37 protein-coding genes, 1 rRNA gene and 2 pseudogenes are annotated in these 56,647 nt (G+C 66.2%); 21 read left to right on the plus strand and 19 right to left on the minus strand.

Annotated elements, in window-relative coordinates:
• The 6 genes from rrf to DNK59_RS30945 all read left to right on the plus strand — a co-directional run.
• Positions 1-108, plus strand: a 5S ribosomal RNA gene (gene rrf / locus DNK59_RS30920); the annotation flags it as partial.
• 314 nt (positions 109-422) lie between these two features.
• On the plus strand, positions 423-2,315 hold the full coding sequence (gene mrdA / locus DNK59_RS30925; protein ID WP_110725773.1) for a penicillin-binding protein 2: 1,893 nt from the start codon (positions 423-425) through the stop codon (positions 2,313-2,315).
• Positions 2,316-2,685: 370 nt separating this feature from the next.
• On the plus strand, positions 2,686-4,590 hold the full coding sequence (locus DNK59_RS30930) for a sigma-54-dependent Fis family transcriptional regulator (RefSeq protein WP_110725774.1): 1,905 nt from the start codon (positions 2,686-2,688) through the stop codon (positions 4,588-4,590).
• Positions 4,590-6,308, plus strand: coding sequence for an ABC transporter ATP-binding protein (locus DNK59_RS30935; RefSeq protein WP_110725775.1), 1,719 nt, complete (start codon positions 4,590-4,592; stop codon positions 6,306-6,308). Before DNK59_RS30930 ends, DNK59_RS30935 begins: the two co-directional genes overlap by 1 nt.
• Positions 6,298-6,969 (plus strand): S8 family serine peptidase, encoded by a 672-nt coding sequence (locus DNK59_RS30940; RefSeq protein ID WP_110725776.1) that lies wholly within the window; start codon positions 6,298-6,300, stop codon positions 6,967-6,969. The genes DNK59_RS30935 and DNK59_RS30940 overlap by 11 nt, the downstream gene beginning before the upstream one ends.
• Entirely contained in the window at positions 6,966-8,285 is a 1,320-nt protein-coding gene (locus DNK59_RS30945) for an NAD(P)/FAD-dependent oxidoreductase (RefSeq protein ID WP_110725777.1), read from the plus strand. The genes DNK59_RS30940 and DNK59_RS30945 overlap by 4 nt, the downstream gene beginning before the upstream one ends.
• A gap of 143 nt (positions 8,286-8,428) precedes the next feature.
• Here DNK59_RS30945 and DNK59_RS30950 read toward each other — a convergent pair whose 3' ends face one another.
• The 5 genes from DNK59_RS30950 to DNK59_RS30970 all read right to left on the minus strand — a co-directional run bounded on the left by DNK59_RS30950 (position 8,429) and on the right by DNK59_RS30970 (position 15,732).
• Positions 8,429-10,321 (minus strand): amidohydrolase, encoded by a 1,893-nt coding sequence (locus tag DNK59_RS30950; protein ID WP_110725778.1) that lies wholly within the window; start codon positions 10,319-10,321, stop codon positions 8,429-8,431.
• A gap of 189 nt (positions 10,322-10,510) precedes the next feature.
• Positions 10,511-12,001 (minus strand): aldehyde dehydrogenase, encoded by a 1,491-nt coding sequence (locus DNK59_RS30955; RefSeq protein WP_092312445.1) that lies wholly within the window; start codon positions 11,999-12,001, stop codon positions 10,511-10,513.
• A 200-nt stretch (positions 12,002-12,201) separates the two neighbouring features.
• Positions 12,202-12,780, minus strand: a complete 579-nt coding sequence (locus DNK59_RS30960; protein ID WP_092312448.1) for a DUF4337 domain-containing protein — start codon at positions 12,778-12,780, stop codon at positions 12,202-12,204.
• A gap of 528 nt (positions 12,781-13,308) precedes the next feature.
• Positions 13,309-13,974, minus strand: a complete 666-nt coding sequence (locus DNK59_RS30965) for an HAD family phosphatase (RefSeq protein ID WP_110725779.1) — start codon at positions 13,972-13,974, stop codon at positions 13,309-13,311.
• A 102-nt stretch (positions 13,975-14,076) separates the two neighbouring features.
• Positions 14,077-15,732, minus strand: coding sequence for a WG repeat-containing protein (locus DNK59_RS30970; protein WP_110725780.1), 1,656 nt, complete (start codon positions 15,730-15,732; stop codon positions 14,077-14,079).
• A gap of 413 nt (positions 15,733-16,145) precedes the next feature.
• Between DNK59_RS30970 and peaA the strand changes: the two genes are divergently transcribed.
• The 4 genes from peaA (at position 16,146) to peaD (ending at position 20,706) form a co-directional block, all read left to right on the plus strand.
• A complete protein-coding gene (peaA, locus tag DNK59_RS30975) occupies positions 16,146-17,726 on the plus strand; it encodes a quinohemoprotein amine dehydrogenase subunit alpha (protein WP_110725781.1) in 1,581 nt (526 codons plus the stop codon).
• Positions 17,727-17,805: 79 nt separating this feature from the next.
• Complete coding sequence (gene peaB / locus DNK59_RS30980) at positions 17,806-19,239, plus strand: quinohemoprotein amine dehydrogenase maturation protein (RefSeq protein ID WP_110725782.1); 1,434 nt, start codon at positions 17,806-17,808, stop codon at positions 19,237-19,239.
• Between the two features lies 1 nt (position 19,240).
• Positions 19,241-19,564 carry a quinohemoprotein amine dehydrogenase subunit gamma gene (gene qhpC, locus DNK59_RS30985; RefSeq protein WP_110725783.1) on the plus strand — a complete coding sequence of 108 codons (324 nt, stop codon included), beginning with the start codon at positions 19,241-19,243 and terminating at the stop codon, positions 19,562-19,564.
• Between the two features lie 23 nt (positions 19,565-19,587).
• Positions 19,588-20,706 carry a quinohemoprotein amine dehydrogenase subunit beta gene (gene peaD, locus DNK59_RS30990; RefSeq protein WP_110725805.1) on the plus strand — a complete coding sequence of 373 codons (1,119 nt, stop codon included), beginning with the start codon at positions 19,588-19,590 and terminating at the stop codon, positions 20,704-20,706.
• A 109-nt stretch (positions 20,707-20,815) separates the two neighbouring features.
• On the opposite strand, the gene DNK59_RS30995 is transcribed toward peaD, so the two are convergent.
• The 3 genes and pseudogenes from DNK59_RS30995 to DNK59_RS31000 all read right to left on the minus strand — a co-directional run.
• A complete protein-coding gene (locus DNK59_RS30995; protein ID WP_110725784.1) occupies positions 20,816-21,217 on the minus strand; it encodes a lysozyme inhibitor LprI family protein in 402 nt (133 codons plus the stop codon).
• Between the two features lie 39 nt (positions 21,218-21,256).
• On the minus strand, positions 21,257-21,628 hold the full coding sequence (locus DNK59_RS32220; RefSeq protein ID WP_256596740.1) for a GFA family protein: 372 nt from the start codon (positions 21,626-21,628) through the stop codon (positions 21,257-21,259).
• A gap of 36 nt (positions 21,629-21,664) precedes the next feature.
• A pseudogene (locus DNK59_RS31000) lies at positions 21,665-22,579 on the minus strand (ADP-ribosylglycohydrolase family protein); the annotation flags it as partial.
• Between the two features lie 139 nt (positions 22,580-22,718).
• Here DNK59_RS31000 and DNK59_RS31005 point away from each other — a divergent pair.
• The 3 genes from DNK59_RS31005 (at position 22,719) to DNK59_RS31855 (ending at position 24,675) form a co-directional block, all read left to right on the plus strand.
• Positions 22,719-23,177 carry an SRPBCC family protein gene (locus DNK59_RS31005; protein WP_110725786.1) on the plus strand — a complete coding sequence of 153 codons (459 nt, stop codon included), beginning with the start codon at positions 22,719-22,721 and terminating at the stop codon, positions 23,175-23,177.
• 101 nt (positions 23,178-23,278) lie between these two features.
• Positions 23,279-24,085, plus strand: a complete 807-nt coding sequence (locus DNK59_RS31010; RefSeq protein WP_110725787.1) for an aminoglycoside phosphotransferase family protein — start codon at positions 23,279-23,281, stop codon at positions 24,083-24,085.
• Positions 24,086-24,357: 272 nt separating this feature from the next.
• On the plus strand, positions 24,358-24,675 hold the full coding sequence (locus DNK59_RS31855; RefSeq protein ID WP_158288773.1) for a hypothetical protein: 318 nt from the start codon (positions 24,358-24,360) through the stop codon (positions 24,673-24,675).
• Between the two features lie 38 nt (positions 24,676-24,713).
• Here the strand turns inward: DNK59_RS31855 and DNK59_RS31025 are convergent, their stop codons facing one another.
• On the minus strand, positions 24,714-26,039 hold the full coding sequence (locus DNK59_RS31025; protein ID WP_110725790.1) for a PLP-dependent aminotransferase family protein: 1,326 nt from the start codon (positions 26,037-26,039) through the stop codon (positions 24,714-24,716).
• Between the two features lie 89 nt (positions 26,040-26,128).
• Here DNK59_RS31025 and DNK59_RS31030 point away from each other — a divergent pair, with 89 nt between their 5' ends.
• The gene (locus tag DNK59_RS31030; RefSeq protein WP_110725791.1) at positions 26,129-26,761 is read left to right on the plus strand and encodes a LysE family translocator; all 633 of its coding nucleotides are present in this window, start codon (positions 26,129-26,131) and stop codon (positions 26,759-26,761) included.
• Positions 26,762-26,787: 26 nt separating this feature from the next.
• Positions 26,788-27,132, plus strand: a complete 345-nt coding sequence (locus DNK59_RS31035; protein ID WP_092312483.1) for an antibiotic biosynthesis monooxygenase — start codon at positions 26,788-26,790, stop codon at positions 27,130-27,132.
• A 1-nt stretch (position 27,133) separates the two neighbouring features.
• On the opposite strand, the gene inhA is transcribed toward DNK59_RS31035, so the two are convergent.
• Complete coding sequence (gene inhA, locus DNK59_RS31040) at positions 27,134-27,823, minus strand: isonitrile hydratase (protein ID WP_110725792.1); 690 nt, start codon at positions 27,821-27,823, stop codon at positions 27,134-27,136.
• A gap of 92 nt (positions 27,824-27,915) precedes the next feature.
• Between inhA and DNK59_RS31045 the strand changes: the two genes are divergently transcribed.
• Entirely contained in the window at positions 27,916-28,899 is a 984-nt protein-coding gene (locus DNK59_RS31045; protein WP_110725793.1) for a GlxA family transcriptional regulator, read from the plus strand.
• Between the two features lie 16 nt (positions 28,900-28,915).
• Here the strand turns inward: DNK59_RS31045 and DNK59_RS31050 are convergent, their stop codons facing one another.
• The 8 genes from DNK59_RS31050 to DNK59_RS31085 form a co-directional block, all read right to left on the minus strand.
• Entirely contained in the window at positions 28,916-31,354 is a 2,439-nt protein-coding gene (locus DNK59_RS31050) for an alpha/beta fold hydrolase (RefSeq protein ID WP_110725794.1), read from the minus strand.
• A 14-nt stretch (positions 31,355-31,368) separates the two neighbouring features.
• A complete protein-coding gene (locus tag DNK59_RS31055) occupies positions 31,369-32,811 on the minus strand; it encodes a TIGR01777 family oxidoreductase (RefSeq protein WP_092312495.1) in 1,443 nt (480 codons plus the stop codon).
• Positions 32,812-32,826: 15 nt separating this feature from the next.
• A complete protein-coding gene (locus DNK59_RS31060) occupies positions 32,827-33,300 on the minus strand; it encodes a hypothetical protein (protein ID WP_092312498.1) in 474 nt (157 codons plus the stop codon).
• 77 nt (positions 33,301-33,377) lie between these two features.
• Complete coding sequence (locus tag DNK59_RS31065; RefSeq protein ID WP_110725795.1) at positions 33,378-34,283, minus strand: alpha/beta fold hydrolase; 906 nt, start codon at positions 34,281-34,283, stop codon at positions 33,378-33,380.
• Between the two features lie 290 nt (positions 34,284-34,573).
• The gene (locus DNK59_RS31070) at positions 34,574-34,960 is read right to left on the minus strand and encodes a hypothetical protein (RefSeq protein ID WP_110725796.1); all 387 of its coding nucleotides are present in this window, start codon (positions 34,958-34,960) and stop codon (positions 34,574-34,576) included.
• A gap of 157 nt (positions 34,961-35,117) precedes the next feature.
• On the minus strand, positions 35,118-35,579 hold the full coding sequence (locus DNK59_RS31075) for a cysteine hydrolase family protein (protein ID WP_110725797.1): 462 nt from the start codon (positions 35,577-35,579) through the stop codon (positions 35,118-35,120).
• A gap of 56 nt (positions 35,580-35,635) precedes the next feature.
• Complete coding sequence (locus tag DNK59_RS31080; RefSeq protein ID WP_110725798.1) at positions 35,636-36,004, minus strand: VOC family protein; 369 nt, start codon at positions 36,002-36,004, stop codon at positions 35,636-35,638.
• Positions 36,005-36,131: 127 nt separating this feature from the next.
• Positions 36,132-36,719 carry a TetR/AcrR family transcriptional regulator gene (locus DNK59_RS31085; protein ID WP_110725799.1) on the minus strand — a complete coding sequence of 196 codons (588 nt, stop codon included), beginning with the start codon at positions 36,717-36,719 and terminating at the stop codon, positions 36,132-36,134.
• A 132-nt stretch (positions 36,720-36,851) separates the two neighbouring features.
• Here DNK59_RS31085 and DNK59_RS31090 point away from each other — a divergent pair, with 132 nt between their 5' ends.
• Both DNK59_RS31090 and DNK59_RS31095 read left to right on the plus strand, forming a co-directional pair.
• Complete coding sequence (locus DNK59_RS31090; protein WP_110725800.1) at positions 36,852-38,024, plus strand: MFS transporter; 1,173 nt, start codon at positions 36,852-36,854, stop codon at positions 38,022-38,024.
• Positions 38,025-38,095: 71 nt separating this feature from the next.
• Complete coding sequence (locus tag DNK59_RS31095) at positions 38,096-38,836, plus strand: thioesterase II family protein (RefSeq protein WP_110725801.1); 741 nt, start codon at positions 38,096-38,098, stop codon at positions 38,834-38,836.
• Positions 38,837-38,988: 152 nt separating this feature from the next.
• Here DNK59_RS31095 and DNK59_RS31100 read toward each other — a convergent pair whose 3' ends face one another.
• Positions 38,989-39,957, minus strand: a complete 969-nt coding sequence (locus DNK59_RS31100) for a siderophore-interacting protein (RefSeq protein ID WP_110725802.1) — start codon at positions 39,955-39,957, stop codon at positions 38,989-38,991.
• 211 nt (positions 39,958-40,168) lie between these two features.
• Between DNK59_RS31100 and DNK59_RS31105 the strand changes: the two genes are divergently transcribed.
• The 3 genes and pseudogenes from DNK59_RS31105 to DNK59_RS31110 all read left to right on the plus strand — a co-directional run.
• The gene (locus DNK59_RS31105) at positions 40,169-51,316 is read left to right on the plus strand and encodes a non-ribosomal peptide synthetase (RefSeq protein WP_110725803.1); all 11,148 of its coding nucleotides are present in this window, start codon (positions 40,169-40,171) and stop codon (positions 51,314-51,316) included.
• Positions 51,317-51,453: 137 nt separating this feature from the next.
• Positions 51,454-52,749: pseudogene (locus tag DNK59_RS32635) on the plus strand (condensation domain-containing protein); the annotation flags it as partial.
• Positions 52,738-56,647 (plus strand): amino acid adenylation domain-containing protein (locus tag DNK59_RS31110; protein WP_371920329.1); only part of this gene is annotated, 3,910 nt, incomplete at its 3' end. The pseudogene DNK59_RS32635 and the gene DNK59_RS31110, both read left to right, overlap by 12 nt.

Consider the following 56,647-nt stretch of genomic DNA (forward strand, 5'->3'; position numbering starts at 1 on the left):
CCATAGAGCGTTGGAACCACCTGATCCCATCCCGAACTCAGAAGTGAAACGATGCATCGCCGATGGTAGTGTGGGGTTTCCCCATGTGAGAGTAGGTCATCGTCAAGATTAAATTCCGAAACCCCAATTGCGAAAGCAGTTGGGGTTTTGTTTTTGCGCGGCGGAAAAGTTGCGTTGCTGGGGCTGGCCACGCTCGTGTGCTTACGGCTGCCAGCGTCCCGCGACAGTGTCAGGGGGCGGCCCATTCCCGCTTTGGCGGGTCCTGCTTCCACTGACACAGAGGACCGACACCACTGATCAGTGACGACAGAAATCCCCTCAAAATCGATGAGCAGTTTTTGGTATGGTGCAGCTCTTTTTTAGGGACTTGAGTTCATCCGCACGGATCAGCGTCGACCTCTATTCAACGAGAAGCTGTAGCAATGCCCGAAGCGATTCCGATCAAGGACCACGAAAAAGAAAACCGCCTGGTCAACAAGCGCCTGCTGGCCTGTGCTGTGCTGGTGGTGGCCATCACCTGTGCCCTGGTAGGGCGCATGTATTTCCTCCAGGTGGTGGAGTTCGACTATCACGCCACCATCTCGGAAAACAACCGCGTCCATGTGCTGCCGATCACCCCGACCCGAGGACTGATCTATGACCGCAATGGCGTGCTCCTGGCCGACAACCGCCCCAGCTTCAACCTGACCATCACCCGCGAACGCACCACCGACCTCAAGGGCGAGCTGGATACCGTGGTCGACCTGCTGCACCTGCCGCCAGAAGACCGCACCCTGTTCGACAAGGAAATGAAGCAGGCCCGTCACCCCTTCGTACCCGTGACCCTGTTCTACGAACTCACCGAGGAGCAGATCGCCGTACTGGCGGTCAACGAATACCGCCTGCCGGGCCTGGATGTCGAAGCCCAGTTCGTTCGCCACTACCCCATGGGCGCGCACTTTGCCCACTCCATTGGCTACGTCGGGCGGATCAACGAAAAGGAAGCCAAGACCCTGGATTCGGTGGAGTACCGTGGTACTCAATCCATCGGCAAGACCGGGATCGAGAAGTTCTACGAGTCCGAACTGCACGGCCACGTGGGCTACGAAGAAGTCGAAACCAACGCCCAGGGCCGGGTGATGCGGGTGCTCAAGCACACCGATCCGATCCCCGGCAAGAACATCGTCCTGAGCCTGGACATCAAGCTCCAGGAAGCCGCCGAAGAAGCCCTGGGGGATCGCCGCGGCTCCGTGGTCGCCCTGGACCCGGCCACCGGTGAAGTGCTGGCCATGGTCAGCAAGCCCAGCTTCGACCCCAACCTGTTCGTCACCGGCATCAGCTTCAAGGAATACGCGGCGCTGCACGACTCCATCGACCGCCCATTGTTCAACCGGGTGCTACGCGGCCTCTATGCCCCAGGCTCCACCATCAAGCCGGAAGTGGCGATTGCCGGCCTCGATACCGGCGTAGTCACCGCGTCGACCCGCGTCTTCGACCCGGGCTACTACCAACTGCCGGACTTCGACCACAAATACCGCAACTGGAACCACAGCGGTGATGGCTGGGTGGACATGGACGCCGCGATCATGCGCTCCAACGACACCTACTTCTACGACCTGGCGCACAAGCTCGGCATTGACCGCCTGCACGACTACATGGCGATGTTCGGCCTCGGCGAAAAAGTCTCCCTGGACATGTTCGAAGAATCCCCCGGCCTGATGCCGTCCCAGGCCTGGAAGCGCGCCACTCGCCGCCAGCCCTGGTTCCCGGGGGAAACAGTGATCCTCGGCATCGGTCAGGGCTACATGCAGGTCACCCCGCTGCAACTGGCCCAGGCCACCGCGCTGATTGCCAACAAGGGCGTGTGGAACCGCCCGCACCTGGCCAAGACCATCGACGGCGTGGCCCCGGTGGATGAGCATCCGATGCCCAACATCCTGCTGAAGAATCCCCATGACTGGGATCAGGTCAACCACGGCATGCAAATGGTCATGCACGACCCGCGAGGCATTGCCCGCGCCGCGGCCGCCGGAGCGCAATACCGCATTGCCGGCAAGAGTGGCACCGCCCAGGTAGTGGCGATCAAGCAGGGCGAACGCTACGACCGCCTCAAGACCCGCGAGCGCAACCGCGACAACGCCCTGTTCGTCGGCTTCGCCCCGGCCGAGCACCCGCAGATCGTGATCTCGGTGATGATCGAGAACGGCGAAGCCGGCGGTCGGGTCGCCGGCCCCGTGGTGCGACAGATCATGGATGCCTGGCTGCTGGACCAGAACGGCCACCTCAAGCCGCAATACGCCGCTCCGGCCAAGGCCCCCGGCGATCCCCACGTCTGAGTCATTTCACCATCGGGCTGTCGATATCCCGATGCAGGAGCCGGCTTGCCGACGAAGAGCCCCCAGGTCTTGCACCCACAAAAGGCCCTGTTCGTTGGCAAGCCAGCTTCCCATTGGCGGCGTACCGGCCTCATGTGGCACTTGCCATTTGCTTGACGTAAACGTCAAGATGCCCGAGCGTCAGCGCCGGCTGGCGCAGGTCTTGCTTGATCTTCAAGGAAAGGCAAAGCAATGCAGGGCGACCCGCTGTCCGGGTCAGAGCCCTTTACTGCCCCCTGGACCCGGTGTAGACATTGACCACGGCTTGCGTGCCTCGCGCAATCCAAGGGAGTGGAGCGGGTACCGCGGGCGGACCGATTCGGAGCGCTTGATGACTCTTATAAAAACAATAAAGGGTGAGCAGCAACACGAAGCCCGGCTGGCCCGGGAGCGGCTGCACCTGGAAGGCGAGATCCCCGACGGGGTCCTGCGTGCGGAAATCGATGCGTCATGGCGGCGCAGCCTGAGCCATGGCGTGCACTTTGGCAGCCAGCATCAACTGACCCTGGAATCCGGCGCCAGCCTCGACGTGCTGCTGGCCAGCAATCGTCTGTTGCTGGATGCTGCGACCCCGGCCATCGATTACCTGAACCAGCATCAAGGCCAAGACGGCCTGATCATCCTGGCCAATGCCGACGCCACCATCCTGGCCATCGAGGGCCGCGCCGACCGGCTCAAGGACAGCGGCGTGCAGGACATCACCCTCGGCGCATGCTGGAGCGAAGCCACCCGTGGCACCAACGCCCTGGGTACGGCCCTGGTGGAAGCCCGGCCAACCCTGATCGATTGCGGCGAGCATTACCTGGACCGCCTCAGCCATTTCTCCTGCACCTCGGTGCCGATCCAGTGCCCCCAGGGCGAAATGATCGGGGTGCTCGACCTGACCCGCGAAGGCCCCCTCGGCCGGGCCCAGGACAGCACCGCGCTGTTGTCCATGGCGGTCAGCCAGATCGAGGCACGGGTGTTCCACGCCTCCTACCCGGAGCAGATCGTCCTGGCCTTCCACAGCCGCCGGCAGTACCTCGAATCGCCGTGGCAGGGGCTGCTGGCCCTGAGCCTGGGCGGGCAGATTCTCGCGGTCAGCGGCCAGGCTTGCCAGTTGCTCAGCACCCCGCGCGCGGCTCTGGTGGGGCGGCGTTGCGAAGAGTTCCTCGGACTCGATGGCTTGCAGTTGCTGGCACGCCTGCAACAAGGGGCGGTGGGTAGCTTGCAGACCGCCAAGGGCGAGCTGTTCTACAAGGCCCTGCGGGCGCCGCAGCCGTCGCTGAACCTGCACCGCGCGCCACGCAGCGCCGCCAAGGCCGCGCCGCTGCCCCAGGACCTGGAGGCCCTGGCCGGCGGCAACAGCCGCTACGCCCGCACCTTGCGCATGGCCCGCCAGGGCCTGGCCAATGGCTTGCCGGTGTTGCTGCTGGGCGAGACCGGCACCGGCAAGGAAGTCCTGGCCCGGGCCCTGCACCGTGCCGGCAGCCGTGCCGAGAAACCCTTTGTCGCGGTCAACTGCGCGGCCATTCCCGAAGGCCTGATCGAGTCGGAACTGTTCGGCTACCGCGAGGGCGCCTTCACCGGCTCACGTCGCGGCGGCATGATCGGGCGCCTGCAACAGGCCCATGGCGGCACCCTGTTCCTCGACGAGATCGGCGACATGCCCCTGGCCCTGCAAGCCCGGCTGCTACGGGTCTTGCAAGACCGCAAGGTGGCGCCTCTGGGGGCCGGCGAAGAACAGGACATCGACATCGCGCTGATCTGTGCCACCCACCGCGACCTCAAGCAGCAAGTGCAGGACAAGGCCTTTCGCGAAGACCTGTTCTACCGGGTCAACGGCATCAGCGTACGGCTGCCGGCCCTGCGCGAACGTGAAGACCTGCAATCCCTGGTGGACAGCCTGCTGGCCAGGCTCGGCGGCGCCGACGTGAGCCTTAGCGGCGAGCTGCGCCGGTTGCTGGCGGACTACCACTGGCCGGGCAATATCCGCCAGCTGGAGATGGTCCTGCGCACCGCCCTGGCCCTGCGCGAAGAGGGCGAACAGCAGGTCGGCCTGGAACACCTGCCCGACAGCATGCTCGACGACCTCAACGCCCATGCCCGGCCGTCGACCGGGAGCATCCGCGAGAACGAACTGGAGTTGATCCGCAGTGCCCTGGACAACCACCGGGGCAATGTCTCGGCGGCGGCGGAGGCCCTGGGCATCAGCCGCGCGACCCTGTACCGCAAGCTCAAGCAGTTGCGCGCCTGATGCGGCGCCTGATCACCCGGCTGGTGGACAGCCGCGATCCCCAGGCGCTGAGCGCGGCCCTGGGCTGGCTCTACGGTTTTGTCCGGCCGCAGCGGCTGGCCATCGGCGGGCTGCTGGGGCTGTCGGTGTGCGCATCCTTGCTGGTGCTGGTGCAACCCTGGCTGACCAAGCTGCTGATCGACGACGGCCTGCTGGCCCGGGACTTTCCGCGGCTGGTGCTGATCGCCGTCCTGATGATCGGCGCCGGGCTGCTGGGCACCGTGCTCTCCGGGGTCAACCGTTACCTGCACACGCGCTTGTCCGGGCGCATCCTGTTCGCCCTGCGCGACGACCTCTATCGGCACTTGCAGCGCCTGTCGCCGGGCTTTTACGGGCAAAGGCGGATCGGCGACCTGATGTCGCGCCTGGATGGCGATGTCGCGGAGATCCAGCGCTTTGCCGTCGACTCATTGTTCTCCGCGGTGTCCAGCGTCATTGGCCTGGTGGTGGCCCTGGCCATGCTGCTGACCCTGTCCTGGCAACTCTCGCTTTTGGCCCTGCTGCTGATTCCCCTGGACGTGCTCTGGCTGCGCTGGATGCGGCGCAAGGTCGAGCGCGATGTGCGCCAGTTGCGCGAGCGTTCGGCGGACATGTCCGCGTTCCTGGTGGAAACCCTGCCGGTGATGAAATTCATCCAGAGCGCCGGCCAGCAGCAACGCGAAGCGCAGCGCCTGAACGGCCTCGGTCAGGGCTACATGAACCAGTTGCTCAAGCTGCAAGTCACCGAGTTCTTCACCCAGGCAGTGCCCGGCACCCTGACCTCATTGTCCCGGGCCTGCGCTTTCTTGATCGGCGGTTATTGGGTGGTGCAGGGCACCTGGCAACTGGGGGCGCTGATCGCCTTTTCCACTTACCTGGGCATGGCGGTGGGCCCGGTGCAGAGCCTGCTCGGGCTGTACGTGGCGATCCAGCGCATGACCGTGAGCCTGGGCCGGGTCATGGAGTTGCGCGGCGAGGAGCCGGCGATCACCCACCCCGAGGCACCGCTGCCGGTGCCGGAGCAGGGCGAGCTGCATTTCCATGCCGTGCACTTTTGCCACCCGGGGCGCGGGATGACCTTGCAGGGCGTCGAAGCGCGGATTCCCTACGGCCGCAAAGTGGCGCTCAGCGGCAGTTCGGGAGCGGGCAAGAGCACCCTGATCGACCTGTTGCAGCGCCACCACGACCCGCAATCCGGGCAGGTGCTGCTGGGTGGCGTCGACCTGCGCCAGCTGGACCTGATGCAGCTGCGGCGGCGGGTGGCGGTGGTCAGCCAGGACATCGTGCTGTTTCGCGGCAGCCTGGCGGACAACCTGGCCTACAGCGTGCCCGACGCCAGCCGCGAAGCGGTGGCCGAAGTGGCGCGGCTGGCGCAGTTGCAGAGCCTGATCGAGTCCCTGCCCGAAGGCCTGGACAGCCCCCTGGGCGAGCGCGGCCAGCAATTGTCCGGCGGGCAGAAACAACGCATCGCCATCGCCCGGGCCCTGCTTCAGGACCCGATGATCCTGGTGCTGGACGAAGCCACCTCGGCGGTGGACGAAGCCACCGAGCGCGAGGTGATCGAGGCCATCGACCGACTGTTCGCCGGGCGCACGCGCATCCTCATCAGCCACCGGCCTTCGACCCTGGCCAATGCCGAGTTGCGTTTCGAATTGCGCGAGGGTGTGCTGCACGTGCTGGAGGCAACCCATGAAGCCTGAACTGCGCATTGGCGTGATCGACAGCGGCCATGCCGCCCATCAGCGGATCGCCGGCGGGCGACGATTCTTCCTGCACCCCGAAGGCATCGGCGAAGGTCCGTTGCAGGAGGATGCGCTTGGCCATGGCAGCGCGATCATCGAGGCCATCGGCCAGCGCACGCCGAGCGCCCGGCTTTACCTGGCCCAGGTGTTCGACCAGCGCGGGGTCACCAGCGCCGCGCAAGTCAGTGCGGCCCTGTACTGGTTGCTGGAGCAGAAGGTGCGGCTGATCAACCTCAGCCTCGGCCTGCGTCAGGACCGGCCCGCCCTGCGCGCCGCCTGCGCCGAAGCCGTGGCGGCCGGGGTCATGCTCTGCGCGTCCAGCCCGGCCCAGGGCGAGCCGGTGTTTCCCGCCAGTTACCCCGGTGTGCTGCGGGTGACCGGCGATGCGCGTTGCAGTGCTGAACACTGGTCCTGGTTGAACACCGCCCAAGCGGACTTCGGCGCCTGCGTGCGCGACGGCCCTTCGGGGCCATCCGGCGCCAGCCTGGGGTGCGCGGCCTTGAGCGGGCACATCGGCGCTTACCTGCGTGCCCAGCCCCAGGCCAGCGATCTGCAGGTACGCCAGTGGCTGCAAGCGCACGCCGCTTACCATGGCCCCGAACGGCGACACACAGCATGAAGCCCATCGTCATTCTGGGGGCCGGCCCGGCCGGCGCGGCCGTGGCCCTGGGGCTGCGACGCCTCGGCTACCCGGTGACCCTGGTCAGCGACTGGCGGCGCTTTGCGGCCCTGGAAGGTGTCTCGCAGCGGGTGCTGGAGGCCTTGCGCGGCGCCGGCCTGGAGTCGGCACTGGCGCAGGCACTGCACCCCTCGCAGCGGCAAGTGGCGTGGAACGGTGAGGAGCACGCGCAGAACGTCGAGTACCTGCTGGACCGCCCGGCGTTCGACCGTGGCCTGCGCGATGCCTTGCACGAGGCGGGGGTAACGCTGATCGAGGGTCGGGTCCGGGCTGTGCAGTCCACGGTGCTCGGGCACCGGGTTCAGGTCGAGGGCGCCGAGGCGTTGGCCGCCTCATTTCTGGTCGAGGCCCGTGGGCGTCAGGCGCCGGCGCTGGACAAGGCGTTGCGCCGGGGGCTGGCTGCAGGCCTGCGCGGTCCGGAAACCGTCAGCCTGCTCAACCGCTGGCAGGGCTCCGGCGGCACAGCCGCCAGCGCGGTGTACAGCCTGGAGGACGGCTGGGCCTGGATGGCCCGGCGTGCCGACGGCCAGTGCTACTGGCAACTGACCCTGGATGTGGCCAGCGCCCGTCTACCGAACAAGTCGCGGTTGCTGGCCTATTGTCGCCAGCGTCGCCAGGCGTCGGCCCTGGCCCGGGAGTTCTTTGCCGGTGGCGAGGAACAGCAACTGCAGCTGCATGCCCGCAGCAGCACGGCGATTCTCAGCCCCCAGGTGTGTGGCGCCAACTGGCTGCGGGTCGGCGATGCGGCGATGGCGGTGGACCCCTTGTCCGGCAACGGCATTTTCCAGTCCCTGTCCTCGGCCCTGCAGGCCCCGGCGGTGATCAACACCCTGTTGCAGCGGCCCCAGCGTGCAGCGCTGGCGCAGCGCTTCCATGGGCAGCGGGTGGAGCAGCTGTTCCTGCGTTTTGCGCGCATTGGCCGGGACTTCTACGCCGCTGAGCAGCGTTGGCCCGAGCAGGCGTTCTGGCATGCCCGTCGAGGCTGGCCGGACCCGCAGCCAGCCCACGCGGCTGTGGACTTTGCCGCCTTGCGCATCGAGCGTGCCCCGGTGTTGCGCGATGGCCTGGTGGATGAAGCCGACGTCGTGATCACCCCGGACCAGCCCCTGGGCATCTGGCATGTGCAGGGCGTGGAACTGGCGCCGCTGCTGCGGCGTTTGCGCAGCCAGGGCGCGGCCCAGGCGCTGGCGCCGCTCGGCCCGGAGCAGGATCGGCAGATCCGCAGCTGGTTGCTGGCCCAGGGATACCGACCCTAACTGCCCCCACGGGAACAGTAGGAGCGAGCTTGCTCGCGAACCGCGCAGCGGCCATCCACGACATCCGGCCCTTTTCGCCGGCAAGCCGGCTCCTACAACGTGCACCGGGGGCTTGAGCAACCCCCGGCTTGCATTGGCCGCAGTCAGTCTCCCGCGTTGAGGTATACCCGTTGGCCGCCTTTCCAGGTTTCGCGGATCTTGATGTCGCGAATCTGGGTGGCCGGGACCTTCTCGTCCAACGGGTTCTGATCGAGGATCACCAAGTCGGCGAAATTCCCGTCCTGCAAGGACCCGGTCCAGGCCTCGGCATGACACTGCCAGGCGGCGTCGTAGGTGATGGCTTTCAGTGCCTCTTGGCGGGTCAGGCATTGGCCAGCGTTGAGCACCGGGTAGTCATCAGGGTTCTGCAGGACCGGATACGGTGCTTGTGTGCTGCGGATACCCTCCATCTTGCGGGTCACCGCCTGCTCCATGGAGCGCAGCGGGCCCAGTGGGGTGACCGTGCAGTCGCTGTGCAGGGAAATGCGCAGGTTGTGCTTGAGGGCCGATTTGCACAGGTCGAGCATGGTCTCGGCCCGCTGCTCGAAAATTGCCTGTTGGAAGGAGTAGCCCCAGTAACCGACATGCCCGATCAGAAAACTCGGTGACAGCCCCAGCTGGCTCATGCGCTCAAGACTGTCGGCGTTCAGCAGCGAGCAGTGTTCGATACGATGGCGTTTTTCCAGGCCGTTGCCGCTCTTGAAGGCCCCTGCGTAGGCTTGCAGGGTGAAGTCGATGGCTCGGTCGCCGTTGGCATGAATCATCAAGGGCCAGCCGGTCTCAACGGCGCTGCTGACCAGGGTCTGGTAGGCCACGGGGAGGGTTTGCGGCTCCGGCTGCTGTTCGTCGCAGACATTGAAATTGCCCCGGCGGGGGGTGGTTTCACAGCAATAGTCCACGCTCTGGTAGCCGGTCAGGCCCTGGTTGGAACCATCCGATACCAGCTTCACCGAGCCCTGGTAGATGCGCTTGGCTTCTTCGCGGGTGGCGGCTCGATAGGGGGGCAGGCTTTGCAGGCTTTTGGCGGAGCCGTCGCAGGCGGCGGCGTAACCGATCCGCAGGTTCCTGGGGTGAGTCAGGAAATAGGCGTCCAGCACCAGTTTTGAGATGGGGTCCATCATGGCGTCGTACAGCAGGGTAATTCCGCGTTGCGTGGCGGTGTTGAAGTAGTCTTCGAGGTGTTTGAAGATCTTCAGCATCTGCAACTGCTGCTGGGGCGGAATGGAGCGGATGGCGTGCAGGATTTCACGCTCCTGCAACAGGCCTTTGTTGGCTTTGACGCCGGTCTTGCGATAGACCGCTTCGCTGGCCGCACTGTTCATGTAGGCGGTGTGCATCGACGCGCTGATCAGCAGGATCGGGCGCTCGGAGTCGATGCTGTCCAGGTTGCCGACCTCTTCATCGAAGCCACTGCCCAGGGTTATGAGCTGGTTCAGGCCACCTTTCACCTTCTTGAATGGCATCAAGGCCGGATCGACCATGCGCCCGAGAATCCATGACGAAGGGTCTTTGACCGGGGCATTGCGCAGGGTCTCGACCAGCCAGTTCCAATCGTAGGTTTCCCGCAGGCGTTGTCGCTCTTGATCGAACGCGCCCACCGGTGTCCAGTCTTCCATGGCGCAGCTCTGCACGATGTGTACGTGGGGCTCGACCAGGCCCGGGAGCAGGGTCCTGCCCTCCAGCGACTGGATCCTGTAGGCGATGCCCAGGGCTCGCAGGCGGGTTTCGACGTCGGCCAGGGTGCCTGAGGCGACCACATCGCCGGCGTGGATGCCGAGCGCCTCGACCCGTTCGCTCATGTTGCCGTCGCGCAGTGGATAGATGTGGCCCTGGGTGAAAACGATGGATTCGCCGCCCGTCTCAAGGCCCGGGCCATGGGCGTTGGCCGGCTGGCCGGTCAGGTGGCTGGCGGGGTCCAGGCTGTGCTTCAAGGCTTCCCAGATCGGGTTGTGGCATCCACATTGGATGTGGTCGTGATCATTTCCATTCGATCCCATGATGCGTTCCTCGGCGATGCGGTGGTATGAGGGGTGCAGGAAGATGAGCCGGGCTCCTGTGGTTGCTATCGAGCAGGCCCGCGCTGAGCGTAGCAGCACTTCAAGCAGAGGCCGGGGGGCGCCGAAAAAACCTGGCGCCCCTGGCGAGGACGGCGATCGTCCGGAGGGAAGAGGCTGTTCTGGCGCGTTTCAGAGCTTGATCAGCACCGATTTCAGCTCGGTGTAGTGCTCGATGGCGGCATGGCCCATCTCCCGGCCGACCCCGGACATCTTGTAGCCGCCGAACGGCAGCGCCGGGTCCAGGGCGCTGTGGCAGTTGACCCACACCGAGCCGGACTTGATGCGCGGAATCATTCGGTGCACCGCCGCCAGGTCGTTGGACCAGATGCTCGCGCCAAGGCCATAGGGGCTGTCGTTGGCCAGGCGCAGGGCGTCGGCTTCATCGTCGAAGGGAATCGCCACCAGCACCGGGCCGAAGATCTCTTCCTGAACCAGGGCATGCCGCTGGTCGACATCGGCGATCACCGTCGGCTGGACGAAATACCCCGGGCCGAACTGCTCGCCGCCGCAGGCGATGGTGGCGCCGCTGTCGCGGCCCATCTCGATGTAGCGATAGACCCGCTCCTGCTGGCGCGCGGAAATCAGCGGGCCCATGTCGACGCTGCTGTCCAGGCCGTTGCCCAGCTTCATGGCGTTGGCGATGCCGGCAATGTCGGCCACCACATTGTCAAAATGCTTGCGCTGCACATACAGCCGCGAGCCGGCGCAGCACACCTGGCCCTGGTTGAAGAAGATCGCGCTGGCGGCCCCGGCGGCGGCGCTGGCCAGGTCGGCGTCGGCCATGACGATGGTCGGCGACTTGCCCCCCAGTTCCAGGGTCACCCGGGTCATGGAGTCCATGGCGATCTTGCCGATTTCCTTGCCCACGGCGGTGGAGCCGGTGAAGGTCAGCTTGTCCACCAGGGGGTTGCGGGTCAGGGCGCTGCCGGCGGTGATGCCGGTGCCGGTGACCACGTTGAACACACCGTCGGGGTAGCCGGCTTCCTGCACCAGCTCCGCGAGCTTCAGGGCGCTGAGCGGGGTTTCGTCGGCCGGCTTGAGCACCAGGGTGCAGCCGCTGGCCAGGGCCGGGCCGAGCTTCCAGCAGGCCAGCAGCAGGGGGAAGTTCCAGGCGACGATGGCGCCGACCACACCCACCGCCTCGCGGCGGATGAAACTGTGGAACTGATCGTTGGGCATCAGCGGCAGCGACACCTCGACGCTGGCGCCTTCGATCTTGGTCGCCCAGCCGGCCATGTAGCGCAGGTAGTCGATGGACAACTGCACGTCCATGGCCTGGGCCACAGCGGCGCTCTTGCCGTTGTTCAGGCATTCCAGCTGGGCCAGCAGCGCGGCGTCGCGCTGCATCAGGTCGGCGAGCTTCCACAGCAGGTTCTGCCGCTCCCGGGGACGGGTGCGGGTCCAGGGCGAGTCATCGAACGCCTGGCGCGCCGCCAGCACCGCGCGGTCGACGTCATCCACCGTGGCCCGGGGCACCAGGCACAGCGGTTCGCCGGTGGCGGGGTTGTGCAGGGGCATGGTCTGGCCGTCGGCGGCCTCGACCCAGTGGGCGCCGATCAGCATGCGCGGGGCGCGCTGGATAAACGCCGTGGTAGCGGCGAGCAGGGGGGCAATAGCCATGGCGAAGCCTCTTGTTGTCGATGAGGCAGGGGCTTTCGCAATGGCTGTGCCAGATCTGCAGAAGTCGCGCAGCCCCGGGAACCGGGGCTCCGGGCGCTGCTTGCGGCATCAACCGGGCCGCGCAGTTTCGCAAACTGCGACAGCCGGTGAGAATCCGCGGACGCTGCGACGCACGGCGCTGCGGGTTGCTGCGCAGGGGCCTAGATATGCAGCCAGGCCAGGGTGCCCAGCAGCACGCTGCCGCCGGCAGCGCCGTAGGCGAGTTTCTTCAGCCATTCCTTGCGGGTCAGCAGGGTGATGGCGGCCATCGAGATGGCAATCTGGATCGCCATCATCGCCTGGGCCCAGCGATGGTGCTGGTGCAGCTCGACTTCGGACTGTTCGTCCCAGTCCCGGGCCTCGGCCTCCAGGGCTTCGGCTTTCAGGCGCACGGCTTCCTTCTCTTTCTGGTAGCGCTGGGCTTCGATGCTGTAGTGCCCGGCATCGACCCCGGGAATATGGGTCGCCAGCTCCGCCAGGTTCTGTCGGCTGGACTTGGCCTGGTAGTAGCTCCACTGGTTGGCGGCTTCGGTCTTCTTCATCGCCGCGTTGTTCTTGTCCATCGCCGCCTGGCTCTCGGTGGAGCCGGCCTGATAGCTCAGGAGCGCCCCCAGGGTGGCCATGATCGCGGTCATCACCGCGATCTTGCTGGCGAAGTTGTCATTGCGGCTGTGGGCGTGTTCGGTCACGTGTTCCAGGTGCTTTTCGTGGGGGCTGGGCACTTCGAAGTCTTCAGTCATGGTGTCGATCTGGAGAAGGGGTAAAGGTTTCAAATTGTATCTGTGGCCATGGGCGGCGGCAGGGCTGGCGCGACTTCGTTCAGCTGGCCGACAGCCTGGGGCTCGTGCCCCTGCGAGGGGCTTGCTCTGGCAAAAAAAAGCCCGCAACAAGGCGGGCCAAATGGGATTCGTTCAGGAGTGACTCTCAATCTAAGGGGCGCGAGGTGAAAGAGCTGTGAAAAAAAGGTGGTCCTGAGGAAAAAGCGCAAAGGTATTTGTCCTAATCGCACTGGCTTTTAGGATCTGTCCGATAGGACCGCCCTCGGCAGCCACGTATATTTCCTCCTGCTCGCCCAGCCAAAGGGGGTACTTCGGCTTAGGTGCCACTGCCGAAGTGATGGGCGAGCACTTTTTCCCTTCTGCTGTTTTCTCCCGGTGAGGTTCCCACCCACCGTCCCGCTGCAATCGCCAGCGACATTCCTTTCAACTCAGGCTGCATCGATGCTCAGTGCTCAGTGCACCGGCGGATTCGCGGCCGTCTGCCAGTCTTCAGGCTCTTCCGAGCCGGCGCTGGATCTCGGCCCACAGTTGCGGGTCGTCGAAGTCGCGGATCACCCGGTGGGCGCCGGCATCGAGCAGGGTCTGTGGTTGCTGGCTGGTGGCCAGGCCGAAGGTGCGGATGTCGGCCTTGACCGCGGCGGTCAGCCCGGGCACTGAATCCTCGAAGGCCAGGGCCTGTTCGGGCGTGGCTTGCAGGCATTCCAGGCCACTGAGGTAGGGCAGGGGATCGGGCTTGGCCCGGGGCAACTCCTCGGCCACCAACACCGCTTGGAAGCGCTCCTGCAAGCCCAGCACCTTGAGCATGTGCTCGGCGTTGGCCCGTGGCGCGTTGGTCACCACGCACACGCCGATGCCGTGCTCGGCGGCAAAATCCAACAGGCGCGGCAGGCCGGGCAGGGGCTTGAGTTGCGGGGAGAGTTGGCGAAAACGCTGTTCCTTGCGTTCGGCAAAGGCGACATGTTCGGCCACGCTGCGTTCCGGAAACAGGTAGCGGCACATGTTGGCGTTGGCCTGGCCACTGACGTGGGCGGCGAACTCGGCCTCGGTGAAGGTTCGGCGGTCTTCTTCCCACAACAGTTGTTGCAGGGCCAGAAGGTGCAGGGCATCGGTGTCGGTCAGGGTGCCGTCAAGGTCGAAAAGCAGAGCGTTGAGCATGGGACAGTTCCTGTCGGGCCCCATCCGGGCCGGTTGGCTGAATCGATCAAGCCCGCATCCTAGCAGGCTTGATCCCAACCGTGAGCGGTTCGCCCCAGGGCCTTAGCCCTGTGCGTTGTCGCCTTCGCCCTGGTCTTCTTCTTCGTCCGGTTGTGGGCAGTGGTCCTGCGGGTTGGCCGGCCACAGCACCTTGTCCTGGCCGTCACGCACCTGCTCGGCGCCACATTCCACCTGGCTGACCTGGAAGCTCGGGGTGCCGTCCAGGCGGTACACCGCCTTGAGGCTGCGGGACTGATCGTCGCCGACGCCTTCCACGGCGTAGCCGAAGATCGCGCCACGGGTTGGGTCCACCACCAGTTCCTGCCACTTGCTGGCAATCAGGCGCTTGCCCTTGAGGTCATACAGCGCCGAGGTGGCCAGGGGCGAAGTGTCGTCAGTGGCCAGCAGGTAGTGGCCGCTGGCATCCAGGCGAATGTCGACGTACTGGCCCGGCTCCAGCAGCACCTTGCCGCTGGCGTCCATCAGGCCCACGGTGTGCATCTGCGTGGCCTGGCCGAACAGGGTGGCCTGCTTGGTCGGGCTGTTGGCGGTGCTGAACACGAACAGGTCGGCGTTGAGCGCGCCGATCTGCGCGTAGGTCGGCTTGAACAGCTCGACGCCCTTGTCCACATCGAAGATGCCGAAGGTGGCGCTGAACACGTTTTGCAGCACCGCGACCTGGTTCAGCCCCGATACCTGCTTGAACATCCCCAGGGGGCTGAAGCCTGCCGGGTCCGCCGAGTCATAGGTCGGTTGCACCTTCCACTGGCCCTGGCGGTCAATGAACCCGGCCTTGCCGGAGCTGCCGTCGGCATTCTTGGCGGTAACCATCGCGCCCTGCTTGCCGAACACCTGGCAGGCGCCGAACTGGGCCTGGATCACCGTCTTGCCCTGGAAGTCCATGTAGCCGCAGGGGCTGTCATATTTTTCGCGGAAGGCCACCAGACCGTCTCCCGGCTCGCCCATCCAGTTGTAGGTGGCGGCGCTGATCAACTGCGCATTGGCATCGGCCAGGGCCTTGCCCTGTTCGGTGTTGACCACCAGATGCTGGTTGGCGAAGTAATCGATGCTGTCGAACTCGACCTTCTTCTGTTCGCCGGTCTTGAGGTTGAGCGCCCACTTCTGATCGCCGCGCTCGGCGCCCATCCAGCCGCCGCGCTTGGCGAAGTCGTCGCGCACCACGCTGCTGTCATACACCGCTTCGGTGATCACTTCGCCCTTGGCGCTGAGAATGCCGCGCTTGCCGCCGATCTCGTAGACGATGAAGTCATCATTGCCGCCGACATACAGGTCGTCGAAGCGCGGGGGCTGAATCTGCTTGCCGCTCTGGTCGATGATGCCCAGCTTGCCGTCCTGGCCGAAGCCGAAATAGCCCGGGGTCAAGAGGCGCAGGTCGTCGGTGAAGGCGGCCTTGAGGATCTGCTTGCCGTCGGCGCTGGCGAGGTTCCAGGTGCCGTCCTTGGCGAACAGGAAGGTCTTGTCCAGGGGCAGCGCGACCACGGCGTCGTAGTCGTTGTCGGCGCTGACCAGCACCTTGCCGTCCTGGTCCAGCACGGCGCATTCGCCGTTGGCGCAGATCGGCATGATCATGGCCGCAGGCGCCGGGGCCGGTGCGATGGCGGCCGTCTTGGGGCTGGTTTCTTCCTTGCAACCGACCAGGGTCAGGGCAGACAACGAGAGGATCAGCGAGCCGAGACGGGCACAGGCGCTTCTATCCATGAACTTCAGGTTCCTTGTAAAGAGGGGGGAGTGCAGAGCGCCCCGCACAGCGGGGCGGGCAAAGCGCGGGTGATTTTGCGGCGGCGCCGGATAAATGCAAGGTCCAATTGCAAAGAAAACCACCGGTACAGGTGGTTCGGGCGCCAGTGCGGCGATCTGCGCCCCGCGCCGGGATGTCTCAGACTGAGACGCCTGTCGCGAAATTGAACGTCGGGTAACACCCTGGCGCCGGCCAATGCCCGAGGTTTTCACCTAAGCCGTTGATTCGGCGTCTTTTAACAAGCTGGCACGCTCCGTGTATTGCTTACCCTCAGACGTTTCTACTGCCTCCATGCCCGGGATCGCCGGGCATGGCAGAAACCATAAAAACGACTCGCTAACAATAAGAAAGCACCGAGGGAGGTTCGACCCTGATGAAGAGAAAACTCCGCCTGAGGCTCAGCGCCAGCCTGCTGGCCATCGCCACCTGTACCGCCTTGCACGCGCCATCGAGTTTCGCCGCACGGGATGCCCAGAGCATCCTCAAGGAAACCTGCCAGGGCTGCCACACCCCCGAAGCCGGGGAGGCCCTGAGCCGCATCAGCCACCAGCGCAAGACCCCGGAAGGCTGGCTGATGAGCATTGCCCGCATGCAGACCATGCACGGCTTGAAGATCAGCGATGAGGACCGCCGCACCCTGGTCAAGTACCTGGCCGATACCCAGGGCCTGGCCCCCAGCGAGACTGACGGCGTGCGCTATGCCCTGGAGCGGCGCTTGAACACCGTCGAGCACTTCGATGAGCAGACCACCCAGATGTGCGCCCGTTGCCACTCCGGCGCGCGGATCGCCCTGCAGCGCCGCCCGGCCCAGGAGTGGCAGCGGCTGGTGAATTTCCACCTCGGGCAATGGCCGTCCCTGGAGTACCAGGCGCTGTCCCGGGATCGGGAATGGCTGCCCATCGCGCTCAAGGACATGGTGCCGCTGCTGGCCCAGCGTTACCCCCTGGACAACCCGGCCTGGAAGGCCTGGCAGCAGTCCCGTCCGCAAGCGGAGGCACTGGCCGGCAACTGGAGCTTCAGCGGCCACCTGCCGGGCAAGGGCGAACTGGCCGGGGTGATGAGCGTCAGCGCCGGCGAGGACGATCAGTTCAAGGTCAACGTCAAGGGCCAGTACGCCGATGGCAGCCCGTTCAATGGCCAGGGCAGCGCAATTCTCTACAACGGCTATGAATGGCGCGGCAATGTCACGGTCGACGGCGTGGTCATGCGTCAGGTGCTGGCGGCCCAGGGCAATGCGCTGCAAGGGCGGATGTTCGAGGCCGAGCACGATGAGCGCGGCCTGGATTTCGTCGCCGCCAAACAAGGCAGCCAGCGCCTGCTGGCGGTACAGCCGGGTTACCTGAAGGCCGGCGCAGAGGCCGAAGTGACCCTGGTGGGCGCCGGCCTCGCAGGCACCCCGAGTTTCGGCCCGGGCGTCGAAGTGGTGCAGGTGCTGGAGCGGACGCCAGAGCGCATCCGGCTCAAGCTCAAGGCGGCGGCCAGCGCCCAGCCGGGGCTGCGCGAAGTCAGTGTCGGCAGCCTCAAGGGCGCCACGCTGGCGGTGTACCAGCGCATCGCCGAGGTCAAGGTGGTGCCGGCGTTCTCGGTGGCGCGGATCGGCGACGGCGGCGGTTCGACGCCCAAGGTCCAGGGCCGCTTCGATGCCGAAGCCTGGGGCCAGGGCGCCGACGGCAAGGCCTATCGCATCGGCGTGATGCCGGCGCAGTGGAAGGTCGAAGCCTTCGACGAGCAGGCGGCCAAGGATGAAGACGTCAAGTACGCCGGCAGCATGCAGGCCGATAGCGGCGTGTTCACCCCGGGCGACGCCGGGCCCAACCCGCAGCGCAAGATGTCCACCAACAACGCCGGCAACCTCAAGGTGATCGCCGCCGTGGATGACGCGGGCAAGGCCCTGACCGGCGAAGGCCAGCTGATCGTCACCGTGCAACGCTGGAACAATCCACCCATTCCCTGAGGGCCGTCGAGCAACCGCGACAGACACTTTCAGGCAATGACCGCAGGCCCCGACAGCGGGGTGTGCACAGGAGGTTGTAATGGGCGCAATTCTCAATCTGGTGGAGCGCAACCTGCATGAAGTGCAGGTCGACGCCGACCGCATGCTGTTCCATATCCCCAGCAGTTCGCTGTTCGCCAGCGATGCCTTGACCGGCAGCATCATCGATGCCCTGCGCGGCCCGGGCCGTACCCCGGAAGACTTGATCCAGCAATTGGCCGGCGCCTATGACAGCGCCGAAGTCAGCGACACCCTGCGCGAGCTGATCGCCCTGGAGCTGGTCAGCGACGGCTCGCCCCTGACCCCGGAAATCGGCGTCAAGCGGGTCGAGCGCACGGCGATCAATACCGTGGTGCTCAACGTCAATACCGGCTGCAACCTGAGCTGCACCTACTGCTACAAGGAAGACCTGGACAAGCCCTCGGCGGGCAAGAAGATGGGCCTGGACACGGCCATCGCCTCGGTGGAGATGCTGCTCCAGGAATCCCCCGACGAGGAGCGCTACACCGTGGTGTTCTTCGGCGGCGAGCCGCTGAGCAACCGGCCGCTGATCGAAGCCATGGTGGACTACTGCGAACAGCGCTTTGCCGCTGCCGGCAAGTTCGTCGAGTTCGTCATGACCACCAACGCCACCTTGCTCACCGAAGAAATAGTCGACTACCTCAATGCCCACCGATTCGGGCTGTCGGTGAGTATCGACGGGCCCAAGACCGTGCACGACCGCAACCGCATCACCGTGGGCGGGCAGGGCACCTACGACGTGGTGCGGCGCAAGGCGCAGATGCTCCTGGAACGCTACGACAGCCGGCCGGTGGGCGCGCGAGTGACCCTGACCACCGGGGTCACCGACCTTGAAACCATCTGGGATCATCTGTTCAACGAACTGGGGTTCGCCGAGGTGGGTTTCGCCCCGGTGACCTCCGGGGACATCAGCAGCTTCAACCTCAGCAGCGAGGAGCTGATCGAAGTCTTCGCCAGCATGAAACGCCTGGGGCGGCGTTACTTGGAGGCGGCGCTGGAGCACCGCAACATCGGTTTCTCCAACCTGCACCAGCTGATCACCGACATCCACGAAGGCCACAAGAAAGCGCTGCCTTGCGGCGCCGGGCTGAAGATGCTGGCGGTGGACCACAAGGGCGAACTGAACCTGTGCCACCGCTTTACCGGCTCAAGCTTGCCGACCTTCGGCAACGTGCATGACGGCGGGGTCAAGCAGGTGCAGCTCAACGACTTCCTGTCCCAGCGCCTGGACCGGACCAACACCGGCTGCGACAGCTGCCGCATCCGCAACCTGTGTTCCGGAGGCTGCTACCACGAGAGCTACGCCCGCTACGGCGACCCGGCGCACCCGACCTATCACTATTGCGAACTGATGCGTGACTGGGTGGATTTCGGCATCGAAGTCTACAGCCGGATCATGGCCCGCAACCCTGCGTTCATCAGCACTTACATCACTCCGCGCAAGGCTCACTGACATGAAACATCTCACGCCAATCAACAACAAAGCTCAGAAACTGACCGCGGCGGCCGCCGAGGACCGGATCGAAGAAGTGCTGGCGATGAACTCCGTGGCCGGCTGCGCCTCGACCACCGACCCGGGCTGGGAAATCGACGCCTTTGGCGGAGTCTCGTCGCTGTGCCAGCCGATGGAGGCCGACCTCTACGGCTGCTCCGACCCGTGCTGGTGGCCGGCCCAGGTGCCCGACATGATGAGTACCTACCCCGACTGGAACAAGGACGCCCAGGCCTCCAACGACAACTGGCGCAACCTCGGCACTGTCTTCCCGAAAGACAAGTGATGAACAACAAGAAGGATTCCAGCATGCACAGCATCAAAGCCTGCGGCCTGGTCGCACTCGCGGTTCTCGGCGCCTGCTCGTTCAGCGTTTTGGCCGATGAGGGCCGGGCCCTCAATAGTGGCCACGAGTACCTGGTGACCACCAACTACCCGAACAACCTGCACGTCATCGATCTGGCCAGCGACAGCCTGTACAAGACTTGCAAGATGCCCGACGCCTTTGGCCCCGGCACCGTGCAACTGTCGCCGGACCGCAAGGTCGCCTATGTGCTCAACAACCACTACGCGGATGTCTACGGCGTCGAGCTCGACAGCTGCAAACAGGTGTTCCACGCCAGCATCACCCAGCACCCGGGGGAGAAGGCGCGCTCGATGTTCGCCTTCACCGTCAGCCACGACGGCAAGGAGCTGTACACCGTGGCCAATCCGACCCTGCTGCTCAATGATCGCTACGAGGTCAAGGAGCCGCGGCTGGATGTCTACGCCACCGATGCCGGGCTCGACGCCAAGCCGCTGCGCAGCTTCCCCGCGCCGCGCCAGCTGACCATCATGCAGAGCGGCGACGACGGCACCTTGTACGTGGCCGGGCCGGACCTCTACAAGGTCAACGTGCAGACCGGCAAGTTCGACGTGCTGATCCCCAGCCGGCACTGGAAACGCCCCAACTACAGCGCCCCGGACGTGCTCTACATCTGGAACCAGCAGACCTACCGCCACGACTTCTCGCTGCTCTACACCGCGGCGAAATTCAAGGACAAGCAGCAGGACCCGGCGACCGCCGAACCGCTGTACGGGCTGTTCAGCATTGACTTGAAGACCGGCAAGACGGAAACCACCGACTTCGGCCCCCTGACCGAAATCTACTTCAGCGGCATGCGCTCGCCCAAGGATCCGAACCTGATGTTCGGCGTGCTCAACCGCCTGGCCAAGTACGACATCAAGCAGAAGAAACTGCTCCAGGCCGCGACCTTGGACCATTCCTACTACTGCCTGTCGTTCAACCAGGCCGGGAGCAAGATCTACCTGACCGGGACCTTCAACGACGTGGCGATCTTCGACGCCGACAGCTTCAAGCAGGTGGGCAAGATCACCTTGCCCGGTGGCGACATGGCGGCGACCACCACGCAGATCTTCATCCGCTGACCAGCCTCCATCGGCCCGCCCGGCTCCTCATGTAGGAGCCGGCTTGCCGGCGAACGGGCCGGCAAGCCGTGCAGCGCCCCCACCATCGCCTTCGCGGGCCAGCCCGTTTCTACAGGCCCGGTACCGGGCAGCTCAGGTCACCTTCCTGGCATTTGAGGTAGGTCTTGAAATTTTCTACCCGGGCCTTGGTCAAGGCCGTGGTGCAGTTGCTGTAGACCAGTGGATAAACGCTGCCACCTTCGACCCCCGAGGACGAGAATTCGCACTCGGCATCGCGGAACGCCACCCAGGCCCGTTGTGCACTGACCAGCAGCTTTTTGGCCTGTGGCTGGTCTTTCAGGCGCAGGTTGATCTGCTGGTAGAGGTTGTTCAGTTGCTTGTCGGCCGCCTGGAATTGCCGGCCGGCACACTGATTCATGTCGCTCTGGGTGGTGGCACTGTCGCACTCGTCAGCCTGGGCCAAGGGGGCGAGCAGCAGCGGCGCAAGGGCCAGGATCAGGATCGGACGCATGGAACATCTCGCTATCGAGTCAAGAGTTGGAAAGACCGCCTAACCGCGGCTGGGTTGCCATTGCGGCCAGCGCTCCAGCGCCTCGTGGGCCAGCCAGGGCACATCGTGGGCGGTCCAGATATGCACCTGCGGGGTCTGCCCCGGATCATCGTCCAGGGTCGCCACCCGCAGGATCACATGGGGCTGGCCCGGTCGCTCGGCCAGCAGATGAGAACCGCACACCGAGCAGAAGTGCCGCAGCTTGCCCGGCGACGACTCGAACGCTCTCAGCAGCTCCTGGCCTTGGGTCCAGCGAAAATGTTCGCGCATGACCCCGGCGGTGGAGGCGAAGGCCGCGGCATGGGCCTTGCGGCAGGTCTGGCAGTGACAGTGGCCGATGGGCATGTTCAGGCGTTCGACCTGGTATTGCACGCCCCGGCACAGGCAACTGCCGTTGAGGGGCCGGGCCGGTTGTTGGCGCTGGGCGGCCTGCAGCAATTGATCGGCCATGGTCCGGATCTCCTCGGCCATGTGCAGGCAGGCCAGCCAGTGCGGCGGTATGCCCTGGACCCCGTAGAAGGCCCCGGCCAACTGGCCGACGATGGCCGCGGTGGTGTCGGCGTCGTCCCCCAGGTTGGCGGCGGCGAGCACGGCGGCGGCGAAGCTGTCGCTGTGCTGGAAGCACCACAGCGCCGCTTCCAGGGAGTCGACGCAATAACCGTTGCCACGGATCTGCTCACGGGTCTTGTGCAGATAACCGCCCTGGGCCAGGGCCACGACCTTGCTCTGGCTCAACCCCGTGGTATCGAGCCGTTGCAGTTCCAGCTTGCTGGCGCCGCCCAGGGCCTTGGCGATCAACCCGGCCAGCACCTGGCAGCATTCGACGGCTTCGGCGGCGCCGTGGGTGGTGCGCGAACTGGCGCCGGCGAACTCGCGGACCCGGGCCAGATCCGGGTAGTAAAACAGCACCACCGGCGCCAGGCGCATCAACGAACCATTGCCCGCGGTCTGCGGGTCGGTGGAACCGGCGAAGGGCCGGCCGTGTTCCTGAAAGTCTGTCAGGGCCTGACGCACGGTCATGCCGATGTCGAAGCATTCGCCGGTGGCGCTCAGGTAGCCCCATTGCCACCAGTTGAGGTAGCGGCCCATCTGGTCGGCCGGGTCGAAGCCGTTCTTGTGCAGCAGGCTCTCACCCAGGCACAGGGCCATGGAGGTGTCGTCGGTCCACTGCCCGGGCTTGAGGTTGAACGGCCCGCCACCCAGCAGGTCGGTGACCGGCGCGAAGCTGCCACGGGGCTTGAATTCGACGCTGGTGCCGACGGCGTCACCACAGGCCAGGCCCAGCAGGCTGCCGCGGTAGCGGTCGATAAGAGAGAGGGGCATGGCAGATCCTTTGCGAAGAGAGGTGCAGTTGCGCCGGCGACAGTAGCATTTTTCATGGCGTGCGATCAGTCGTGCCTTCGGCCGGATAAAGGTTGCGCTCCAAGTACAGCGGTCTAGTGTTCATCACTGGAGGTGACCTATGAACGCTTCAGATCGCATTGAACGCAAGATCCTGCTGCAGGCCCGTCCGGCGCAAGTGTGGGCGGCGCTGAGCGAGGCCGAGCAATTTGGCCGCTGGTTCGGCGTGGCCCTGCAGGGCCAGCACTTCATCCCCGGCCAGCGTGTCCGCGGTGCCGTCACTTACCCAGGCTATGAACACCTGACCTGGGATGTGCAGGTCGAACAGATGCTGCCCGAGGAGTTGTTCTCCTTCCGCTGGCACCCTTACGCCATCGACCCGACCCATGATTACTCGGCCGAACCCACCACCCTGGTGCGGTTCGAACTGCAAGAACACGCTGGCGGCACCTTGCTGCGGGTCATTGAGTCGGGCTTCGACGGCATCCCCGCCGAGCGCCGGCTCAAGGCCTTTCGCATGAACAGCCGGGGCTGGGATGAACAGATGAGCAACATCGAGAACCACTTGCAGCAGGAGTGATGAGGAGCAGCGATAAGCCGCGAGCTGCAAGCTGCAAGCGGCGGGTTGCAGAGCAGGTCGTGCAGCTTGAAACTTGTCGCTCATTGGCTGGAGCTGCTCCCTTGTTTGAAACCTATATAGACCGTTGGCGCCTGACGGCGGATGGCGATCCTATCGTCACCCCGGGCAGCCGGCTGTTGCCGGTGCGTCTGCAAGACGGTGCGCCGGCCATGTTGAAGATTGCCCTGGACGAAGATGAGCAGGCCGGCAACCGGTTGATGGCCTGGTGGGCCGGTGAGGGCGCGGCGCGGGTCCATGCCCAGGAGGACCATGCACTGTTGATGGAGCGCGCCATGGGCACGAAGTCATTGATGGGCATGGCCCTGGCCGGCCAGCACGATGAGGTCAGCCAGATCGTCTGCGCCACCTTGCACAAGCTGCACCGGCCACGGGCGCAACCCCAGCCGTCGCTGGTGTCGCTGGATCGCTGGTTTGCCGATCTGCGCGAGGCGGCGCAGCAGGGCGGGATGTTCCTGCGCTGCCTGGCGCAAGCCGAACAACTGCTGGCCACGCCCCGGGAGCCGGTGGTGCTGCACGGAGATGTGCACCACGACAATGTGCTGGATTTCGCCGAAGGTGGCTGGCGGGTGATCGACCCCAAGCGGGTGTACGGCGAACGCACGTTCGATTTTGCCAACCTGATCTGCAACCCGGACTTGCCCAGCGCCACCGACCCCGGGCGCTTTACCCGCCAGGTGCAGGTGATTGCCCGGGCGGCGCAACTGGAGCCGCGGCGACTGGTGCAATGGGTGCTGGCCTTCAGTGGTCTGTCCGCCGCCTGGTTTCTCCAGGACGATCATCAGCCCGGGGCGCAGCACCAGCTCACGCTCGCGGCGTTGGCCGCCCAGGCACTGGAAGGGGGGAGCTAGGGGTTTGCGTAGGTACGCTATAGCGAATTTCCTACACGCGCTGTAATTCAATGCGCCTTCTGCGCACCCGGCTTTGTGTTTAATCTTCTTTCCCACAACTGCAGCGCAGGAAGCGCTCAGGATCAAGGAAGGTCGACCATTAGCACGGATGCTGCAGACAGGAAGTCATAATGGTCTTGGAAAAAACCCGCTTCGGCGGGTTTTTTTTCGTCCGGCCATTTGTACCTGCTGCCGGGGTGCGATGGCCGCTTTGATACTTCACGCAGTGGAACATGAACGTGACCGTTTTTTTTCAGCCCGACGCTAAGCGCGGGCTTCTGTGCAAATGGCCGTGGTTGCGGCAGGTCGTTGTACTGGGGGCGGCGCTGCTGCACACCTTGAGCTGGGGGGGAATGTCGTGCCAAGGGCCGGATTGCCCCGGCATTCTGACGATGCTGGCATTTTTCCTGGGGGCTTTTGTCCTGGCCAATATCCTTGGCGCGCTGTGGATGATCGGCCGGAAGATCAAGTCGGTCTGGCGGCGCTGGCGTGATCCGAAGGGCGATGAGGCTGGCGAACGGCCTGTCACGGATGATGCCTGCGGTCATTGACGCCGGTGAGCGTGCGCTCTTCGCCGGCAAGCCGGCTCCTACAGGGTGATTTCGTTGCGGACCTTCTCCAGCGCCTGCTGCAGCAGCGGCAGGCCGATGGAGCCCAGGGCCAGGCGCAGGGCCTGGGGCACGTGGGCGGTGGTGGCGAAGGGCTCGGCCGAGGTCACCGTTATCCCCTGATGTTCCAGGGCCGCCACCACGGCGTCGGCCCGCAGCCCTTCGGGCAGTTTCAGCCAGAGAAAATACGCTGAGGGGTAGGCCTGATAGTCACAGCCCTTGAGCACCCGCGCGGCCAGCTGCTGGCGGCGCCGGGCGTCGTTGCGTTTCTGCTCTTCCAGGCTGTCCACCAGCCCCGACTCGATCCAGCGGCAGCCCAGGGTCACGGTCAGCGACGGGGTGCTCCAGGTGGACACGCGAATCGCCCGCTCCAGCGCCGGGATCATCTCCAGCGGCGCGACGATGAACCCCAGGCGCAAGCCCGAGGCGACGCTTTTCGACAGTCCGGAAATGTACAGCGTGCGCTCCGGGGCCAGGGTCTGCAGCGGCACCGGCGCCGGTTCGGCGAGGAAGGCATAGGCGCCGTCCTCGATCAGTAGCAGGTCGTGTTCGCGAGCCAGCTGCACCAGGCGTCGGCGCTCGGCCAGGGGCATCACCGTGCCCAGCGGGTTGTGCAGGGTCGGCATGCAGTACAGCGCTCGCACCGGGCGCCGGCGGCACAGCGCCTGCAGGGCGTCGAGGTCCATCTGCCCGTTGTGCTGTGGCAGTGGTTCCAGGTCCAGGCGCTGGACCTGGGCCAGGGCCTTGAGCCCGGGGTAGGTCAGGGCGTCCACCGCCAGGATGTCCCCGGGCTGGAGCAGCGCCAGCAGGCTCACCGCCAGCCCTTGCTGGGCGCCGTTGACGATCAGCACCTGTTCGCCCGTGACCCGGATCTCGCGGTTGCGCAGGTGGCGCGCCGCGGTCTGCCGTTCATGGGGGCGGCCGCCCTGGGGCGCCGAATGCAGCAGCGCATCCAGGTCGCCGGAGGCGGCGAGCGCCCGCAGCCCCTCGCGCAGGCTTTCCGCCTGGCCGGGCAGGGACGGGTAGTTGAACGCCAGATCCACCGAGGTGGCGCTGGCCGGGTGCTGCTCCAGGCCCATGCCCCGGGGCAGGCTGGTGTCGCGGACAAAGGTGCCGCGCCCGGGCTCGCCGACCACCAGGCCGATGGCTTCCAGCTCGTGATAGACCCGCAGCGCCGTGGCCAGGGCCACCTGCTCGCTGGCCATCAGCGCGCGCACCGTGGGCAGTTGGGTGCCGGGGCATAGCTGGCCGCTGCGGATGCGCTGGGCGAAGTGGTCGACGATGGTTTTGTAGCGGGTACGGCGCACGTTCGACCACCTCATGTATCTAGAACACTTTTTTGTTTGTATCAGATAGGGGCTCTAATCTAGCGACTTTTGCGCAGGAGCACACTGGCATGCCGGACCTGACCACCCTGTCGATCTTCCTGGGCGCGGTGCTGCTGTTACTGCTGTCGCCGGGCCCGAACATGGCGTTTGTCATCAGCCACGGCGTGGCCTATGGCTGGCGCGGTGGCGTGGCTTCGGGGCTGGGCATCGGCGCTGCGGATATCGGCCTGACCCTGCTCACGGCCACCGGGGTGACCGCGGTGGTGGCCAACTGGCCGCCAGCGTTCGAGCTGATCCGCTATGCCGGGGTCGCCTACCTGCTATGGCTGGCCTGCAAGGCCCTGGGCAAGCGCGGCGCCCTGCACCTGGCCGACCCGGAGCGGGTGCCGCTGTCCACGGTGTTTGTCCGGGCCCTGTGCAACAGTCTGCTGAACCCCAAGGCGCTGCTGTTCTTCATGGTATTCCTGCCGCAGTTCGTGCGCCCCGAGCGCGGCAGCATCGCCGTGCAACTGGTGGTCCTGGGCTTGCTGCTGACCCTGGTCAGCGGGGTCTTTCACACCGGCCTGGGGATCTTCGGCGCGGCCCTGGGCCGTGGCCTGCCCAGTGGCGATTCGCGGCTGGCCCGCTGGCAATCCTGGCTGCTGGCGGCGGTGCTGCTGGCCTTGGCCCTGCGCCTGGCGCTGCTGACGCGCCCGGTCTGATTCATCCCACCCAACGGAGTTTGCCCATGTACATCGCGGCCTTTATCTACCAGCCGGGCCAGCGCGACGAGGAGTTCTACCGCCTCAGTGCGCTGATCGACGAAATCGCCACCAGCTTGCCGGGCTTCGTCGGCGTCCAATCCTGGACCAGCGCCGATCAGGGGTTGATCAACGCCAGCTATTACTGGGAGGACGAAGCCTCGATCCAGGCCTTTGCCCGCCACCCCAGGCACATCGAGGCCAAGCGCCAGTACCGGCGCTGGTACGCCGGTTATCAGGTGGTGATTTCCAAGGTCGAGCGCACCTATGGCGACGGCGCCATTGCCCAGTTGCTCGGCAATGCCCGCCAGGGCCCGGTGCTGCGCGCCTGAGCTATGCCTGCTGTGTCAGCCGGGCGGCCGCGCGCAGGGTGATTTCCCGGCGCTTGTGCAGCGAGTCGGTGGTGCGCTGGCGGGCGAGCTGCACCACGCTGGCCGGCGCGGTGTCCGGGCTGCCGGCCTCGAACGGCGGCGCCGGGGCGTATTCCAGTTGCAGCTGCACCAGCTGCGCGGTGGCGGCGTCGAACAGTTCGGCGGCCAGGGTCAGGGCGAAGTCGATGCCGGCGGTGATGCCGCCGCCGGTCAGCAGGTTGCCGTCGCGCACCACCCGTTCCCGTACCGGGATCGCCCCCAGCGGCGCCAGCAGTTCGTGATAGGCCCAGTGGGTGGTGGCGCGTTTGCCCCGGAGCAAGCCGGCGGCGCCCAGCACCAGGGAACCGGTGCACACCGAGGTCAGGTAGCGCGCTTGGGCGGCCTGTCGGCGGATGAAGTCCAGAGTCTGCGGGTCTTCCATCAGTGCTCCGACCCCGGCGCCTCCGGGAATGCACAGCACATCCAGCGGCGGGCAGTCGGCAAAACCGGTGGTGGCCTGCAGCACCAGCCCGGAGCTGGCCACCACCGGCCCCGGTTCCTTCCAGATCAGCTGCACCTGCACATCCGGCAGCGAGGCCAGCACGTCGTGGGGACCGGTCAGGTCCAGCTGCTGGACCTGGGGAAACAACAGAAAACCTATCTGTAACGCCATGGCCTGTTCCTTGTGTCGATGAAGTGGACGGCCTGACTCTAGCGCTCTAGGCTTTGGCGTACTCGCCAACCTGCCCTCGATTTACGCCAATCATGCCCACTGCGCCGAAAAACGTATTTGTCCTGGCTTTTGCCAATCACCAGTTGCTGGATGTCACCGGGCCGTTGCAGGTGTTCGCCTCGGCCAATGACCGGGCCCGCGGCCTGGGCCTGCCCTTGCCCTACCAGCCGCGGGTGATCGCCAGCCCGGGTGGGGCGACCCCGAGTTCATCGGGGCTGGCGCTGCTGGCCGAGGCCTTGCCGGCGCTGGAAGTGGCCTGCGACACCTTGATCATTGCCGGCGGTTGGGGCGTCTACGAGGCGGCTCGGGATCCGCAACTGGTGGCCTGGGTCGCCCAGCGCGCGGCAACCTCGCGGCGCGTGGCCTCGGTCTGCACCGGGGCCTTTCTGCTGGCCGCCAGTGGCTGGCTGGACGGGCGCCGGGTGGTCACCCACTGGACCCGCTGCGAGCAACTGGCCGAGCAGTACCCGCAGTTGCAGGTGGAGCCCAATCCGATCTTCATCAACGACGGCCCGGTGTGGACCTCGGCCGGGGTCACCGCCGGCATCGACCTGGCCCTGGCCCTGGTGGAGGCCGACCTGGGGCGTGAGGCGGCATTGGATGTGGCCCGGCAACTGGTGGTGTTTCTCAAGCGCCCGGGCGGCCAGTCGCAGTTCAGCGTGACCCTGTCGCTGCAAAACAAGGGCGGGCGTTTCGATGGGCTGCACGCCTGGATCGCCGAGAATCTCAGTCGCGAGCTGACGCTGCCGACCCTGGCCCGGCAGGCGGGCATGAGCGAGCGCAGCTTCGTCCGTCACTACCGCGCCGACACCGGCCAGACCCCGGCCCGGGCGATCGAGCAGATCCGGGTGGAAACCGCGCGGCGCCTGCTGGCCGACACCGGCCTGCCGATCAAGCGCATCGCCGCGCAGTGCGGTTTTGGCAGTGAGGAAACCCTGCGCCGCAGCCTGCTGCGGGCCCTGGGGGTGACGCCCCAGGCCTACCGCGAACGTTTCGCCGCCACCGAACCGGCCTGAGTCCGAGACGCGGGGTTCAGCCTTCGACCAGGCTCAGCTGGCCGTCGGCATACAGCACCTCGCGGCCGACCCAGGCCGGGTCCACCTGGGGCAGTACCGCCGAGGGCTTGCGCAGCTCGCGCAGCAGGGTCGAGCCATGGGACAGGCGCCCGCCCATGCGCGCGATCACCGCGCGGGCCTGTTGGTAATGGGCATGGCGCCCGGGGTCGAGGGTGTCTTCCAGGAGAATGTCGACCCCCAAGACGCCCTGGACCTGCCCCGGATAGATCATGAAGCCCGCGGCCTGCTCGCTGCCTTCACGGCCGTCCTGCCAGAAGCTGCCGCCACGGCTGCGCGGCGTTTCATGGGGAGCAAACCAGTAGTCGCGATCGGCCTCGGGCATGGCGTGGTGCAGGCGGAAAAAGATCCGCATCAGGTTGTCCCGATACCACTCGCGCACTTGCAGGTAATAGCCGCGCATGCCCGGCAGGCCCAGGCGGTGGGCCAGGACAATGGCCGGGCGCCACTGCGGGAAGGCCTGCAACGGCAGCTCGGCGCAGGCCGGGCGCGGGGTGCCGGGGTCGGTTTCCCAGGGCAGGCGATGGGGGCTGTGGTCCAGGTTGTCGTAGGCGGTGGGCGGGCGCCCCAGCAGCGCGCCGCCGCTGCTGGCCAGGGCGGTGGCGATGCACAGGTTGCCCTGCACCACGAACACGTAGAAGCGGCTGAACCAGTCCGCCAGTTGCTGGCCGTCGGCCCCGGCGCCTTGCAGCTGCGCCAGTTCCCGGTCAAAGCGCCGCAAGCCCGCTTCCAGGGTCAGCAAGTGGCCACGGGCGATGTGCTGCATGCGCAGGAAGCGCGGCAGCGAGCGCAATAGCCGCAGCGGGCGCAAGGGCAGCTCCGGGGTGGCGCCGCCGACTTCGCCGGCGTAGCTGGAGGAGGGCAGGCCCCAATCGGCCAGCCGCGCCAGGAACAGGTCGTTGTTGATGTAGGACGCACCGCCGAACACTGCGGTGAACGGCTCATTGTCCTGCAGCACCCGGGTGTCCCAGCGGGCCATGATTGCCGGAATGCTCGCCGCCGCGCGGCGCTGGCCGTACTCGACGAAACGGCTGGGTTGCGGCGGCAGGATCTCGGCGATGTTGGCCGCGGTCAGGTGCCGGCGCCAGCCGTAGTCGCTGATCGGGCGGTACTGCAACAGCCACAGTTGCTGGCCGTCCCAGGCCCATTCGACATCGCCGGGCACGTAGTGAAAGGTCTTCAGCACCCCCTGCAGGAAGTCCCACAGGGCGCTGGCGCTCAGGCCCTGGGTGTTGGCGAAGGCGCCGCTCTCCCAGGCCGGGCCCAGGCGCGAAAGAATCGCCCGCTGGGGGCTGACCTGGCCATCGGCGAGGCTTTCCAGGTGGCCCTCGACCCATTCCAGTTCCACCGAGAGATGGCGCACGAAGGCGATCCCCGACAGCGTCGGCTGGATAAAACGCTGCACCACCACTTCCTCGACCCCGGCCGCGCGCAGCTCGCTGATGCGCCCGGGCACCTCCGCGCGGGCGACCCGCAGGTAAGTGGTGCTCAGCCCGGCATTGGCCGAGTCGGCCTGATCCTCGCCGTAGCTGGAGGAGCGCACCGCCCACAGTGCCTCGGGCTGGCTGGCGAGCAGGGCTGGCAGGCGCGGATCGCTAGCGCTGTCCAGGGACAGGGCACTGGGCACCGGCTGGCCGGCCAGTTGTGCCAGGTGCAGGCGGCCGCCCTTGGTGTGGGCGACAAAACCGCTGTCGCCGGACTCCAGCCAGGCGACGAACTCGGCCGGCGCATCGATCCACGGGTAATGGCCCCAGCCGGGCTTGAGGCTGACCCGCAAGTCGGCCCGGGCCAGGATCGCCGACCAGGCCGCGGCCTGGGCCATGCCCAGCAGCCGGTCCTGATCACCCCAGACCAGGTGCACCGGGTCCTTGATCCACTCCAGCAATGGCAGCGCGGTGTCGGCCCGCAGTTGCTCCCACAGCGGCACGAACGCTCGGCAGCGGGCATAGCCCGAGCCCATGCGCCGGTACTGCTCCTGGGTCCAGGGCTGGCGCGAGAACTTGCCGGCGAACAGGGTCGGTTTATGGCTCAGCAGGCCATGAATCAGCAACCGCGCCGGCAGCGGCGACATCAGCGCCGGCAAGCGCCGTTGCCAGAGAAACGCCCCCACCGGCGACAGCAGCATGCTGCGGCAGAAATGCCCGGGCCGGCGTTGCAGGGCGTGCAGCACGATCAGCGCGCTGACCCCCACCGCGACAATCGCGTTGCCCGGCGCCGTCATGCCCAGCAGGGCCTCGGCGTACTCCCCCAGGTCCCGGCAGGGCGGCAGCGGGTTGGCGCCAAACCCCGGCAGCTCCAGGGGCTGTACCTGATAGCGCTGGAAGTGCGGCAGGGCATCGTCCCACCAGTCGGCGGCGCTGCCATTGCCCGCCAGCAGGTACAACAGGGGCTTGCTCATGGGCATTCCTCAGCTCAGGTCAGGTCGCGCAGGGCCGCGTCCAGGGTCGGATAACGGAAGCGGTAGCCGGCCTGCAGCAGGCGCGCGGGCACCACCTTCTGGCCGTCGAAGAACAACTCGGCCATTTCCCCGGCCAGGGCCCGTACCGGCGCTGCCGGCACATGCAGCCACACCGGGCGCTTGAGGATCTTGCCGACCGTGGCGGCGAAGGTGCCCTGGCTTACCGCGTCCGGCGCCACCATGTTGTAGGTGCCGGACAGCGACGTGTCGTTGATCGCCCGGGCCATCACCTGCAACACGTCGTCGCGGTGTACCCAGCTCATGATCTGTTGGCCATCGCCCATGCGTCCGCCAAAGCCGAAATGGAAGGGCAGCAGCAGCGGCTTCAGGGCGCCGCCGGGGCCGAACACTATGCCTAGGCGCAGCACTACCTGGCGCACGCCGAAGCGCGTTGCCGGTTCCGCCGAGGATTCCCAGCGGGCGCACAGGTCGGCCATGAAGCCTTCGCCGCGCTCGGCGTTTTCATCCAGGCTCTGGCTGGCGTCGCGCACCCCGTAGAAGCCGATGGCCGAAGCCTGGATCCACAGCTGCGGCTTGTGCCGGGCGTGTTGCAGCCAGTTGAGCAGGGCTTCGGTGGTGCCGACCCGGCTGGCCAGCAGTTGCGCCTGGCGCTTGGCCGACCAGCGTGGCCCGGCCACCGGAGCGCCGGCCAGGTTGATGATCACGTCGAAGGCTTCGCCGTGGCCAAGCTTGTCCAGCGAGCGCAGGCAGCGGGCGCGGCCGTCGAACAGGTAGGCGGCGCGCAGCGGATCGCGGGCCAGCACACTGACCGTGTGCCCGGCATCCAGCAGTTGGTTGACCAGGGTTTCACCGATAAAACCGGTGCCGCCGGTGACCAGCACCCGCTTGCCGGGCCCCCCCGTGAACGGGTTGCTGCCCAGGCCCTGGTGTTGCAGGCGCCAGGCGGCCAGGCCGTCGCGAATTCCCGAGGCTGTCACACCGACGGCAAACAGGCTCAGGGCCCAGCCTTGCCAACCCAGGTCGATGGGGCTCAAGGCACTGGGCAGGCGCGACCATTCCAGCAGTTGCAGGCCATACAGAGCGAAGAACGCCCCGGCGTTGATCGCCAGCACCGTGTGCATGATGCGTTCGATGGCCGGCAGCTTGCGGCTGCGGTCCTCGACCACGAAGTCCCACAGGGTCAGGCCGATTTCCAGAGCGAACAGCACCGCGATCACCAGCGCCCAGATGCCCTGGAACGCCAGGTGGGCGATGCCCATGAACAGCACGCCGTAGAAGCACGAGCGCAAGGCATGGATCGCCAGCTCCTTGCGCGCGCCATGGCGTTGCGGCAGGGCCACGGTGAGTTCGTGATGGTAGATCGTATCCAGGGCGCCGAGCACGCCCTGGGCGAGCAACAGGGCGATGGCCCACTGCAGGATTGGCAAATCAGCCACGATGGTGAAGTCCTTTTACGAGGGAAGACGGGAATGGCGGGCGTCGTGGCGTTGCAGCCACAACAGCGGCGGCAGCAGCACCAAGAGGGCGAAACTGTCGATCCACAGGTGCGCGGTCATGTTCATCTGCCAGGACAGCCACATGTCCTGGGGCGCCCACAGCACAATCCCGGCCATCAGCCAGGCCCAGGCCGCCGGCGCGCGCAGGCGGTTGCCCAGGTGCACCAGGCCCAGCAGGTACAGCGAGTAGCTTTGCAGGGTGGCGCCGAACAGGCCCAGCCACCAGATCTGCTGGGCTCGGGCCGGTGTCGGCGCGGCGGCGCCCCAGAAGGCCTGTTCGATGCTGCCGAGGTAGTCGTTGAACAGGCCGCTGTGGCCGGCCCAGGTCAGCAGCAGCCCGGCCAGCAAATGGCCGGCGCCGACGGCGTAGAGCCAGAGCACCAGGGCCCGGCGCAGGCCGGGGCGGGGAGAAGTCGCGGCGGGTAACATTCCATGTCCTGTGGGGGATCAAAGGCGCGAAGTGTACCGATTTTTCCCCCCTCGTGGCGTGCGCCTGTTGCCAGTTCTCAAGTGTTCTGAAGCAACTCCAGCAGCGCGTCGAGGGTGGCTTGCGGGGCCTCCTGGGGCAGGTTGTGGCCGACCCCGGGCAGGATCCGGCGTTGATAGGTCCCACTGAACAGGCCGATATCGGGGTCGGGCTCGATGGCCGGGCCGACCCCGTCGTCGGCGCCACAGAGGGCTATAGTCGGCACGCGGATGGGCGGTTGCGCCTGCAAGGCCTGCTCGATGCTTTCCAGGCTGGGGTCGCCGGGGGCGTAGCCGAAGCGGTGGCGGTAGGAGTGGATCACCACTTCGACGAAATCCGGGTTGTCGAAGGACGGCGCGGTGAGGCCATAGCACTGCGGTCCCTGCTTCCAGGTCGGCGACCACTGGCGCCATAACAGCTCGCAGAACGCCTGACGGTTGGCCGTCAGCCCGTCCACCCCGCGCTGGGTATTGAAGTAGTACTGGTACCACAGCCGGTGCTCGGTCTCCGGCGCCCTGGGTTCGCAGGCCCCGGGGATGTCCTGGATGTTGTAGCCGTCGGCGCTCATCAGGCCCTTGACCCGCTGCGGCCACAGCGCGGAGACGATGCACGCGGCGCGTCCGCCCCAGTCGTAGCCGGCGAGGGTGGCCCGGGGCAGGTGCAGCGCGTCCATCAGCTCCAGCAGGTCCCGGGCCAGTGCCGCCTGCTGCCCGGAGCGCATCACCTGGTCACTGACAAAGCGTGTCGGGCCGTAGCCCCGCAGGTAGGGAGCCACGACCCGGTAGCCGCGTTCGGCCAGGGGCGGGGCGATCTGGTCGTAGGCCCGCACGTCGTAGGGAAAACCGTGGAGCAGGATCACCGGCTCGCCAGTGGCCGGGCCGTGTTCTTCATAGGCAAGGTGCAGGCTGGGGGTAGTGACCTGATGCAGGGCGGCTGAGCTGGGCATGGCGACTCCGGGGCTGGGGGGCTTGCAACACCCTAGCTCAAAATGCGTTACGGGCGATCTACAGCGACTCGTGCGGGCCGCCCTCGTCGACTTGGAAACCTCGCTGAGCTACCTGCGCAGGCGGCTGAAGATCGGGTGCTAGTGGTACTCGACTGTTGATAGTCGGCAATGAACTGCCGACCCCACGCTTCGGGTGCATCGCTGAACGCGGCACCCAGGGTCAGATGGCTGAAGAGCAGGGCGCCAGGCGTTTGCATCGGCAGGGCTGCACTCGTGGGAATGGGCGGGATTCAGGCTTCATGCAGCCCGGCCGCGTCGCGCCAGTACAGGGTTGATTCGTATTGGAACGAGAGGATGAACATCGCCTCGCAGCTCGCGGCGATGGTTTCCAGCAGACGGCGGATTTCCGCAAGCGAACTGTGGCCTTCGGCCTCGGGGCCCTTGATGCGCAGATGGCAACGCAGGCCGACGCTGAAGTTGCAGCCCTTGCGGTCCTCGGCATGGATCTCGGGCTCGCGCGGCGACGCTTCGCTGCGCAGGCTCAGCCCGGACGGGAAGGTCGCCTGGAGGCCCCCGGGCACAGGGGCTTGCTCGGTGCCGAGCAGGTTTTCCAGCAAACGCCCGAGCAGCTCGGTGCTCAGGTGCTGATCGGCTTCCAGGTGCAGGTCCAGGCTCATGCGGGTGCCTCGGGAAAGGTGGAATCGAGGTGCGGATTCTAACGCCGTGCGGCCTGCCGGACAGCTTTCCCGACATCGGCCCGGATCCCCGGCGCCCCTAGGTGCTGGCTTGCCAGCGAAAGGGCCCGCCAGATCGCCTTCGCCGGCAAGCCGGCTCCTACAGATCGGTACTGCGGGCCAGGTGCTTGAAATGGTGCCGCCACAGGTCGATGCCCAGGCCGCCGCTGCGGTCCAGGGAGGAACCCACGGTCAGGTCGGTGAGCAGGGTCGGCTGCAGGCCGGCATCGAACAGGGCAAAGCCGGCGGCCAGGACACAGGTATCGGTCTGGATGCCGCACACCAGCACCCGCTCGGGGCCGAGGCTTTTCAGATAGTCGAGAATCTCTGGCGTCGGTCCGTAACCGTGCTTGATGAAGATCTTGTCGGCCGCCACCAGACTCTGGTCATCCGCCGCCGGTTGCCAGCCCAGTTGCCGGGCAAAGGGCGTGCGGCTTTCATCATGGCGTTCCACCGTGGCCACCGAGGGCATGCACCCGAGCAGGCGGTTGATGCCCTCCACCAGCCAGGGCGGCGGGTTGAAGCAGGGTTGTACGTCGATGATCAGCAGTGCCTGGTGCATGCCGTTGTCCTTGGGGCAGGGGCGAGGGGCGGCTCAGTGTGCCGATAAAAGTCGCTTCAGGCGAGAGGCGCTGGTTGGCGCAGGCCCATGCAGTTGCCCCACGGGTCCTGTACCTGGCAGATCCATTCGCCGCCTTCGATGGCCATCGGCCCGCGATACAGGCGCGCGCCCAGGGCGGTCAGGCGCTGTACTTCGCCGGGCAGGTCGCTGACGCGCCAATACACCACCGTGCCCGCCGGGCCCTGGCCGACCTTGGCGTCGCTGGGGACGATTTCCAGGGACAGGCCGTCGAGTTGCAAATGGCCGAAATCATCCGGCTCATGCACTACCCGGCGGGCCCGGGGAAAGGCCCGGGCGTACCCCAAGGTGGCGGCCCGCCAGTCGGCGGCGTGGATCATTACGGCGATGATCGGAGAATCGGGCATGGGGCGAATTCCATGGCGGTCAGGCACAAGGGGCAGGGGGGAGCAAGGTTGCCAGAGGCACTTGTCGCCATTCAAGCGTCGCCCGAGAGCAGGCGCGGTACGCGTCAGCACCCGTGGCAAGCGCAGTTCAGTGCCCCGGCCGCAGCCCGCGCAGCAGCAGTTCAAGCCCCTGCAGGGAGGCTTGCAAGCGTTGCTCTCCAGGCTCGGCGGCGGCAATCCACAGCGCCGCGTCCACCAGGCTGCCGTTGATCAGGCGCGCCAGGGCATGGCTCGGCGCGGGCTCGATCAGCCCGGCGGCGCTCAGGGCCTGCAAGCGTTGGCCCAGGGAGTCGATGCAATGTTCCTGCGCCGGCCGCCGCTCCCCCAGCACTGCCCGGGCATCCTGCAGGACGATGCGCTGGATTTCCGGTTCCAGGGCCATGTGCAGATAGGCCCGGCAACGCTCATGGAAAGCCTCCCAGGGATTGGCGATCTGAGCGGAGACGGCCTCCAGGCGCTCATCCATTTCACTGTCGATCTGCTCCACCACCGCCGCCAGCAGCCCTTGCTTGTCACCGAAGTGGTGATACAGCGCGCCCCGGGTCAGGCCGGCTTCGGCGGTCAGGTCGTCCATCGAGGTCCGGGCATAGCCCAGCCGGGCAAAGGCCTGACGGGCACTGGCAATCAGCTTGGCGCGGGTTTCCTCGATCATCTCGGCGCGGGGGCGGCTGCTCATGAAGACGCTTCTCCAATAAATGGCGGGTTGACATACGCGGCGTATGTTCTCATGCTTTTTAACATACGAGGCGTATGTATTTCTACTGCCCGGCCACTTATGGCAAGTTGCAGCCCCCAAGGAGTCGTTTCAATGGCAAACCCCTACCGCGAATTGTTCAAGGCCCCGGGCAGCCGTGCCTTCGTCCTGGCCGGGATGCTGGCGCGCATGCCGATCTCCATGACCGGCATCGGCCTGATCACCATGCTGGCCCAGTTGCACGGCGGCTACGCCCTGGCCGGCTCGGTGGCGGCGACCTTCGCCCTGGCCACGGCGTTCTGCGCACCCCAGGTTTCGCGCCTGGTGGACCGTTTCGGCCAGGGACGGGTGCTGCCGCTGGCGGCGACCCTGGGGGGCGGTGCACTGCTGGCCCTGCTGCTGTGCACGCGCCTGCAGGCCCCGCACTGGACCCTGTACCTGTGCGCCGCCCTGGCCGGGTGCATGCCCAGCATGTCGGCCATGGTCCGTGCCCGCTGGACCGAGCTGTACCGTGGCCAGCCGCAGTTGCAGACCGCTTACGCCCTGGAGTCGGTGCTCGACGATGTCTGCTTCATCATCGGTCCGCCGTTGTCGGTGGGCCTGTGCGTGGGCCTGTTTCCCGAGGCCGGGCCGCTGGGCGCGCTGCTGGCGCTGGCCCTGGGGGTGGGTGTGTTCGTCATGCAGAAAAGCACCGAGCCCCCCGTGCATCCCCATGAGCAGGGGCAGGGCGGCTCGATCATTCGTTCCGGGGAGATCCGCCTGCTGATGCTGCTGATGACCGCCATGGGCACCATCGTCGGGGTGGTGGACGTGGTCAGCGTGGCCTTCGCCCAGCAGCAGGGGCAGCCGGCGGCGGCGAGCATCGTGCTTTCGGTGTACGCCATCGGCTCATGCCTGGCGGGCATTGCCTTCGGGGCGCTGAAACTGGCCACGCCCTTGCCCCGCTTGTTCATGTATGGCGGCATCGCCACGGCCCTGGCCACTGTGCCGCTGCTGTGGGCGAGCAACATCCTCGGCCTGTCCCTGGCGGTGTTCGTCGCTGGGCTGTTTTTCTCCCCGACCCTGATCGTCGCCATGGCCCTGGTGGAGCGCAGCGTACCGCCGGCCAAGCTTACCGAGGGCCTGACCTGGCTGGTCACCGGCTTGAGCATCGGCGTGGCCCTGGGGGCCGCCGGTTCCGGGGCGCTGGTGGATCAGTTCGGCGCCCGCAGCGGTTTCTGGCTGGCCCTGGCCGGTGGCGCCGTGGTACTGGGGGCGGCGTTGCAGAGCTATCGACGGCTGCGCTGAAAGCTGCGGCGGACTAATTTGTCCGCCCCACGCCGCGTTCTCTTAACAGTCCATTCGTCGAGGGAATAACCGTGACCCAGTTGAACCTGCTGTGCCTGCCGTATTCCGGTGCCAGCGCCATGGTCTACAGCCGCTGGCGCCGCCAGTTGCCGTCGTGGCTGCACCTGCAACCGGTGGAGTTGCCGGGGCGTGGCAGCCGTTACGCCGAGCCCCTGCACACCGACCTGCGTGAACTGGCGCGGCAGCTGGCCCAGGAACTGCGCCCCACCCTGAACAGCCCCTACGCCTTGTTCGGCCACAGCCTGGGGGCCTTGCTGGCCTGCGAGCTGGCCCACGCCCTGCGCGCCCTCGGCTGCCCGGAACCGGTGGCGCTGTTCGCCTCGGGCACCGCCGCGCCGACCCTGCGCAGTGAATATGACCGGGGGTTTGCCGAGCCCAAGACTGACGCCCAGTTGATCGAGCAACTGCGCACCCTCAACGGCACCAGCGAAGAGGTGCTGGCCAATCAGGAACTGATGAGCCTGACCCTGCCGATCCTGCGGGCCGACTTCCTCCTGTGCGGAGGCTATCGACCGTTGCAGCGGCCCTTGCTCAACTGCCCGGTGCACGTCCTGGGCGGCAAGGCCGACCGTGCCACCAGCGAGCAACTGATCGGCTGGAGCAAGGAGACCCATGGCGGCTTCTCGGTGGACATGCTGGCGGGCGGGCACTTCTTCATTCATGAACACGAAGCCCGGGTGCTGAGCCTGATCAAGGGCCACCTTGAGGTGCAGCGCCGCCGTCACCTGCAACCGGCGGCCGTGGTTGTCTGAAGGCGCGTCGGGTTGCAGCGCCGACGCAGGCCGCGAACGTCCCGCAGGGACACAGGAAGCGCCCCACGCCGCAGTTGACGGTTGCTCGCCAGGCAAGGCCCGGCGGGCCTTTGCGTCGCTTCGCGGGCGCGGCAGCGGCTAGCGGCGCGGGCTTAACCCAGGGAACCGCCCAGGCGCCAGTAGCCCATCAGGGTCAGGTTGCGACGTTCCTGGCCGCGCTCGTTGATCAGGTGGCGGCGGATGCTCATCACCGTGGCCGACTCACCGGCCACCCAGGCGTAGAAGCGGTTGTCCGCCGGCTTGGCGGTTTCCCAGGGACGTTGTTCAGGGTCGCCTTCGGCCACCTTGAGCGGCCGGCGCCCGGCGCTGGCCGGCGGCAGCTCGGCCAACTCCCGGGCGGCATGGATCAGGGGTTCGCCATGTTGCGCCCCCAGCACGTCCCGGGGCAGCCAACTGAGCCGGGTCTGCGGATGGCACTGCAGGTCGACGCAGTCGCTCTCATGGGGCACCTCGATGAACACCTGCACATCCGGGTAGTCCGGATAGTCCTGCAACTCTTCGAGAATCCCGGCGATGGCCGGCAGCGCGGTTTCATCGCCCATCAGCAGCACCTTGCCAATGCCTGCTGGGGGCAGCCATTCGTAACCGCCGGGGTCGCCGCTGTAGGCCTTGTTCGGCACCACCATCTGCAGACAGTCGCCGGGCCGGGCATGGGTGGCCCAGGCCGAGGCCGGGCCATTGACCCCATGCAGGACGAAATCCACATCCAGCTCCGCCGGATGCAAGCGCAGCGCGCGGATGGTGTAGGTACGCATCGGTGGCTGCTGTTCGGCCGGCAACTGGCGCCGGGCCGCCTGCCAGTCGCCTTGCGCCGGCAGTTGCGGCGGCGTGCCGTCGGCCCCGGGAAACAGCAGCTTGATGCGCTGGTCCGGCGCCAGGGTGCGCGCCTGGGCGATGTCTTCGCCGCTGAACACCAGGCGCAGCATGGACGGGCTGAGCTCGATGCGCTGCTTGAGCTCGACGTTGATCAGGCGGTAGCCCTTGGGCCTGGCCCGGTCTACGCCGGTCAGTTTGCGCAAGCCTTGGGTGAGGAGGCCGGTCAGCGATTGGGCGGAGGTCATGGCAGGCACCTGCTGCAAGGGGAGGATAAGGAAGGAACGAAGGATGAGCCGGGTGATTTACTGCCGGCGGCGCCTGCCCAGGCATCCTGAGGCGCCCGCTAGCGGGTGGTCTGGGCGGTGCGCGGGGTTAATTTTCCCAAGCCTCCATCCGTTCCGTAGGGATGACCGAGCCAATGCTCGATACCCAACACGTAAGTACGGATGACTCCCGATGAATGCAGAAGACTCCTTGAAGCTCGCCCGCAGATTCATTGAACTGCCGCAGGAAAAGCGTCGGCTGTTCTTGAAGGCTCTGGACAAGGAAGGTGTCGATTTTTCTCTGCTGCCGATTCCTGCGGGAGTTGCGGTGCCTGATCGTCAGGCCTTGTCCTACGCGCAGCAGCGCATGTGGTTTCTCTGGCAGCTGGATCCGCAGAGCGCGGCCTACAACCTGCCCAACGCGGTCCGCCTGAGCGGGCCGCTGGACCGAGCGGTGCTGGCGCAGGCTTTCGACTGGCTGCTGGAGCGGCATGAGAGCCTGCGCACGATTTTTGCCCTGGAGGACGATGAGCCTCGGCAGGTGATCCAGGAAGCGCGGGTCGACATCGATTATCGGGATCTCTGCGACCTCGACCCGGCGCAGCGCGAAACCAGGGTGCAACAGCTGGCCGACGCCGAAGCGCGCCGGCCCTTCGATCTGCAACAGGGGCCTTTGCTGCGGGTCTGCGTACTGGGTCTGGGCGAGCAGGAGCACGTGATGCTGCTGACCCTGCACCATATCGTCGCGGATGGCTGGTCGATGGGGGTCTTGATCGAGGAATTCCTGCACGCCTACGACAACCTGCTCCAGGGCGAGGTGCCGAACGTCCCGGCGCTGCCGATCCAGTACCGCGACTACGCCCTGTGGCAGCGCAGCTGGCTGGAGGCAGGGGAGCAAGAGCGGCAACTGGACTACTGGCAGGCCAAGCTGGGTGACCAGCATCCGCCACTGAAACTGCCCACCGACCATCCGCGGTCGGCCCATTCCAGCCGCCAGGGGCGCCGCCTGGATTTTGCCCTGGAACAACCCCTGGCCCAGCAACTGGGCGCCCTGGCGCGTCAGCAGGGGGTGACCCTGTTTGCCGTGCTGCTGGCCGGCTTCAAGTTGCTGCTGTCGCGCTACAGCGGCCAGCAGGACATCCGGGTCGGGGTGCCGATCGCCAACCGCACGCGCGAGGAAGCCGAGGGGTTGATCGGCTTCTTCGTCAACACCCAGGTACTGCGCACCGAGCTGAGCCCGCAATGGACGGTGCCGCAACTGCTGGCCGACATCCGCGAGACTACCCTGGGGGCCCAGGCCCATCAGGACCTGCCCTTCGAGCGTCTGGTGGAAGCCCTGCACCTGGAGCGCAGCCTGAGCCACAGCCCGCTGTTCCAGGTGCTGTACAACCACCAGCCCCAGGTCACCGAACTGACCACCTTGCACAGCCGCTCCGGGCTGCAAGTGCAGGCCTTGCCACGTAACGAGCGCACGGTGCAGTTCGACTTGACCCTGGACACCTTCGAACGTGGTGGCCAGTTGCAGGCCGCCTTCACCTACGACTGCCAGCTGTTCGAAGCGCAGACCATCGAGCGCATGGCCGGCCACTGGCAGAACCTGCTGTGGGCAATGGTGCGCGAGCCGCAGGCGGCGATTGGCGAACTGCCGTTGCTCAGTGCCGAACAGCGCCAGGGCACCCTGGCCCAGGGCGTGGGTCCCCGGGAGGTGTTCGCTGCCGAGTCGGTGCTCGAACTCTTTGCCCGTCAGGTCGCCGCGCAGGCCGAGGCGCCGGCTCTGGTGTTCGCCGGGCAGTGCCTGAGCTATGGCGAGCTGGACCAGCGCGCCAGCCACCTGGCCACGGCGCTGGTGGCCCGGGGCGTAGGCCCGGAAGTGCCGGTGGGCATCGCCGTGGAGCGTTCCCTGGAGATGGTGGTGGGCCTGTTGGCGGTGCTCAAGGCCGGCGGCGCCTACGTGCCGCTGGACCCGCAATACCCCGAGCAGCGCTTGAGCTACATGCTGCAAGACAGCGGCGTACGCCTGTTACTGAGCGAGACGGCGGTGCAGCCGCGGCTGCCGCGGTGGGCCGGGGGCGAGGTGCTGTTGCTGGATCAGGCCCAGGCCTGGGCGCCGGTCAGCGAGGAGCAGGCGCCATTGCCCGGGATCGCGGCCGGGAACCTGGCCTATTCGATCTACACCTCCGGCTCCACCGGTGCCGCCAAAGGCGTGAGCATCACCCACGGCGCCCTGGCCAACTATGTGCAGGCGATCATCCAGCGCCTGCCGCTGGGGGCTGCGCGCACCATGGCCGTGGTTTCGACCATTGCCGCGGATCTTGGCCACACCACGCTGTTCGGTGCCCTGTGCTCCGGCAGTTGCCTGCATGTGATCGACCTGGATACCGGGTTGGACGCCGACGCCTTCGGCGCCTACTTGCACACTCATGAAATCGATGTCTTGAAGATCGTGCCGTCCCATTTGCAGGCGCTGATCAGCGGCGATGAGCCGGCCCGTTCCCTACCGCGCCAGTGCCTGGTGCTGGGCGGAGAAGCCTGTCCGGCGGCTCTGGTCCGCAGGATCGCGACCCTGGCACCGGAGTGCGCGGTGTTCAACCACTATGGCCCGACTGAAACCACGGTCGGCGCCCTGACCATGGCCGCCACCGGGCTGGCGGACGAGCGGGCCGTGGTGCCCCTGGGCCTGCCATTGGCCAATGTCCGGGCGCGGGTGCTGGATGCGTCCTTGCAACCGGTGGCGCCCGGCACCCCGGCCGAGCTGTACCTGGGAGGCGCCGGCCTGGCGCGGGGTTACCACCAGCGTGCGGCCTTGACCGCCGAGCGCTTCGTGCCGGACCCCTTCAGCGGCGATGGGCAGCGCCTGTACCGCAGCGGTGACCTGGCGCGCTATCTGGACGGCGGGGTTATCGACTACCTGGGCCGCATCGACCATCAGGTGAAGATCCGCGGCTACCGTATCGAGCTGGGGGAAATCACCGCGGCCCTCAAGCAGTTGCCCCAGGTCGAGGACGCCGTGGCCCAGGTGGTCAGTGTGGCGGGCGAGTCGCAAGTGGCGGCCTATGTGGTACTGGCCAAGGCTCAGGAGCCGGAGGCGGCGTGGCAGGCGATCCGTCGGCAACTGGCGCTGGCTTTGCCCGACTACATGTTGCCGATGCATTTCCTGGCGTTGGACGGCATGCCTTTGACGCCCAACGGCAAGCTCGACCTGCGGGCCTTGCCGCCGTTGCAGCAGCAGGCGCCGGTGGAGGCCTTTGTGGCGCCGGTCAGCGAGCTGCAGCAGGGCATCGCGGCGATCTGGCAGGCGGTGCTCAAGGTCGAGCGGGTGGGCCTGGGCGATAACTTTTTCGCCCTGGGCGGACATTCATTGCTGGCGACCCAGATCATGTCCCGGGTGCGACGCCTGCTGGCGGCGGACGTGCCGCTGCGGCTGCTGTTCGAAACCTCGCGCCTGGACGAGTTCGTCGAACAGGTCCAGGCCTGCGCGAGCGCCGCGGCACTGCCGCAGATCGAGGCGCTGGAGCGTGACGGGCCGCTGCCGGCCTCTCATGCCCAGCAGCGGCAATGGCTGTTCTGGCAGATGCACCCGCGGAGCACCGCCTACCACACGCCGATCGTGGTCCGTTTGCAGGGAGAGCTGGACCAGGCTGCCTTGCAGCAGACTTTCGATGCCCTGGCCCAGCGCCATGAAGCGTTCCGCACCAACTTCACCCAGCATCAGGAACGCCTGTGTCAGGTGGTGCATGCACAGGGCGCGATCAGCGTGGCCTGGGAGCGATTGACGCCGGGCCTGCCCCGCGAAGCCGTCCAGGCTCGCGCCCTGGAGGAGACCCAGCAACTGTTCGATCTGGAGCGCGGGCCCTTGTGCCGGGCCCGGGTGCTAGAGATCGCCGAGCAGGATTACCTGCTGGTGGTGACCTTGCACCACATCATTTCCGATGGCGCCTCCATGAGTGTGCTGGCCCGGGAATTCGTCGCGCTGTACCGCGGCTTGATCCAGGGGCAGGCACCGCAGTTCGAGCCGTTGAGCGTGCAGTACGCCGACTACGCCAACTGGCATCGCAGCTGGCTGGAGCAGGGCGAGCAACAGCGCCAGCTGGATTACTGGCGCCAGCAACTGGGGCTGGAGCATCCGGTTCTGGAGCTGCCTCTGGATCATCCACGCCAGGCGCTGGTCACCCACCGCCAGGAACGCATGGGCCTGCGCCTGCCGGCGGACCTGGAGCAAGGGCTGCGCCGGGTGGCGCGGGAACACGACATGACCCTGTTCCAGTTGTTCCTGGGGTCGTTCGCGTTGTTGCTGCACCGTTACTCCGACCAGCCGGATATCCGCATCGGAGTGCCGGTGAGCAATCGCCGCCACCAGGAAATGGAAGGGGTGATGGGCTTCTTCGTCAACACCCTGGTGATGCGCGTCGAGCTGGCGCCAAGCCTGCCGGTGGGGCAGTTGCTGCGCCAGGTCAAGGCCACGGCCCTGGCCGCCCAGGCCCATCAGGACCTGCCGTTCGATCGCTTGGTGGATGCGCTCAAGCCGCAGCGCGCGCTGGACCAGAACCCGTTGTTCCAGGTGATGTACAACCACCTGAGCATTGCCGGGGAAAGCACCGACGGCACCAGCCTGCCGGGCCTGCAAGCCGAGGAAATGGTCTTGCAGGGCGGTACCGCGCAATTTGACCTGACCCTGGAAACCCTGGAGACAGACGCCGGGATCAACGCGTCGTTGATCTATGCCGGCGAGTTGTTCGAGGTCGCAACCGTCGAACGCCTGGCCGACCACTGGCGCAACCTGCTGCAAGGCCTGCTTGAGCCGCAGCGAGCCCTGGGCGAGCTGCCGATGTTGGGTCAGGACGAGCAGCGCCGCATTCGCCAGGACTGGGACCACACCGATGTGCTCTACCCGACCCAGCGTTTTGTCCATCAGCTGTTCGCCGATCAGGCGGCCAAGGCCCCGGATGCGCCGGCGGTGTTTTTCGCCGAGCAGCGCCTGAGCTATCGCGAGCTGGATACGCAAGCCAACCAACTGGCGCACAAGTTGATCGAACTGGGAGTGGGCCCGGAAGTGCGGGTGGCCATCGCCATGCCGCGCTGCGCGGAAATCATGGTGGCCTTCCTGGCCGTGCTCAAGGCTGGTGGGGTCTATGTGCCGCTGGATATCGAGTACCCCCAGGACCGTCTGCGCTACATGATGCAGGACAGCGGCGCGTGGCTGCTGCTGACCCAGAGCCATCTGTTGGATCGCTTGCCGATTCCTGAAGGTCTGCCGACCCTCAGCGTCGAAGGCGCGGCTGATTTTGCGGCTTACCCGGTGATCAGCCCGCAGGTGGAACTGGCCGAGGAAAACCTCGCCTATGTGATCTACACCTCCGGTTCCACCGGCCTGCCCAAGGGCGTGGCGGTGTCCCACGGCCCGCTGGCCATGCACAGTTTGGCCACTGGCGAGCGCTATGAAATGAGCCCGGCGGATTGCGAGCTGCACTTCATGTCCTTCGCCTTCGACGGCTCCCACGAAGGCTGGATGCACCCGCTGATCTACGGCGCCAGTGTGCTGATCCGCGACGATAGTTTGTGGTCGCCAGAATTCACCTACGAGCAGATGCATCGTTACGGCGTCACGGTGGGGGTGTTCCCGCCGGTTTATCTGCAACAACTGGCAGTGCACGCCGAGCGCGACGGCAACCCGCCGGCGGTGCGGGTGTATTGCTTCGGCGGCGATGCAGTGCCGCAGGCCAGTTATGACTTGGCGTGGCGAGTGCTGCGGCCCAAGTACATCTTCAACGGCTATGGCCCGACCGAGACGGTGGTTACGCCGTTGATCTGGAAGGCCAAGGCGGGCGATCCGTGCGATGCGGCCTATGCGCCCATCGGCAATATCGTCGGCAATCGCAGCGCTTATGTGGCCGATGCCAACCTCAACCTGTTGCCGGTTGGCGTGGCCGGCGAGCTGTACCTGGGTGGCCTGGGCGTGGCCCGGGGTTACCTGGATCGTCCGGGGCTGACGGCCGAGCGTTTTATCCCTGACCCCTACAGCACCACTGGCGCCCGGCTGTACCGCAGCGGCGACCTGACCCGCTATCGCACCGATGGCTTGGTGGAGTACGTGGGGCGTGTCGACCATCAGGTGAAGGTGCGGGGTTTCCGTATCGAGCTGGGCGAGATCGAAGCGCGCTTGCTGGAGCAGGACCCGGTATTGGAAGTGGCGGTGATCGCCCAGCCCGGGCCGAGCGGCCAACAGCTGGTGGGCTATATCGTGCCGGTGGATGCCGAGGTGGCGTTGAGCAACGAGCGTCAGGCGCCGTTGCGCGAAAGCATCAAGGCGCGCCTGCGCGAGAGCCTGCCGGACTACATGGTGCCGACTTATTTGCTGTTCCTCGAAGCGCTGCCGCTGACACCCAACGGCAAGCTGGACCGCAAGTCGCTGCCCAAAGTCGATGCGCAGTTGATGCAGCAGACCTACGTGGCGCCGCAAAACGACCTGGAACAACAGATCGCGGCGATCTGGGCCGATGTGCTGAAACTTGAACAGGTGGGCGTCACCGACAACTTCTTCGAGCTGGGTGGCGACTCGATCATCTCGATCCAGGTGGTCAGCCGTGCGCGGCAGGCCGGTATCCGCTTCACCCCCAAGGACCTGTTCCAGCACCAGACGGTGCAGGGGCTGGCCACGGTGGCGGAGCAGGGCGAGGGCGGTTTGCAGATCGACCAGGGCCCGGTGCGCGGGCAGATGCCGCTGCTGCCGATCCAGCAGTGGTTCTTTGACACCCCGGTGCCGGAGCGTCACCACTGGAACCAGTCGGTGTTGCTCAAGCCGCTGAAGCCTCTGAGCGCCCAGGCACTGCAGCAGGGCTTGCAAGCCTTGCTCGAACACCATGACGGCCTGCGCCTGAAGTTTGTCGAAGAAGGCCCAGCCTGGATCGCCACTTATGCTCCGCAGGGGCAGGTGACTGCGGCGCCGTTGGCGGCGATGCAGGCCGATGCGCTGCTGTGGCTGGCGGACGACGCCACTGAGGATTCGCTGCAAGCCCTGTGTGATACCGCGCAACGCAGCCTCGATCTGCAACAGGGGCCTTTGCTGCGTGCCGTGCTCTTCACGTTGCGTGATGGCACCCAGCGTCTGCTGCTGGCCATCCATCACCTGGTGGTGGACGGGGTGTCCTGGCGAGTGCTGCTGGAGGACCTGCATCAGGCCCTGGTACAGCAGGCCGCCGGGCAAGTCATCAAACTGCCGGCCAAAACCAGCTCCTCCCAGGCCTGGGCCGGGCAATTGCAAGCCTATGCCAACAGCGCGGCGCTGCAGCAGGAGCTGGGTTACTGGCAGGCGCAACTGCAGGGCGTCGAGTCGGACCTGCCTGGTGACCGGACAACGGATCAGGCGGTGATCGAGGACGCACTGAGCGTCAGCACCGAACTGGACCCGAGCTATACCCAGCGTCTGTTGCAGGACGCGCCGGCAGCCTATCGCACCCAGATCAACGACCTGCTGCTCACCGCCCTGGCCCGGGTCATCACCCGCTGGACTGGTGAAAGCAGCGCCCTGGTGCAACTGGAAGGCCACGGCCGCGAAGAGCTGTTCGACAGCATCGACCTGAGCCGCACCCTGGGTTGGTTCACCAGTGTGTTCCCGGTGAAACTGACGCCGCAGCCGGCCCTGGCCGATTCGATCAAGCACATCAAGGAACAGCTGCGGGCGGTGCCGAACAAGGGCATCGGTTATGGCGCCTTGCGCTACCTGGGGGATGCCTCTGCGCAGGCGACGCTGGCGGCCCTGGCGGTACCGCGCATCACCTTCAACTACCTGGGCCAGTTCGATGGCAGCTTCGATGAGCCGGATGCCTGGTTTGCCCCCAGCGCCGAAGCCAAGGGTGCCGATCAACACGCCCTAGCCCCGCTGGGCAACTGGCTGAGCATCAATGGCCAGGTCTATGGCGGCCAATTGAAGCTGGGCTGGACCTTCAGCCAGGCGATGTTCGATACCGCCACCATCCAGCACCTGGCGGATGACTACGCCCGGGAACTCAAGGCGCTGATCGAGCACTGCAGCCAGCCCGAGCAGCGTGGCGCCACGCCGTCGGACTTCCCGCTGGCCGGCCTGAGCCAGCAGCAACTGGACCAGTTGCCACTGGCCCTGGCCGAGGTCGAGGACCTCTATCCGCTGTCGCCGATGCAACAGGGCATGCTGTTCCACACCCTCTACGAGCAGGGCGCGGGCGACTACATCAACCAGTTGCGGGTGGACGTGGATGGGCTCGACCCCGAGCGCTTCCGTCAGGCCTGGCAGGCGGCGATCGACAGCCATGACATTCTGCGCAGCGGCTTCCTCTGGCAGGGCGAACTGCCGGCACCGATCCAGGTGGTGCACAAGCGTATCCGCCTGGACTTTGTCGAGCATGACTGGCGGACGAACGAGGCCGTGCCGGCCGCCCTGGATGGCTTGGCCGAGGAAGAGCGCCTGCGGGGTTTCGACCTGCTGGCCGCGCCGCTGTTGCGCCTGACCCTGGTGCGCACCGGTGAGCAGCGCTACCACCTGATCTACACCAACCACCACATCCTGATGGACGGCTGGAGCAACTCACGGCTGCTGGGGGAAGTGCTGCAGCGCTATGCGGGGCAGTTCGCGAGCCATGCGCCCGGGCGCTACCGCGACTACATCGCCTGGCTGCAACGCCAGGACGCCCAGCTCAGTGAGACCTTCTGGAAACAGCAACTGGCGGATCTGGATGAGCCGACCCGACTGGCCCAGGCCATCGGCCGCGGTGGCCAGGCTCCGGCCGGCCAGGGCTATGCCGCCCATCAACAACACCTGGACCTGCAACAGACGCAACGCTTGAGCGAGTTCGCCCGCCAGCAGAAGGTCACGGTCAACACCCTGGTGCAAGCCGCGTGGCTGTTGCTGCTGCAACGCTACACCGGGCAGGACAGCGTGGTGTTCGGTGCCACCGTGTCCGGGCGCCCGGCGGAACTCAAGGGGGTGGAGCAGCAGATCGGGTTGTTCATCAACACCCTGCCGGTGGTGGCTGCGCCGCGTCCGGACATGCCTGTCAGTGACTGGCTGCAGGTGGTACAGGAACGCAACCTGGCCCTGCGCGACTTCGAACACACCCCGTTGTATGACGTGCAACGCTGGGCCGGCCTGGGGGGCGAGGCGCTGTTCGACAACATCCTGGTGTTCGAGAACTACCCGGTGTCCGAGGCCCTGGCCCAAGGCGCCCCCGCACAGTTGAGCTTTGGCCTGGCAGCCAACCATGAGCAGACCAACTATCCGCTGACCCTGTCGGTCTACTTGGGGCAGACCCTGGCGTTCGACTACAGCTATGCCCTGGAGCATTTCGCCGAGGCGAACATCCGGCAACTGGCGGGCTACCTGGAGCAGGTGCTCATGGCGCTGGTGGAGCAGCCGCAGTCGAGCATCGGCGAGTTGGCGCTGACTGGCGCTACCGAGCGCCGCTTGATCGAGGAGCAACGCAGTCGTACTCCGGCGCGTGACCTGTCGCCGCTCTGTGTCCAGCAGTTGATCGAGGCCCAGGCCGAACGTACCCCGGATGCGGTGGCATTGCTGTGTGCCGGCGAACAACTGAGCTATGGCCAGTTCAACCAGCAGGCCAACCAGTTGGCCCATAAGCTGATCGAGCGGGGCGTTGGTCCGGATGTGCGGGTGGGCATCGCCGTGGAGCGCGGGCTGGACATGATCGTGGGCCTGCTGGCGGTGCTCAAGGCCGGCGGCGCCTACGTGCCGCTGGACCCTGAATATCCTCAGGAGCGCCTGCACTACATGATGCAGGACAGCGGGATTGAGCTGCTGTTGACCCAGACACCGCTGCTGGAGCGCCTGCGCGACGGCGTGGAGGTACCCCACCTGTGCCTGGATCAGCAGGACCTGGACGACTATGCCCGGAGCAACCCGCAACCGCGGGCGCAGGGTGCCAACCTGGCGTACGTGATGTACACCTCCGGCTCCACCGGACGGCCCAAGGGTGTGGATATCAGTCACAGCGCCTTGAGCCAGCATGCCCAGGTGTCCCGGGACTACTTCAGCATGAGCGCGGCAGACCGTGGCCTGCAGTTCTCCACCTTCAACTTCGATGCCTTTGTCGAACAGCTGTACCCGGCACTGATCTGTGGCGCCTCGGTGGTGATTCGCGGCAAGGAGCTGTGGGACAGCGAAACCTTCTACCGTGAGCTGATCGAGCAGGGCATCAGCATCGTCGACTTGAGCACCGCCTACTGGTTCATGCTCGGCAAGGATTTTGCCGCCCGGGAACCCCGTGATTTCGGCCGCCTGCGCCAGCTCAACCTGGGGGGCGAAGCCATGCCGGCAGAAGGCGTGGCGGCGTGGAAGAAGGCCGGCCTGAGACACGCCTGCCTGCTCAACACCTACGGCCCGACCGAGGCCACGGTGAGCGTTACCGCCCATGACTGCAGCCGCTACCTGCAGGACGGGCAGGCGTTGCCGAGCCAGATGCCGCTGGGCAAGGGTCTGCCGGGGCGCTCCATCTACCTGCTGGACACCAGCGGCAACCTGACCCTCAGCGGCGCCACCGGCGAGCTGATGATCGGTGGCGAGTTGCTGGCCCGGGGTTACCACAACCGTCCGGGCCTGACCGCCGAGCGCTTCATACCCGACCCGTTCAGCCGCGACGGCGGGCGCCTGTACCGCTCCGGCGACCTGGCCCGTTATGACGCCCAGGGCGTGATCGAGTACGCCGGGCGCATCGACCATCAGGTGAAGATCCGTGGTTTCCGTATCGAAATGGGCGAGATCGAAGCGCGGCTGCTGGAGCTACCGCTGGTACGCGAGGCGGTGGTACTGGCCCAGGAGGCAGCCGGTGGTCCACAGCTGGTGGCCTACGTGGTGGCGGCCGCGGGCGTGGCGGCGGAGAGCCCGGAACAGCAGTCGCAGTTGCGCGAGCAATTGAAAGCGGCCCTCAAGCAGGCGCTGCCGGACTACATGCTGCCGGCCCATCTGCTGTTCCTCGCGGCCCTGCCGTTGAGCCCCAACGGCAAGCTGGATCGCAAGGTCCTGCCCAAGGCCGACGCCAGCCTGTTGCAGCAGGCCTACATCGCTCCACAGAGCGAACTGGAACAGCAGGTCGCGGCGATCTGGGCCCAGGTGCTGGAGGTCGAGCAGGTGGGCATGAACGATAACTTCTTTGAACTAGGTGGGCATTCCTTGTTGGTAACCGCGATGGTCTCTCGAGTCCAGCTCAAGCTTGGACGCCAGGTCAGTGTGCATATGGCGTTTGAATTTCCCTCCCTGGGGCTGTTCGTCAGCCAGTTGCAGATGACGCCCGGCCAGGTGCAAGACGCCGACCTGAGTGCGCTGGAACTGTTGCTCGACGAAATGGAGGCTGTGTAATGGACAACATCACCGCGTTGAAAATTGTCAAAGGCTTCATCCTGCTGCCCCTGGAAAAACGCAAGGTCTACCTGCAGAAGATGCTCGAACAGGGCATCTCCCCGGCCAACCTGCCGATTCCCGAGGTGCGCCTGAGCCAGGAGCACCTGCCGCTGTCCTATGCCCAGCAACGCCAGTGGTTCCTCTGGCAACTGGCGCCCGAGAGCACGGCCTATCACATTCCCAAGGCCCTGCGCCTGCGCGGGAAGCTGAATGTCGAGGCCTTGCAGCGCAGTTTTGACAGCCTGATCGCCCGCCATGAAAGCCTGCGCACGCATTTTGTCGAGGCGGCCGATACGGCGCTGCAGGTGGTCGCCTCCGAGGCGCGCCTGGAACTGGTGCGCCAGGCACTGCCGGCGCAGGCGAGCGAACAGCAGATCCATGCGGCCGTGCAGGACTTCGTCCAGGCCCAGACCCGGCAGCTGTTCGATCTGCTGGCCGGGCCGCTGCTCAGGGTCGGCCTGTTGCAGGTGGCCGAGGATGACCATGTGCTGGTCCTGACCCAGCACCACATCGTCTCCGATGGCTGGTCGATGCAGGTCATGGTGGAGGAGCTGATCGCGCTCTACATCGGTTACTGCCAAGGGCAGACGGCGCCGTTGCCGGCGTTGCCGATCCAGTATGCCGACTACGCCCTCTGGCAGCGGCACTGGATGGAGGCCGGTGAAAAGGACCGGCAACTGGCCTACTGGACGGCGCAATTGGGCGGCGAGCAGCCCTTGCTCGAACTGCCTCTGGATCGTCCGCGCCCCGCGGTGCAGAGCCATCGGGGCGGGCGCCTGGAGCTGACCCTGGAGCAGCCGTTGAGTGAGGCCCTGGGCAGCCTGGCCCAGCGGGAAGGGGTGACCCTGTTCATGCTGTTGCTGGCCTCTTTCCAGACCCTGCTGCACCGCTACAGCGGCCAGGCCGATATCCGCGTCGGGGTGCCCATTGCCAACCGCAACCGGGTCGAGACCGAGCGCCTGATCGGCTTCTTCGTCAACACCCAGGTGCTCAAGGCCGAGATCGACGGGCAGATGTCCTTCAGCCAGCTGTTGCAGCAGGTACGCCAGACCGCCCTGGCGGCCCAGGCGCACCAGGACCTGCCGTTCGAGCAACTGGTGGAGGCCTTGCAGCCGGAGCGCAGCCTGAGCCACAACCCGCTGTTCCAGGTGATGTTCAACCACCAGGTGCAAGCGCTGGGCGCGGGCAAACCCCTGAACCTGCCGGGCCTGAGCATCGAGGCCCTGGACTCCCAAGGGCAGTCGGCGCAGTTCGATCTGACCCTGGACACCGTGGAAACCCAGGGCCGGATCGCCGCGTCCCTGGTCTATGCCACCGATGTGTTCGACGTCGCCACCATCGAGCGCCTCGCCGCCCACTGGCGTCATTTGCTGCAAGGCGTGGTCAGCCAGCCGCAGCAGCGCATCGGCCTGTTGCCATTGCTGGGGGCCGACGAGCAGGCACAGATCCTTGACCAGTGGAATCCTCGGCAGCAGGCATTCCCTTCCCGGGCCTGCGTCCATCAGCTCATCGAGGCCCAGGCCGCCAGGGCGCCCCAGGCCATTGCCCTGACCTTCGCCGGGCAGAGCCTGGACTACCAGCAGCTCAACGAGCGGGCCAACCGCCTGGCGCACAAGCTCATCGAGCAGGGCGTGGGCCCCAATGTACTGGTGGGGCTGGCGGTGGAGCGCAGCCAGGAGATGGTCATCGGCCTGCTGGCGATCCTCAAGGCCGGCGGCGCCTATGTGCCGCTGGACCCGGCCTATCCCCAGGACCGCCTGCAGCACATGATGCAGGACAGCGCCATCGCCTTGCTGCTGACCCAGGAGCATCTGCTGCAGGGCTTGCCGGCGTTTGCCGGCAGTACCTGGTTGCTGGAGCAACCCCTGGACGGCTACCGGGTCGACAACCCCGAGGTCGGGGTAACACCCGAGGACCTGGCCTACGTGATCTATACCTCTGGCTCCACCGGCAAGCCCAAGGGCACCTTGCAGCCGCACCACAACGTCCTGCGCCTGTTCGCGGCCACCCGGCAGTGGTTCCACTTCGGTGCCGAAGATGTCTGGAGCCTGTTCCACTCCTATGCCTTCGACTTCTCGGTGTGGGAGATCTTCGGCGCCCTGCTGTACGGCGGGCGGCTGCTGATCGTGCCCCAGGAGGTGGCGCGCTCGGCCCAGGAGTTCTACCCACTGCTCTGCGCCGAAGGCGTGACGGTGCTCAACCAGACGCCGTCGGCGTTTCGTCAGTTGATGCACGTGGCCTGCAGTGCCGAGGCGGAGCATCGGTTGCGCTACATCGTGTTCGGCGGCGAGGCCCTGGAGGTCAATACTCTGCAACCCTGGTTCCAGCGTTTCGGCGATCAGCGCCCCCAGCTGGTGAACATGTACGGCATCACCGAAACCACGGTGCACGTGACCTACCGCCCCTTGACCCGGGCAGACCTGAGCCTGACGGGGGCCAGCCCGATCGGCGAGCTGATTCCCGACATGTCCTGGTACCTGCTGGACGGCAACCTGCAACCGGTGCCCAAGGGCTGCATCGGTGAGCTGTACGTGGGGCGTGCGGGGCTGGCCTGGGGCTACCTGAACCGTGGTGATCTGAGTGCGGCGCGGTTTGTCCCTGACCCGTTTGGCGAGGCCGGTGGGCGGCTCTACCGCACCGGCGATCTGGCGCGTTATCAGGCCGACGGTTCGATCGGCTACATCGGCCGTATCGACCATCAGGTGAAGATTCGCGGTTTCCGCATCGAGCTGGGGGAAATCGAAGCGCGGCTGCTGGAATTGCCAGCGGTGCGCGAGGCTGTGGTGCTGGCTCCGGAAGGCCCCGACGGGCCGCAACTGGTGGCCTATGTGGTGCCCGCCGAGCTGGACTGGAACAGCCAGGACCCGGTTGCCGGGCAACAGCCACTGCGCGATGGCATCAAGGCCAGGCTGCGCGAGCACCTGCCGGGCTACATGGTGCCGGCTCATGTGCTGTTCCTCCAGGCACTGCCCCTGACCGCCAACGGCAAGCTCAATCGTAGTGCCTTGCCGGCCATCGACGGCAGCCAGTTGCAGCAGGCCCATGTGGCCCCGCGCAGCGAGCGTGAGCAGCAGGTGGCGGGGATCTGGGCCCAGGTGCTGAAGCTGGAAAAGGTCGGCTTGAGGGATAACTTCTTCGAACTCGGTGGGCACTCGCTGCTGGCCACCCAAGTGATGTCGCGCATCCGTCAGGAACTGGGGATCGAAGCGCCGCTCAAGTGGCTGTTCGAAGGCGAGACGCTGGAAGATTTCGTCCGCCTGCTGGGGGCGCAAACCACCGAACAACTGCAACCGATGCCCCTGGTGGACCGGCAACAGCCGCTGGCGGTGTCCTACGCCCAGGAACGCCAGTGGTTCCTCTGGCAACTGGACCCTGACAGCAGCGCCTATCACATCCCCATGGCTTTGCGCCTGCGGGGCACCCTGGATCTTCAGGCCCTGCAAAGCAGTGTCGACGCCTTGATCGCCCGCCATGAAACCTTGCGCACCGGCTTTGTCGAAGGTACCCAGGGCCTGACCCAGGTGGTCGCGGCACCGGCCAGTTTGCCGATCAGTCAGCAGGACCTGTCGTTGCTGGTGGAGGCTGGCAACGCCGATGAGTTGATCAAGCAGGTGATCGCCGCACAGGTCGGGCAGACCTTCGATCTGCGCCAGGGGCCGCTGTTGCGGGCCACCCTGGTGCGCCTGGCGGCGGACGAGCATGTGCTGGTGCTGGTCCAGCACCACATCGTCTCCGATGGCTGGTCGATGCAAGTGATGGTGGAGGAACTGATCCAGCTCTATGGCGCCCATTGCCAGGGGCAGCCGGCCGAGCTGCCGGCACTGGCGGTGCAATACGCGGACTACGCGGCCTGGCAACGCCAATGGATGGAAGCCGGTGAGCGCCAGCGGCAGCTGGACTACTGGTTACAGCAACTGCAAGGCGACACCCAGGTGCTGGATCTGCCCCTGGACCATCCGCGACCGTTGCAGCAAAGTCACCGGGGCGCGCGCCATGGCATCCGCCTGGACGGCGCTTTGCCGGCCGCCCTGAAACAACTGGCCCAGCGCGAAGGGGTCACGCTGTTCATGCTGTTGCTGGCCTCGTTCCAGGTGCTGCTGCACCGCTACAGCGGTCAGGCGGACATCCGCGTCGGCGTGCCCACGGCCAATCGTAACCGGGTCGAGACCGAGCGCCTGATCGGCTTTTTCGTCAATACCCAGGTGCTCAAGGCCGAAGTTGACGGGCAACTGAAGTTCAGCGACTTTCTGCGTCAGGTCAAAACATGTGCACTGGAGGCCCAGGCGCATCAGGACCTGCCTTTCGAACAGTTGGTGGAAGCCCTCAACCCGGAGCGCAGCCTGAGCTACAGCCCGCTGTTCCAGGTGATGTTCAACCACCAGGCCGCCGCCCGCCAAGGCGCTTTGGCCCTGGAGGTTCCGGGGTTGCAGGTGCAGATGCTCCAGGGCGATGACAGCACGACCCAGTTCGACCTGACCCTGGACACCTTCGAGTCCGAGGAGGGCCTCTGGGCTTCGCTGACCTACGCCACCGACCTGTTCGAGGCGTCCACCATCGAGCGTCTGGCCCAGTCCTGGGTGCAGTTGCTGCAGGGTATTGTCCTGCAGCCGCGCCAGCGTCTCGGGGACTTGCCGTTGCTGGGGGCTGCCGAGCAGCACCAGCTGCTGCATGAGTGGGCACCGGCCACCGGTGAGTTCCCCAGCGATGGCTGTGTGCAGCAACTGGTGGAAGCACAGGTACAGAAAAGCCCCGACGCCGAAGCGTTGTTGTTCGCCGGCCAGCGCCTGAGCTACCGGGAACTCAATGCCCGGGCCAACCGGCTGGCGCACAAGCTGATCGAACTGGGCGTGGGGCCTGAAGTGCGGGTGGGCGTGGCCCTGCAACGTACCCCGGAAATGGTCGTGGCGCTGCTGGCGGTGCTCAAGGCCGGTGGCGCCTATGTACCGCTGGACCCGGATTATCCGCAGGATCGTCTGGCCCACATGCTGCGCGACAGTCAGGCGCAGATCCTGTTGACCGAAAGCGCCTTGCTGTCGCTGCTGCCATCCGTGGAATCCCTGCAGACCCTGCAACTGGATGCCCAGCCGGGCTGGCTGGACGCGTATTCGCCGGAAAATCCGCCGCAGCGAGCTACTGCGGACAATCTGGCTTATGTGATCTACACCTCCGGCTCCACCGGCCTGCCCAAGGGTGTGGCGATCGCCCATCGCAACGTGCTGGCGCTGATCGACTGGTCGAACCGGGTGTACAGCACCGATGACCTGCAAGGGGTGCTGGCCTCCACCTCGA

Source organism: Pseudomonas sp. TKO26 (assembly GCF_003225665.1).
Classification (GTDB): domain Bacteria; phylum Pseudomonadota; class Gammaproteobacteria; order Pseudomonadales; family Pseudomonadaceae; genus Aquipseudomonas; species Aquipseudomonas saponiphila.

Excerpts from the sequence above, each read along its gene's own strand:
- DNK59_RS31030 (WP_110725791.1), top strand. The coding sequence starts at position 26,129 with ATGCCGGACCTGACCACCCTGTCGATCTTCCTGGGCGCGGTGCTGCTG.
- DNK59_RS31090 (WP_110725800.1), top strand. The coding sequence starts at position 36,852 with ATGGCAAACCCCTACCGCGAATTGTTCAAGGCCCCGGGCAGCCGTGCC.
- DNK59_RS30935 (WP_110725775.1), top strand. The coding sequence starts at position 4,590 with ATGCGGCGCCTGATCACCCGGCTGGTGGACAGCCGCGATCCCCAGGCG.
- DNK59_RS31065 (WP_110725795.1), bottom strand. The coding sequence starts at position 34,283 with ATGCCCAGCTCAGCCGCCCTGCATCAGGTCACTACCCCCAGCCTGCAC.
- qhpC (WP_110725783.1), top strand. The coding sequence starts at position 19,241 with ATGAAACATCTCACGCCAATCAACAACAAAGCTCAGAAACTGACCGCG.
- mrdA (WP_110725773.1), top strand. The coding sequence starts at position 423 with ATGCCCGAAGCGATTCCGATCAAGGACCACGAAAAAGAAAACCGCCTG.
- DNK59_RS30955 (WP_092312445.1), bottom strand. The coding sequence starts at position 12,001 with ATGGCTATTGCCCCCCTGCTCGCCGCTACCACGGCGTTTATCCAGCGC.
- DNK59_RS31045 (WP_110725793.1), top strand. The coding sequence starts at position 27,916 with ATGCCCACTGCGCCGAAAAACGTATTTGTCCTGGCTTTTGCCAATCAC.
- DNK59_RS30995 (WP_110725784.1), bottom strand. The coding sequence starts at position 21,217 with ATGCGTCCGATCCTGATCCTGGCCCTTGCGCCGCTGCTGCTCGCCCCC.
- DNK59_RS31100 (WP_110725802.1), bottom strand. The coding sequence starts at position 39,957 with ATGACCTCCGCCCAATCGCTGACCGGCCTCCTCACCCAAGGCTTGCGC.
- DNK59_RS31070 (WP_110725796.1), bottom strand. The coding sequence starts at position 34,960 with ATGAGCCTGGACCTGCACCTGGAAGCCGATCAGCACCTGAGCACCGAG.
- DNK59_RS31085 (WP_110725799.1), bottom strand. The coding sequence starts at position 36,719 with ATGAGCAGCCGCCCCCGCGCCGAGATGATCGAGGAAACCCGCGCCAAG.
- DNK59_RS31080 (WP_110725798.1), bottom strand. The coding sequence starts at position 36,004 with ATGCCCGATTCTCCGATCATCGCCGTAATGATCCACGCCGCCGACTGG.
- DNK59_RS30965 (WP_110725779.1), bottom strand. The coding sequence starts at position 13,974 with ATGCTCAACGCTCTGCTTTTCGACCTTGACGGCACCCTGACCGACACC.
- peaB (WP_110725782.1), top strand. The coding sequence starts at position 17,806 with ATGGGCGCAATTCTCAATCTGGTGGAGCGCAACCTGCATGAAGTGCAG.
- DNK59_RS30930 (WP_110725774.1), top strand. The coding sequence starts at position 2,686 with ATGACTCTTATAAAAACAATAAAGGGTGAGCAGCAACACGAAGCCCGG.
- DNK59_RS31060 (WP_092312498.1), bottom strand. The coding sequence starts at position 33,300 with ATGTTACCCGCCGCGACTTCTCCCCGCCCCGGCCTGCGCCGGGCCCTG.
- inhA (WP_110725792.1), bottom strand. The coding sequence starts at position 27,823 with ATGGCGTTACAGATAGGTTTTCTGTTGTTTCCCCAGGTCCAGCAGCTG.
- DNK59_RS30945 (WP_110725777.1), top strand. The coding sequence starts at position 6,966 with ATGAAGCCCATCGTCATTCTGGGGGCCGGCCCGGCCGGCGCGGCCGTG.
- peaD (WP_110725805.1), top strand. The coding sequence starts at position 19,588 with ATGCACAGCATCAAAGCCTGCGGCCTGGTCGCACTCGCGGTTCTCGGC.
- DNK59_RS31035 (WP_092312483.1), top strand. The coding sequence starts at position 26,788 with ATGTACATCGCGGCCTTTATCTACCAGCCGGGCCAGCGCGACGAGGAG.
- peaA (WP_110725781.1), top strand. The coding sequence starts at position 16,146 with ATGAAGAGAAAACTCCGCCTGAGGCTCAGCGCCAGCCTGCTGGCCATC.
- DNK59_RS31005 (WP_110725786.1), top strand. The coding sequence starts at position 22,719 with ATGAACGCTTCAGATCGCATTGAACGCAAGATCCTGCTGCAGGCCCGT.
- DNK59_RS31050 (WP_110725794.1), bottom strand. The coding sequence starts at position 31,354 with ATGAGCAAGCCCCTGTTGTACCTGCTGGCGGGCAATGGCAGCGCCGCC.
- DNK59_RS31075 (WP_110725797.1), bottom strand. The coding sequence starts at position 35,579 with ATGCACCAGGCACTGCTGATCATCGACGTACAACCCTGCTTCAACCCG.
- DNK59_RS30940 (WP_110725776.1), top strand. The coding sequence starts at position 6,298 with ATGAAGCCTGAACTGCGCATTGGCGTGATCGACAGCGGCCATGCCGCC.
- DNK59_RS30950 (WP_110725778.1), bottom strand. The coding sequence starts at position 10,321 with ATGGGATCGAATGGAAATGATCACGACCACATCCAATGTGGATGCCAC.
- DNK59_RS31105 (WP_110725803.1), top strand. The coding sequence starts at position 40,169 with ATGAATGCAGAAGACTCCTTGAAGCTCGCCCGCAGATTCATTGAACTG.
- DNK59_RS31855 (WP_158288773.1), top strand. The coding sequence starts at position 24,358 with ATGAACGTGACCGTTTTTTTTCAGCCCGACGCTAAGCGCGGGCTTCTG.
- DNK59_RS30960 (WP_092312448.1), bottom strand. The coding sequence starts at position 12,780 with ATGACTGAAGACTTCGAAGTGCCCAGCCCCCACGAAAAGCACCTGGAA.
- DNK59_RS30970 (WP_110725780.1), bottom strand. The coding sequence starts at position 15,732 with ATGGATAGAAGCGCCTGTGCCCGTCTCGGCTCGCTGATCCTCTCGTTG.